The sequence below is a fragment of the Methylobacterium sp. E-066 genome (genome assembly GCF_022829635.1).
In the GTDB taxonomy this organism is placed as follows: domain Bacteria; phylum Pseudomonadota; class Alphaproteobacteria; order Rhizobiales; family Beijerinckiaceae; genus Methylobacterium.
Genome location: NZ_JAKSYO010000215.1, coordinates 1 through 57,395, shown reverse-complemented (window position 1 = coordinate 57,395; position 57,395 = coordinate 1). Strand labels below are relative to the sequence as shown.

The window sequence follows — 57,395 nt, the reverse complement described above, 5'->3', positions numbered from 1 at the left end:
GCATCTCCGCCTGGGCAGTCTACGACGTGTTCGAGACGGCCGACGATGACCAGGTCTTCGTCGGCGTCGTCACCGACTCGCAGTGGCAGCTGTTCTGTGAAGCGTTCGGGTGCGGCGACCTTGCCGCGGATCCCGACCTCGCGACCAATCCGCAGCGCGTTCACGCCCGCGAGCGCTTCATGCCCCGGCTGCGCGAGATCCTCAGGCAGCACGACCGCGCCGCGATCATGCAGGTCTGCGAGCGGGCAGGGTTGCCGTTCGCGCCGATCACGCGTCCGGACGAGATGTTCGACGACCCCCACCTCAGCCATCCCGGGGCGATGGTCCCCGTGACCCTACCGGACGGCATGCTAACCGCCTTGCCGGCCCTGCCGCTGGAACTGAATGGCGTGCGACCGGGCCTGCGCCTCGACCTGCCCGCGGTGGGTGAGCACGGCCCCGAGATTCTCGCCGAGCTCGGCCTCGGGCCGTCGGAGATCGAAGATTTGACGGCCCGCGGGGTCGTCAGCCGCCTGGACCCGAGGCGCGCCGGCGCCGACGCGGCCTGAAGCGTCATGCCGAAGCGCGGCCTCGACGCTGCGCCGGCCAACGAGAAACCGAACCCGCCCGGAAACGCCGATCGAGGACCCACCCATGTCGAGCACCACCGCTGCGGCGCCAACGGCGGCCATCAATCCCGCCCTCAAGGCGGTCGAGGACGCCGCGATCCGTAAGGCGATGTGGCGCCTCGTGCCGATCCTGATGCTCGGCTACTTCTTCAACTACATCGACCGGACCAGTGTCGGCTTCGCCGCCCTGCAGATGAATCGCGAGCTTGGCCTGACCGCGACACAATTCGGCTGGGGCGCGGGCATCATGTTCGCGAGCTACTGCCTGCTCGAAGTCCCGAGCAACATGGCGATGTACCGCTTCGGCGCGCGCCGCTGGCTCGCGCGCATCATGATCACTTGGGGGCTCGCCGCCGCGGCGACAGCCTTCGCGGTCGGGCCGCTCAGCTTCTACGGCCTGCGCTTCCTGCTCGGCGTGTTCGAGGCCGGCTTCTTCCCCGGGGTGATCTGGTACCTGTCGGTGTGGTTTCCCGCGCGCTCACGCACCCGCGTGCTGGCGTGGTTCATGGCTGCCACGCCGCTCTCGTCCCTGATCGGCGGCCCGGTGTCGTCGTCGCTCCTGGAGATGCATGGGGTGCTCGGCCTCTCAGGCTGGCAGTGGATGTTCATCGTCGAGGGCCTGCCGGCCTGCCTGCTCGGCCTCCTCTGCCTCGCGCTCCTGTCCGACGCTCCGAAGGACGCGGCCTGGCTGACGCCCGAGGAGCGGGCGGCCCTGACCGACGCCCTGGCGCGCGAGCGGCACGAGAGCCCGCGGCACCGGCTCGGCGAAGCGTTGCGCGACCGCCGCGTCCTGGCGCTTGCCGGCATCACCTTCGCCTTCACCATCGGCTCCTACGGGGTCGGCATCTGGCTGCCGCTGATCCTCAAAGGCCACGGCCTCTCGACCCTGACGATCGGCTTCGTCTCGGCGATCCCGTACTTCTTCGCCACCGTGGCGATGCTGCTCTGGGCCCGGGTCGCCGACCGCACTGGGCGCAAGCTGCTCAACATGGCTCTGGCCCTGTCCTGCGGGGTCGTCGGCCTCGTGATGTCGGTGCTGGTGACGTCGCTGGTGCCGGCCCTGGTCGGCCTGACGCTGGCGCTGATCGGCACGATCTCGGCCCGGACGGTGTTCTACACCATCCCGCAGACCTTCCTGACCGGCGCCGCCGCGGCGGGGGGCCTCGCCTTCATCAACTCGGTCGGGGCGGCGGGCGGCTTCGTCGGCCCGTTCATGGTTGGCTGGCTCAAGGACGCGACCGGCTCCTACGATGCCGGTATGCTCGGCATGGCCGTCGTCCTCATGCTCGCCCTGGGGTTGAACGGCCTGCTGGTCCTGTTCATGCGCGGGGCGCCGAAGTCGGCCCCGGCGGCCCTGCCGGCCTCACCCCTGCCAGCGGGTCAGCCGCAGCCGGGGAGGTCGTGATGCTCTCGCGCCGGACGGTCGCGGGCGCGCTCCTCGGGGCCGCCCTTCTCCCCCGCCCACGCGCCGCGCGGGCCGCCGGTCTCGACCCGGATGGGCCGCCCCGGCTCGTCATGGCCGAGCCCTACACGGCGATGCCCGACGCCCTGCGCCGGAAGAACACCCCATCCGAGTGGTCCACGGTCAACAAGGTCGGCCAGCCGCCGGTCGACAGCTTCATCGAGGGGCTCGTCGCGGAGGCCGACGGCACCCTCTACTGCGTCGACATCCCGTTCGGCCGCCTGTTTCGGATCGCCCTCGACCGGACCTGGACCCAGCTCGCCGAGTGGGACGGCGAGCCCAACGGCATGACGCGCCACCCGGACGGGCGCTTCTTCATCGCCGACTACAAGCAGGGCCTGCTCACCTTCGACCCGGCCACGGGAAGGATCGCCACGTTCTTGGGGCGGCGTGACAGCGAGCGCTTCAAAGGCCTCAACGACCTCACCTTCGCGCTCAACGGCGACCTCTACTTCACCGACCAGGGTCAGACCGGCCTGCAGGACCCGACCGGGCGGGTGTACCGGCTGCGCCCGGACGGCCGCCTCGATACGATCCTGTCGACCGGTGTGAGCCCGAACGGGCTGGTCCTGCACCCGAACGAGCAGGTGCTGTTCGTCTCGATGACCCGCGACAACGCCGTCTGGCGCGTGCCGCTGTTCCCGGACGGCAGCACCGGCAAGGTCGGGCGCTTCGTGTCGTTCCACGGGGTGAGCGGACCGGACAGCCTCACGATCGATGCCGAGGGCACACTGCTCGTGCCGCACGCCTCCCTCGGCTCCGTCTTCGCGATCGATCCCGACGGTGAGATCGTCGCCCGTATCCGTGCTCCAAAGGGCAAGACCGTCACGAACGCCAAGCTCGGCGGCACGGACCGGAAGACGCTGTTCTTCACGGAATCGTCCACCGGCACGATCCTGACCGCGCCCTGGGGCGTGGCCGCCCGCCGCCAATACGCCGACAGGCCTTGAGCGATGTCCTGGTACCCCCATCCCGAGACGATCGAAACCGAGCCCTTCACGGCGATGCCAGAGGCGCTGCGCCGGCCGGTCGTGACCGACTGGGCGCGGGCCAACAAGGGCGGCCACCCGGTGGACTGCTTCCTGGAGGGGCCGTGCTTCGACGCCGCCGGCAACCTACACGTCACCGACATCCCGCACGGGCGCGTCTTCCGGATCGCGCCTGACGGGAACTGGACGCAGCTCGCGGAATGGGACGGCGAGCCGAACGGCCTCGCCTTCCACTCGGACGGCCGATTGCTGATCGCCGACTACAAGAACGGGATCCTCAGCCTTGATCCCGCGGGCGGCACACCCGAGCCGTACCTCGCCCGGCGCAACAGCGAGCGGTTCAAGGGCGTCAACGACCTGATCGTCGCCCGCACCGGGGAGATCTACTTTACGGACCAGGGCCAGACCGGCCTGCACGATCCGACGGGGCGGGTCTTCCGCCTGAACCCCTCCGGCCGCCTCGACTGCCTGATCACCAACGGGGTGAGCCCCAACGGTCTCGTGCTCTCGGCCGACGAGAGCGTGCTGTTCGTGGCCATGACCCGTGACAATTCCGTCTGGCGCGTGCCGCTCCAGCGAGACGGCAGTGTCTCGAAGGTCGGGCGGTTCGCGAGCTTCCACGGCACCAGCGGGCCGGACGGGTTAGTGATGGACGAGTGCGGCAACCTGCTCGTCGCGCACGCCTCGCTCGGCTCTGTATTCGTGCAAGGTCCACAGGGCGAACCGCTCGCCCGCATTCGCTCCTGCCGCGGGCAGACGGTGACGAACCTTACCTTCGGCCGGAGCGACCGCAGCACGCTCTACATGACTGAATCGCAGACCGGCACCGTCTTGCGGGCCCGCTGGCGGCACGAAGGACTGCCGGTCACCCATCGCTAGCGCGCGTCCACGAGCGCTAGCCTCAGGAGGCCGCTTTGAGCCGCACAATCCAGGTCGAACACCATGCCGGCTGGGCTCGCATCCGCATCGTGCGGCCCGAGAAACGCAACGCTCTCGACCGGGCAACGCGGCTCGCGCTCGGCGCGGCCATCGCCGACTTCGGACCAAGCACGCGCGCTGTCGTCCTGACCGGGACGGATACGAGCTTCTGCGCTGGCCTCGATTTGAAGGAGCGGGCGGTCGAGGTCGCAGCGGGCAACTCCGACACGGCCGGAGAAGAAGCCATCGCCCTCAACGTAGCGATCCGGGCGCACAGGGCGATTTTCATCGCCGGCGTGAACGGCTTGGCCCTCGGGGGCGGGATGACGCTCGTCAACACCTGCGACCTCGCCATAGCGGCCGAGGACGCCGCGTTCGGCACACCGGAGATCGGTTTCGGTGCCTACGCGAGCATGGCGGGCCCGACCGCGCGGTTGCTGCTGAACCGCAAGCGCGCCGGTTGGCTGCTGCTGACCGGGGAGCGGATCAGCGCGGCCACCGCCTTCGACTGGGGGCTCGTGAACGAGGTCATCCCAGGGACAGACCTCGAGGCGCGTTGCGCTGAGCTCGCCGCGCGCATCGCTGTGTTCGATCCTGTAGCCCTGACCGCGATCAAGACTTCCCTCGATGCGGTCCCCGGTGCGGCGACGAATTGGCAACAGGCGCTCGTCTACGGTCAAGGCGTGAATGCTGAGATCCGCGGGGCGTCGGCCGGATCCCGAGACGAGCCTCCAAGCCTTCCCCATCCTTCGAGGCAGGAATGACGGTAACGCATCGGCCCTATCGTAGAGGGCCTATCTGCGAGAGCGATATCTCATAACGGACAAAGCAGGCACAGCGATGCGGGCGCCGGAGATCATGGGGAAACGCCAGCCGGCCTATCCCCAGGTCGTTGACGATCAGCCGGTCAGCGCCGTCGCCATATCCCACGCTGGTCATCGAACCTCAGCGCCGAATTCCAGATGCACGTTGTTCAAGTGAACGGAAGCTTTTCCGTCTGCCCGATAGCGTGCGCAAGATTTCGCAGATCTTCCAGCGTGTCGTCGGGTAGCAGCAGTCCGTCGCGTCGATTCTCTATATCGTTCCGAGCCTCGATTTCGCCGGGGTAGAAGACCTCGTCGTATCCCTGTGCGAGCGGGACGGCCTTCAGGCCCGCGATCATCTCTTCCATGCGCGCGCCGAAGTTCTCGATCGGCTGGAACGCCGCGATATCGAGGGCGATCATCAGGTGACCGGCGCCGCTGCGTTCCCGGGCCTGATACGGCCCGTGCACCCCGGGTCCGAAGGCGCTGCCGGTGAGAACACCCGAGAGCATGTCCATCGCGACCGAAATGGCATACCCCTTGTGCTGCGCCATGGGCAGGATGATGCCGTCGATCGCCTCTTGCGGATCGACGGTCGGCGCGCCCTCAGCATTGATCGCCCAGCCTTCCGGGATCGTTTGCCCCTTCTGGCGTGCGAGGTAGATCTTGCCGCGGGCCACGCCCGTGTTGGCGATGTCGAGCACCAGCGGCGCGTGGCTGCCGGCGGGCGCAGCCCAGGACCACGGATTGTTGCCGACGACCTTCCGCCGGCCGCCCCAGGGCGCCATGGCGGGGCTGGCGTTCGTCGAGAGAAAACCGACGCAGTCCGCGCGCGCCGCAATCAGCGTGAAGTACATCGCCGTGCCGAAGTGGTTCGAGTTGCGGACCGCCACGGCGCCGATGCCGTGCCGCTTTGCTCGATCGACTGCTTCCTGCGCCGCGCGGGCAGCCGAGATCTGTCCCATGGCCTCGCGGCCGTCGAGGACAGCGATCGCACCGCCGTCGACCACGAGTTCGGGTTCGGCGAGCGGATCGCAGACGCCGGCCCGCAACCGTGCCATGTACCAGGGCAACCGCATGACGCCGTGCGACTGGTGCCCCCAGAGATCGGCCTGCACGAGCGTGTCGGCGCACAGCGCTGCCCGATCCTCCAGCATGCCGGTGGTCGCGTAGGCGGCCGTCGCGAAGGCGCGCAGCTGGTCTGGGAAAATTCGCTCGTCGGTCATGGGCACGGATCCGAGGTCGGATGGGGATTCGATCTGTGAGGAGAAAGGCCGCCATCCACCGCCGGGTTCGGCAGGCCGTGACGGCGCGTGGCCCTGCGCCGACATGCAGCGAACGGCTCCGGCGCGAAGCGCTGATCCATCATGCCGCCGGGCTGCCGAACACGACGCAGACGGGCGATCCGGTCTCGACCGCCTGCCCGGTTCGGGCGAGAGCGCCGGTGACCTGATCCACGGCGAAGGATACGATCGTATCGCTGTCCTCGTTCGCGACCAGCAGCGTCTGCCCAGTGGGGTCCAGCGTGATGAAACGCGGCTTCGCGCCCCCGGTCGGGACCCAGACCGTGGGCCTCAGGCCCGCGGCCTCCACCGCGATGACCGCGATGCTGTCGTCGCCACGGTTCGACACGTAGAGCCAGCGCCCGCACGGGGTCAGCGCGATGCCGGCGGCGTGGCTGGTCTTGAGGCAGCTAGACGGCAGCGTAGAGACGATCTCGAGCGGCGAGAGGCGGCCGCTGCCCGCCTCATAGGCGAAGCGGGTGACCGTCGAGTCGAGCTCGTTCGCCACGAAGAGGATGGTGCCGGAACGATCGAAGACGGCATGGCGCGGCCCGGCGCCCTCGCGGCCGGGTGGCGGTCCGTCCGGAGTGAGTGCGAGGCGGCCGTCATCGCGTCCGACGGCGACGATGAACACCCGGTCCAGGCCCTTGTCCGGCACGATGACCCGGTCACCGGTCGGGTCCAGCACGACCTGGTGGGGATGAGACCCCGTCTGCTGGGTTCGATGCGGGCCCGTCTGACCCGGCAGTTCGAGACGCTGGGCCACGCAGCCGAGCGTGCCGTCCGCGTGGATCGGCAGGCGCGCGAGGCTCCCGCTGGCATAATTCGCGACGAGGAGCGAGCGCGCGCGTTCGTGGATCAGGAGGTGGACGGGGTTTCGCCCCTCGGTCGCTCGTGTGCCGAGGAGCGAAACGGCACCGTCCCGCGCGACCGCGAAGGCGCTGACGCTCTCTCCGTCGCCGTGCACGGCGTAGAGCCGATCCGCCGCTCGGCTCAGGGCGAGATAGGACGGGTTGGTCAGACCACGCAGCACATGGCGCAGCTCCCAGGTGCCGCCGGGCAGGACCGCGTAGACCGACAGACCCTCGCCGCGCGCCTTGCGCTCGACCGTCGTGCGTGATCCGACGAAAGCGAACATGACGGCCTCAGATCCGCTGCGACAGGGGAGCGACCTCGGACTCGGCTTCGGATCGCCGCGCGCCGATCGGCGTGTGGGTGAGCGTCAGGACCGAGGCCGCGCCGCAGATGAGGAGGGCCCCGGCGACGTAGAAGGCGCCGTCGTAGCTGCCCGTCGCCCGGATGACGTACCCGGTCACGATCGGCGCCATCAGCCCGAAGACGTTGCCGCCGACCACGACGAAGGCCATGGCGACGCCGATATCGCGTGGGTTCGGCAGCAGGTCGTTGACCAGGGAGAACGTTAGCGACGTCGTCGAGGCGATGCCGGTCAGGGATACCGCGATCAGCGCCAGGATCAGCCACACGGCGTCGACGAAGGGCGCGAAGAGGACGGTGGCCGCGAGCATCATCGTGGACGCGATGACGTACCGGCGCCGACCGCCGCCGACCTCGCCCCGCATCATGCGATCGCTGAGAAACCCGATCCCGATGCAGAGCACCACGGCCACCGTGTACGGGATCGCGGCGTAGAGACCGGTCTTGGCGATCGTGAGCCCCTTGGTGGTCTGCAGATAGCTCGGCAGCCATGTCAGGAAGAGGTACTGCGAGTAGACGTTGCAGCCCATCGTCAGCGCCAGCCCCCACAGCGTCGGCCCGGATGACAGCATACCGACCAGGCCCGTGCGGTCGCCCGCGGCCGCCGTGTTGCCGGTCCGCTCGGCCAGGATCTTGGCCCGCTCAGGCTCGCTCAGCCAGCGCGCGTCCTCCGGGCGGGAGAAGAGGCTGAGCCAGCAGATCAGCCAGAGCAACCCGATCGCCCCAGCGGCGAAGAAGAGCGCCCGCCAGCCGTAGTGCTCGATGATGGGACCGGCCACGAGGGCGCACAGGGCAGGCCCCGCGTAGGACCCGCTGTTGAAGGCCGCGTTCATGGCCCCGCGCTCGCCAGCCGGCATCCATTCGCGGATGACGCGAGCGCCCGCGGGATTGCTCGTCGCCTCCCCCGCCCCCATCGCGAGACGTGTCGCGAGAAGCGAGGCGAAGCCGGTCGACAGGCCGGTTGCCGCCGTCGCAAGCGACCAGAGCGTGAGCCCGAAACCCGCGACGCGCTTGGCACCGAACCGGTCGACCAGCAGGCCCATCGGGATCAGAAACAGCGCGTATGTCCACAGGAACGACGAGAACAGATACCCCAGGGAAACCGGATCGAGCCCGTATTCTTTGGCGATCGGCCCCGCGGCGAAAGATAGAGTCACACGATCAATGTAGTTGATCATCGCCAGCGCGAACAGGAGTAGCGCTATCCAACCTCGCCTGAACGGCATGCCTACTCCCAAATTTTTATTTTCATCAATCCGGTTCCGCATGTTGCGGGCCAGATAGCGCGGAAAAACGATATTTTGTCTGCCGCTATGAGCCTTCGTGCGGCTCGCAGCGTCGAACGGCCACGAACGAGTTCCACAAACTCCGACGCGGCGGGACCTGGCCCGGACCGTTTCCCAGGCCCGATATGCCCACATCACGAGCGTGTCCACGCATTCATATACAATTGTATACGGTTGAGTCCAGCAGCGAGCGTCGGTAGAATTCGCGTTTGGAAGCGGGATCGTTAGGGAGGGGCACTGCGATTGGACGCCGAGAAATCCTGGCAGCCTGGGGTCCCAGTCGATGATCGGCCCCTGAGCCGCCGCGCGTACGATGCAATCTTCACGGCGATCCAGGACGGCAAGCTTGCGCCGGGATCGCTCGTGCGCGAGGCCGACCTGACCGAATGGCTTGAGATGAGCCGCACACCGCTCCGCGATGCTCTGCAGCGGTTGGAGGCGGAGGGGCTGCTGAGCATGCAGTCGCATCGCGGCATCCGGATTGCGGCGCTGGACCAGCAGCAGGTTTCGGAACTGTATACGGCGCGAGAATGGGCTGAGGGCGCCGCGGCGTCATTGGCGGCGCGGTACGCGACCCCAGTCGACATCGCGCGGTTACAGCACATCCTCGAGCAGGAGCGCGCCTCCGCTGCCGATCCGGTCGCCGGCGCACGGCACAACCGCGATCTTCATCTGACGATCCACACCTGCGCTCGAAATCGCTATTTGGCTGAGCATCTAAGCTCTATGTCGGCCCTGCTGGCGCTCGTCGGAAACACGAGGCGGCGGAATGCCAGCCGTGTGGCCGAGGCCGAGCAGGAGCACACCGCGCTGGTGGCGGCCATCGCGGACGGCGACAGTCAGCGCGCGGAGGCCAGCGCACGTCGACATATCCAGGCCGCACAGCGAAACGTGCTGACCCACTGGGTTGGCGCCTGAGCTCAGGCACTGCGTCACGAAAATTGGCGCTTCAGAATGGACGCTGCCGCTATTGGTTCGATCTGTTCCTTTTGGCTCGCTTGTCGCGAGCGACGGCGACTCGGACTGGTTGTTGGGTACGGCCATCGCACAGAAACGTCAGATCTAGAGAGAGGATTCTGCTTTCAGACAGGGAGCTCGTTGTTAGCGGTCTCAGGCGCGAGCCAGATTGTCGGCAAGCCGAGGAGATAGATCAGCGAGATGATTGCTAGGGCCTTTGGATACGATCCCGTCGCGACCACGAGGGTTCCGACGATCGTCGGCCCAAGCGCGCCGAGGATACGCCCGAAGCTGAAGGCGAAACCGGATCCGAACGCCCGGCGGCGCGTCGGGAACAGCTCGGGCAGCCAGATCGTGTAGAGCGCGAACACCGCGTTGGTGAAGAAGCCGACCAGCGGCAGCAGCGCGATGAACAGCGTCACGCTGTCGAGCCAGACGGCAGCGCCGAGATAGGCCACGAGGTTGATGGCGAAGGCGCCCAGGAAGAAGGCTGTTGCCGTCCGGCGCCGGCTGCCGAACCACGTCGCGATGAACGGCATCGTAAGGCAGCCGACGAGCGTGCCGACGTTGGTGATGATCCCGCTGATCGCCGCTACCTTCTGCGCCGCGGCCGGCGTCGAGCCCGTCGCGACGAGCTTGCTGATGACGAGCGTCGGCGCCCAGTAGGTCGACGACCACAGGCCCAGGATGATGCACGACATCATCAGCCCGGCCGCCCAGGTGGTGCGGGCCTGCGGCCCTACGAACATGTCGGCGAGGCTGGGCTGATCGCCGCCGGGCTCGGCCCGCGCCCGCTGCGCCCGGGGCGGCTCCTGCACGGTGGCGCGGATCGCCACCACCAGTAGGGCGGGCAGCACGCCAAGCATGAACATGCCTCGCCAGCCGATCACCGGGGCGAGGAACGAGGCCGCCGCGCCGAGGAGGAGCCCAGTCGGGGTCGCCGTGTGAAGCCAGCCCGCGAGCCGCACGCGCTGCTGTTCGCCGACCGACTCGTGCAGCAGCGGCGTGCCGGCCGCCCACTCGCCACCGACGCCGAACCCCGCGCAGAATCGGAACACCGCGAAGGAGGCGAGCCCGCCCGCGAGGCCGCAGAGCCCGGTGAACACCGAGTAGACGAGGATCGTCAGGCACATCACCTTCACGCGCCCGATCCGGTCGGCGAGCCAGCCCCAGAACATCGAGCAGGCCCAGCCCAGCATGAAGATCGAGAAGAAGTAGCCGCCGTAGAGCGCGATCGTGCCGCGGGCGGGCTCGATGCCGCTGGCCGCGAGGAGGTCCGACACCGCCGGGACCAGCACGAAGATGTAGATGGCCGAGTCGAAGCCATCGAGCATCCAGCCCGCCCAGGTGATCCAGAACACCCGGGTGCTTGAGGTCACCCGTCCGGCAGGGGTGGCTCGGTCCGGGACCGCGGCGAGGCTCAAGCGGTCCATGGGCGTCTCCGATCCGGCATGGTGTCCTCCCCTGATGGCCGCCCAGTCTCGGGGCCGGGCTGGCGCGTCGTCAGATCACGCGCTTCTCCCGCAGGTCCGCGACCGCCCGCGCGTCGAAGCCGAACGCGTGCAGGATCGCCTCGCTCTGCGCGCCCAGATCGGGCGCCGCTGTCCGCACATGGCCTTTCGAGCGGGACATCCGGATCGGCTGGGCGACCAGACCGATGGGCCCGAGGCGCGGGTGCTCCACCGTCTCGGCCATGCCAAGATGCTGCACCTGCGGGTCGGAGAAGACCTGATCCATCGTGTAGACCGGGCCGCAGGCGATCTCGGCCGCGTTCAGGGCCTCGACCCAGTGGGCGGCCGTGCGTTGGCGCGTCACCACGGCGATCGCCTCGGCGAGGGCGTGACGGTTGCGGCTGCGCGCCGGCTGGTCGGCGAAGCGCGGGTCCTCGGCCCATTCGGGATGGCCCAGCACGCCGCACAGGCGCCGCCACATGGCCTCGCCGATCGGCGCGATGTTGACGTGCCCGTCGGCAGTCGGGAACGCGCCCATCGGGCTCGCGGTCGGATGGTGGTTGCCGATCTGCGGCGGGACCTCGCGGTCCATGGTCCAGCGCGCCGCCTGGAAGTCGAGCAGCGCAATCTGCGCCTGCAGGAGCGAGGTTTGGATCCACTGCCCCTGGCCCGACACCTCCCGCTCCAGGAGCGCCGTCAGGATGCCGAGGGCGCAGTACAGGCCGGCGCTCGAATCGGCGACCGCGATGCCGGCCCGCACCGGTCCCCCGTCGGCCTCGCCGGTAATCGACATCAGCCCGCCCATGCCCTGCGCGATCTGATCGAGACCGGGGCGCATGCGGTAGGGGCCGTCCTGCCCGTAGCCGGAGATACTGGCATAGACGAGCCGGGGGTTCTCGACCGCCAGCGCCGCGTAGCCGATGCCGAGGCGATCCTTCACGTCCGGCCGGAAGTTCTCGACGAGCACGTCGGCGGACCGGGCGAGCTGCTTGAGCACCGCAACGCCGTCGGGCTGCTTCAGGTCGAGGGTGAGGCTGCGCTTGTTGCGGTGCAGGTTCTGGAAGTCCGACCCATCGCGGTTGCCGCCGATCCGATCGCCGCCGGGGGGCTCGATTTTGATGACGTCGGCGCCCCAGTCGGCAAGCTGGCGCACCGCCGTCGGACCCGAGCGCACGCGGGTGAGATCCAGCACCGTGAAGCGGCTCAGCGCGGTGGCAGAGGGCATGGGCGTCTCCCGGTTTCGCGTGGCAGGTCGGGCGCCGCTCAGCGGCCCTTGAAGTTCGGCGGCCGCTTCTCGCGGAAAGCGATCGGACCCTCTCGGTAATCTTCGCTGGCGAAGCAGGCCTTGATCGCCCGGTCGATGGCGGCGAGGGCGTCCGGGCCGGGCTCGGTGGTGGCCGCATCGATGGCCAGCTTGGCGGCCGCGATCGTCAGTGGCGCGTTGGCGGCGATGCGCGTCCCGTAGGCGCGGACCTCCTCCTCCAGCGCCTCTTTGGGGACGACTCGGTTGATCAGCCCCATGCCGAGCGCCTCGGCGGTATCGAACTGGCGCGCCGAGTAGAAGATGTCCTTGGCGCGCGACGGGCCGACGACGTCGACGAGGCGGCGCATGCCGGCGTAGCGGTAGCCTAGGCCGAGCTTGGCCGCGGGAATGGCGAAGCGGGTGCCCTCGGCGGCGAAGCGCAGGTCGCAGGCCAGCGCCAGGGCGAGGCCGCCGCCGATGCAGTAACCGCGCACCATGGCGAGCGTCGGCTTCGAGCAGGTCTGGATGATCGCGGTCGCCGCGTCGGCGGCGGCGTTGTAGGCCATCTGGGCCTCGCTGGAGCCGCGCTTCGTCTCGAACTCGGAGATGTCGGCGCCGGACACGAACGCCCTCTCGCCTGCACCCTTCAGCGCGAGGATTCGGATCTCCGGATCCTCCGCGAGGCCGGCGATCGCCTCCGGCACGCCGCCCCACATCTCGAACGTCATGGCGTTATGCTTGGCGACATTGCTGAAGATCAGCCAGCCGATCGGCCCGTCCCGCTGCACGATGAGTTGGGGGTCTGCCATGGGATCAGTCCTTGGTCGATTTGGCTGTGATCGTCACGGATCGGGAACCGGTCGCGCGCGTCTCCCCCGCCCGTAGAGCTGCCCTCGACCCGCTCCGGGTCGAGGCTCGCGGTGCCGCCCTCCTTCAGGAACAGCGTCGTGATGAGCGTGCAGGCGATGCAGGCGCTGACGTAGTAGAAGAACAGGCTCTCGTGGCCGAGATGCTTGAACCACAGGCCGACATACTCGGCGCTGCCGCCGAACAACGACGTCGCCAGCGTGTAGGGAAGGCCGACGCCCAGCACCCGCACGCTGGTCGGGAACAGCTCCGCCTTCACCACCGAGTTTACCGAGGTGTAGCCGGACACGATGACGAGCGCGATCATCAGCAGGATCAGCGCCGACCACGCATCGTGGACGCGCGTCATCGCGGTCATCAGCGGCACGGTGCCCAGCGTCCCGAGCACGCCGAAGGCGAGCAGCAGGGGCTTGCGCCCGATCCGGTCCGACAGCGCCCCGAGCAGCGGCTGAAGCAGGGCGAACACGAACAGCGTGGCGCAGGAGACCAGCGTCGTCTGGTCCCGCGTCAGCCCCGCCGAGTTCGACAGGAAGCGGTGCATGTAGACGGTGTAGGTGAAGAACGCGACCGTGCCGCCGACCGTCATGCCGGCGACCAGCACCAGCGCGCGCGGGTTGGAGAGGAGCCGCAGGGTTGGCCGCTCCGGCGGACCCCGGCGCTTGAGCGCCTTGAACTGGTCCGTCTCGTCGATGTTCCGGCGCAGGGCGTAGCCGATGACCGCGCAGGCCGCCCCGATGGCGAACGGGATGCGCCAGCCCCAGGCGGCGATCTGGTCGGTGCTCAAGAGACTCCGCATCACGACGAGCAGGAAGGTCGCCAGCAGCTGGCCCGAGATCAGCGTCACGTAGTTGAAGCTGCTGAAGAATCCGCGGCGGCGGGGATCCGCGATCTCCGTCAGGTAGACGGAACTCGCCCCGTACTCGCCGCCGAGCGACAGGCCCTGCAGCATGCGCGCGAGCAGCAACAAGGCCGGCGCCAGGATCCCGGCCTGGGCGTAGGTCGGGCAGATCGCGATCAGCAGGGAGCCCGCGCACATCAGGGTCACGCACAGGCTCAGCGCGGTGCGCCGTCCGTGCCGGTCGGCGTAGATGCCGAAGATCCAGCTCCCGAGGGGCCGCAGCAGGAAGCCCAGGGCGAAGATCCCGGCGGCGTTGAGGAGTTGCACGTTCGGCGAGTCACCGGGGAAGAATTGCGGCGCGAAGTAGAGGGAGAACGCCGTGTAGATGTGCAGGTCGAACCACTCGATCAGGTTGCCCACCGACCCGCCGAGGATCGAGGCGATGCGGGTGTGAAGGGCTGGGCGCGCCGCCCCGAGGGTGGTGTCCGTGGCGAGCATCGCGCGTCCCTCCGTCATCGTGCCGCGGGCGCGGCGACGCGGCGCTCGAAGGCGGGGGCGAGCAGGGCCTGCACGCCGCCCAGGAAGGCGATGACGGCCAGGAACAGGAGGCCGTACGAGAACTGGCCGGTCGTGTCCTTGATCCAGCCGACGAGGTAGGGGGGCAGGAAGCCCGACAGATTGCCGAGCGCCGTCACCATGGCGATCGAGCCGGCCGCCGCGGGCCCCGGAAAACTCTCCGTGTAGAGGGCGAGCGACGGACCCTTGAGCCCGTAGATCCCGATCATCACCACGCAGATCGCGGCGAACTGCGCAAGCGGCTGGGCGAGCCAGACCGAGACGGCGAGGCCCGCAGCCACCAGGAAGGTCATGGCGGCGGTGGGCACAATCCGGTCCGCGTACCGGTCCGACCACCAGCCGCCCAGCACCATCGCCAGCGTGCCGAACGCGTAGGGGATCGCGGTCACGAAGCCGGTCTGGGCGTTGGTCAGGCCGGCGGCCTTGATGATCTGCGGCAGCCACAGGCTCAGCCCGTAGCTCGCCGTCGTGACGTTGAAGAACAGCAGTGCGTAGAACAACACCCGCGGATCGCGGATCGTCGCCCAGACGTTCCGCGCGGCGTGTGCCCGGACCGGCTCGGCGGCGAGCGTCCGGCGCAGCCAGTCCCGCTGCTCGCGGCTGAGCCACTCGGCCTTGTCGGGCGTGTCGGTCAGGACGAACAGCAGCAGCACGCCGAGGATGACGGCCGGCAGCCCTTCGATGATGTACATCCACTGCCAGCCGGACAGGCCGAGCCAACCGTCGAGGCCGAGCAGCAGCCCTGAGATCGGTGCACCGACGAGGCTCGACACCGCCATGCCGACCAGCATGATGCCGATGCAGCGGGCGCGGTACGCCTTCGGGTACCAGAGCGACGCGAGCAGCAGCAGGCCGGGAAAGAACCCGGCCTCCGCGACGCCAAGCAGGAACCGGGCGACGCAGAACGAGACCGGCCCGGTCACCAGCGCCATCCCGGCCGAGATGAAGCCCCAGGTGATCATGATGCGGGCGAGCCAGATCCGGGCGCCGACCCGGCCCATCATCACGTTGCTCGGATACTCGAACAGGAAGTAGCCGAGGAAGAAGATTCCCGCGCCCCAGCCATAGGCGGTGGCCGACAGGCCAAGCTCCCGGTTGGCTGTCAGCGCCGCGAAGCCGACATTCACGCGGTCGATGAACGAGACCATGTAGGCGACGACGAGGATCGGCATGAACCGCCGGTTGATCCGGCGGATCGTGTCACGCTCCAAGTCCGTCACCCGGTCCGACCGCGTGCCGTCGTGTACGGCGAGGCCGGCGGGGATTGCCCGCGTGTCCATGCGCTCTCCTCCCTGGAGGCCGCCGGCCGATCTCGCGGCTCTGGCGGGTAAGGTCTTGCGGCGCGTCCGCCTAGTCCGGCATCGGCGGCCCCAGCCCGAGCCGCGCCACCGCCCCGGCCGGGGCCATGTCGAGGGTGCGCAGGGCCGCCAGCAGATCGGCCGCCGCCGCGTCCCCCACGGCGGGTGCGGCGAGTTCGCGGAACTTGTCGGCCAGCTCGTCGTCGGTGAGCGGTGCGTCCGGGTCGCCCTTGCGGGTCGGCTGCCGCTGCGTGAGGCGGCGCCCGTCCGTCAGGGTGATGGTCACCACGGCCGAGCGTCGTCCCGGGAACGCGGCGTCGCATTCCGGATCGACCACCATCGCGACGCGGCGCATCAGCGCCTGGACCTGCGGATCGGCGAGGCGCTCCGGCGAGACCGCATCGAGCCGCACGCTGCCGTGCACGAGGGCGCTTGCCACCGTGAAAGGTGTCGAGAACCGCCCCTCGAACGGCGTTGTGACCGCGCGCCGGTCAGTGACGTCGAGGGCGGTCCGATAGGTCCCGACCGTGATCGCTTCGACGGCGTCGAGGTCGAGATCCGACCGCAGCGCCAGGGCAGCGTCGATGGCCGCGAAGGCGTGACCGCAGCAGCCGTGGTTCTTGAAGGTCATGGCGCAGATGTTGTAGCGGCGCCCGAGATCATCGACGGCGTGCCCCCACTCGGCGCCCCGGCTCATCGCGGCCCCGAACCCGGCCTCGCCCTCCAGCACATCAAGGGCACCGGTGACGCCACGGCCCGCCGCGAGCGCCGCGAGGGCGCCGGCCTCCGCGGCATGCCCGGCATGGAGCGGCTTCGACATGGCGTCCGAGCGGAAGGCCTGCTGGAGCCCGGCTGCCATGGTGGCGGCGGTGGCGAGCGCGTGGGCGAAGCGCGTGGCATCGAGGCCGAGCAGGGCGGCGGTCGCGGCGGCGGCCCCGAAGGTGCCGATCGTGCCGGTCGTGTGCCAGTATCGGTAGTGCGAGGGCTGCACCGCGACGCCGATGCGCGTCGAGACCTCGTAGCCGACCACGATCGCGCGCAGCAGCGCCGCCCCGTCGGCGCCGACCGTCTGCGCGGCGGCGAGCGCCGCGCCGATCACCGGGCAGCCCGGATGGTAGATCGCATCGCGAAAGATGTCGTCGAACTCGATGATGTGCGAGGCGGTGGCGTTGATCAGCGCCGCCGTGCGCAGCGGGGCGCGGCGCCCAGTGCCGTACACCACCGCGCGGCCGCTGCCCGCCGCGCCGCCGAATTCGTCCGCGAGGGCCGCGGCGAGCAGGGTCGCGGGCGGAAGGCCGGCGCCCGGCAGGAGCGCGGCGAACCAGTCAATCAAGGCGCGCTTGGCGTGGTGCAGCACGTCCTCCGGCAGCGATCGCTCGCACTCGGAGGCCGCGTGATCTGCCAGCGTCTCGATCACCGTGCCGGGGTGAGCCGCGGTCACGGCGGTCAATCCCGGTAGGTCGGGTCGATCCGGTCGAGCTTGCGCAGGAGCGCGGGCCATTCGAGCACGCCGAATGGGCGGCGCACCTCGGGCCGGTAGAGGTGGTTGGTTTTGGCGATCACCGCGTCGGAGGGCAGGACCAGGTCGGTGCTCGCCGCCATCGCCATCAGCTGCGCCTTGCAGGCGAGTTCCGCGCGGTAGATGTTGCTGAAGGCCTGCGGCACGGTCGGCCCGACCACAAGCAGGCCGTGGTTGCGCAGGATCATCAGGTCGGCGTCGCCGAGGTCGTCCACGATGCGCTTCTGCTCGTCGAGATCGACCGCCACGCCCTCGTAATCGTGGTAGGCGACGGTCGAGAAGCGCATCGCCGTCTGGGTCATCGGCAGGAGGCCGCACTTCATGGCGGAGATCGCCATGCCGGCCGGCGTGTGCGTGTGGATCACGCAATCGACCTCGTGCCGGGCGCGGTGGACCGCGCTGTGGATCACGAAGCCGGCGCGGTTCACGCCGTAGTCGAAGTCGGGCTTGTCGACGATGTTGCCGTCGAAATCGATCTTCACCAGGTTCGAGGCGGAGATCTCCTCGTAGAGCAGCCCGTAGGCGTTGATCAGGAAGTGCTCCGGCTCGCCGGGGACGCGAACCGAGATGTGGTTCGCGATCATGTCGGTCATGTCCCAGAGGGCGACCAGCCGGTAGCAGGCGGCGAGGTTGACCCGCGCCTCCCACTCCCCGGGCGAGACCCGGTCGCGCATCGACGGCAGATCGAGGTCGTAGCGCTTCTCCCGAAGCTCGGCGATGCCGCTCGTCATCCGTCTCCTCCCGTCCTCGGCGCCGGCTCAGGCCACGCGGGACCCGGCGCATCGGCGCGTCTTGGACCGGAGGGTCGCTCAACTCCGAGAAATTTACAACCGTGAATTTTTCGGTTCGACGACCGGTGGGCCGACGATGCCGCGGAGGCTCGCGAGGATGCGCTCCCGGTTGGGCTCGAGGCGTGACAAGGGTCCGGCGACGCCGAGCACGGTGGCACGCCCGTCGGCCATCTTCGGCGCCAGCATCGCCATGGTGCCGGCGCCCTCGGTAACCTGATTGGCCGACCACGCGTAGCCGGCGACGCGGACTTCCTGGAGACCGTCCCAGAAGGCGTCGAGGTCGAGGGTCACGCCGCCGCGCCGGTCGAGCTGGCGCACGAGGCGGGCGATCGCGTCGCGGGACTGGTGCGCCAGCAGCATGCGCCCGGCGGCTGTGGAGTGGATCGGTCGGAACGTGCCGGGATGCAGGTGGTAGCGCAGGAGGTGGCGAGCCTGGACTACGTGGATGTACTGGACGTGGAGATCGTTCTGCATGCCGAGCACGACGGTCTCGCCGGTCGCCTCCTGCAGCGCCTCCATCAGCCGGATCAGCACCCCGTCGCGGAAGACACAGGCCTGCACCCAGGCGCCCAGCATGGCGACCCGCATGGTTGGGCTGTAGGTGCGCCGCTCGAAATCGTACGAGAGGTAGTCGAGGGCGAGCAGGCTCTTGAGCAGCGCCAGGGTGCTGGAGGCTGGGTAGCCCAAGGCCCCCGAGATCTCGGTGAGCGATTGCGGGCACTGGACGCGGTCGAAATGCTCCAGCACTTCGACCACCCGGCGCGCCGACTTTACGGCCGCGCCCTGCGTCTCGGTCGGGACGTCCGCGCGCACCGTCAAGGCGCCAGCACCGCACGACCGATATTCACATCCATGAAACACATGACCCGCATCGGTTCGGCTGGCCCGCCTCTTCGTCTGACCGGTCGGTGATACCGGAAGGCGGACGGCGCCGGTAGCGCGGAGACTCACGGGAAGCCGTAGAGCGCGGCCGGATTGTCCACCAGGATGCGGTGCAGGGTGCTGTCGTCCGTCCAGCGCCGCAGTGCCCGCAGCAGGTCTTTGTCCGAAGGGACGCCGCGATCGGTCGCGCCGCCGAAATAGTTGATGTGCGGCCAGTCGCTGCCCCAGACGAGGCGCTCCGGATTGGCCGCGGTAAGGGCGGCGGCGAAGGGATCCACGTCGCCGTAGGGAGGACCGGTGACGGTGAGGCGGTCCGCCCCCGAGATCTTGGTCCAGGCCGCGCCGTCCGCCACCAGCCGGCAGAGCAGCGCGAAGCCTGGATCCTCGATGCCCCGCGCCGTGCTCATGCGACCCATATGGTCGATCACCACCGGCATGCCGCAGTCCGCCAGACTCGGCCAGAGCTCGGGCAGGTCAGGCGCGTGAAGCCAAGCCTGGAGGTGCCATCCCCGCGCCCGCATCCGCGGCGCGAGCATCCGCAGGGCGTCTAATCCCATGCCGTTGCGGTAGACCTGGCGACCGTCGCGCCGGAACAGGTTGACGCGCACGCCGCGCACGCCGGCATGCGTCATGGCGTCGAGGTCGGCCTCGCTGACGCCCTCGGACAAGACCGCGACGCCGCGTAGCCGGTCGGGGGCCGCCGCAAGTGCGTCGAGCATGGCGCGGTTGTCGTCGCCGTAGGCGCTGGCGGTGACGATCACGCACCGAGCCAAACCCACCGCGTCGAGTTGCGTGAGAAGGGCGGCGCCGTCGTTCTCCGGGGGCGTGTAGCTACGGTCGGCCGCGAGTGGGTAGCGCGCGTAGGGCCCGAACACGTGCGTATGGCTGTCGCAGGCGCCGTGCGGCAGCGCGAAGCCCAGAGGCCCGGGCGCCAGCGGGGATAGGCAGTCGCGGCTCATCGGCGTCCTCCGGCTCGAATTCGTTGCCTGTGATGGCCTGACGCCGAATCGACAGCAATGCACGAATATGAATTTTTGGGGCCCACTCCGGATCGTTCAAGGGGTGCAGATTTCAGATTTCAGCGGGCCGCCTATCGTTGCGAAGAGGCGCGGGTGCCCACTCCTGAGCGGGAGAGAGATAGGGAGGAGCGCTGTCCAGAATAGGCGCCCCCGCGCGTTTGCTGATAAGCTGAATAGGTCTGTGCCCTTACGTTCCCTCACCCCAACCGTCTCCCGAACGGGAGAGGGGGGCCGGTCGCGCTCCAGTGATCAGCCGCGTGCCTCAACGTGTTTCGCCGATCGGCGCATCTGGACAGCGAGCAGCCGATCTTACACACTTGTGAAACACACGGTTGAGACTCCGACGCTCCGCGTGTGCGGTGATATCCAGCCATCATCGGACGGGAGAGCGATGGCGTCAGACGCCAAGAGACTGGCCGGCCATACCGAGGCTGTCCCCGGCACGGCGGCGACCGAAACCGCCGCGGGGGTGCGCCGGCCCGGCAAGCCCATGGCGCTGGCCCTCGCCGACTACGAGGCGGCAGCGCGGCGGCACCTGCCGCGGCCGGTGTTCGGCTACATCGCTGGCGCCGCGGAGACGAATGCCGCGCGCGACGACAACTGGCGGGCGCTGCGCGAATACGGGTTCGTGCCGCGCGTCCTGGTCGGCGTCGGCGCGCGCACCACCGCTGCCACGCTGTTCGACCGGGACTATGCCGCGCCGTTCGGCATCGCCCCGATGGGCCTGAGCGCCTTGGCCGCCTATCGCGGCGACATCGTGCTGGCAGCGGCCGCGCGGGCGGCGCGGGTGCCGATGATCATGAGCGGCTCTTCCCTCATCCGCATGGAGGACGTGATCCCGCACAACCCGGACGCGTGGTTCCAGGCCTACCTGCCCGGCGAGCCCGACCGGATCGTGGCCCTGATCGACCGGATAGCGGCCGCCGGCTTCGGCACGCTGGTCGTGACCGTCGACACGGTGATCTCCGGCAACCGCGAGAACATCACCCGCACCGGCTTCTCGACCCCGCTCCGGCCGAGCCTGCGGCTCGCCCTCGACGGTCTCCTGTCCCCGCGCTGGACGGCGGGCACGTTCCTGCGCACGCTGGCGCGCCACGGCATGCCGCACTTCGAGAATTCCTACGCGGCGCGGGGGGCGCCGATCCTGTCCGCGTCGGTGCTGCGGGATTTCGGCAACCGGGATTACCTGTGCTGGGATCACCTGCGGCTCGTCCGGGATCGCTGGCGCGGCCGGCTGGTCGTCAAGGGGATCATGGCGGCGGCCGACGCGGTCGCGGCCCGGGATCTCGGCGCTGACGGGGTGATCCTGTCGAACCACGGCGGGCGCCAGCTCGACGGAACGGTCTCGCCGCTGCGCACCCTGCCCGCGACGGTGGCGGCGCTCGGCGGCACGATCCCGGTAATGATCGACAGCGGCTTCCGCCGCGGCACGGACGTGCTGAAGGCGCTGGCGCTGGGCGCCGCCTTCGTGTTCGTCGGCCGGCCGTTCCTCTACGCCGCATCCCTGGGCGGCCAGGCCGAGGTCGAGCGCGCAGTCGCGATCCTGAAGGACGAGGTCAGGCGCAACATGGGGCTGCTCGGCGTGAACACCCTGTCCGAACTCAAGCCCGATCGCCTGCAGCGGCTCGCGGCTGCCCAGAATACCTGACACTGCGGGGAAGGAGCGTGCATGAGCGATGAAGCGTTGCGGCCCGCCGAAGTGGGCGAGATCAAGCCGGACGTGCTCCTGGCGATCGAACTCGCGCCCTTCGCCCTCGACCGGCTGCGAGTGCACTTCATCGTGCATCAGGCCGTCACGCCCGAGGCCCGCGCGGAGGTCGCCGCGCGCCTGGGGGTCCGCGTACGGGCGATTGTCACAAACGGCACGACGCTGATCCCTGCCACCCTGATTGCGGCGCTGCCGAACCTCGGCATCATCTGCGCCCAGGGCGTGGGCTACGAGGGCGTCGACCTAGCGGCGGCCCGCGCGCGCGGGATCGTCGTTACGCACGGCACCGGCACCAACGCGGCGTGCGTGGCCGACCACGCTCTCGCCCTGTTCCTGGCGGTGCTACGCGACATCCCGCGCTTCGACGCCGCCGTGCGCGCGGGCCGCTGGCGGGAGGGCGGGACGGCTCGGCCCGGCGCGCACGGAAAGCGCGCCGGCATCCTGGGGCTCGGCGGGATCGGCGCCCGGATCGCCAGGCGATGCGTCGGCTTCGACATGGCGGTGCGCTACCACAACCGCAATCCGGTCGCGGACGTGCCGTGGGACTACGCGCAGAACCTCGGCGATCTCTGCGCCTGGGCGGACGTGCTGTTCGTGGCACTGCCGGGGGGCGCAGCAACCCGCCATTGCGTCGGGCACGAAGCCCTCGGCGCCCTCGGTCCCACCGGCTTCCTCGTCAATGTGGGGCGCGGCTCCGTGGTGGATACCAACGCCCTGGTCGAGGCCCTCCATGCGGGCCGCCTCGCCGGGGCGGGGCTCGACGTGATCGAGGGGGAGCCCGAGGTGCCGGCGGCCTTGCGCGCCCTGCCCAACGTCGTGCTGTCGCCCCACATCGCCGGCCGCTCGCCCGAGACCATGGAGGCGACGATCGGGCAGGTCGTCGGCAACCTCGCCGCCTTCTTTTCAGGCGCGGCCGTGCTCTCGCCGATCCCCGATCACGCCTGAACCCCGCCTGCTTTACCCACAGTCCGGAGAACCGATGTCACACCGAGGCCATCTGATGCGGACGAGCCGCCGGGTTCTGCTGCAAGGCGCTAGTACCCTCCTGGGGACCATGCCGCTGCGCGCCTTCGCGGCACAGGGGACTGCCGGTGGGACCGTCGGCCCGGTCATGGCCAGGCTCAGCGCCTACATGGCCGATGCGGGGGACGGCGCGCTCCCGGACGCGGTCGTCGAGAAGGCCAAGCACCACATCCTCGACACCTTCGCCGCCATGGTGTCGGGCTCCGGACTCCTGCCGGCCAAGGCGGCCTACAGCTTCGCGGCCTCCTACGGCGGCTCCGGCGACGCGACGCTCGTCGCCTCCAAAGCCACGGCCGATCCGCTCGTGGCGGCGCTGGTCAACGGCATGCTGGCGCATTCGGACGAGACCGACGATTCGAACGAGTTCTCGCAGTCGCATCCGGGCGCGCCGATCGTGCCGGCGGCCCTCGCCGCCGCCGAGAAATTCGGGACCGACGGCACGCGCTTCCTGCGCGCCGTGACGCTGGGCTACGACGTCGGCCCGCGCGTCACCCTCAGCTTCGACGCGATCCCGTTCCGCAACACCAGCCACAAGAGCACCCACGCCATCGCGGGCGCCTTCGGGGCCGCGGCCGCGGCCGCCTGCGCCGCCGGGCTCGACACGCAGCAGATGCGCTGGGTCCTCGACTACGCCGCCCAGCAATCATCCGGCATCGGCGCCTGGACGCGCGACACGCAGCACATCGAGAAGTCCTTCGTGTTCGCCGGCATGCCCGCGCGCAGCGGGCTGACCGCGGCCCTGATGGTGCAGGCCGGGTGCACCGGCATCGACGACATCTTCTCCGGAGCGGACAATTACTTCCTGGCCTACGCGCCCGATGCCCGCCTGGACGCGCTGACGGCAGAGTTGGGCGAGCGCTACGAGATCACCCGTACCAACATCAAGAAATGGACGGTCGGTTCCCCGATCCAGGCGCCGCTGGATGCCCTGAGCAACATCCTGCAGCGCCGGTCCGTCGACCCCGAAGCAATCGGATCGGTTACCGTCCGCGTCGCCCACACCGAGGCGCGGGTCGTCGACAACCGCGACATGCCCGACATCTGCCTCCAGCACATGGTGGCGATCATGCTGCTCGACGGGACGGCCTCGTTCCAGGCGGCGCACGACAAGGACCGCATGGCCGATCCGACGGTCCTGCGCCTGCGCGCCAAGGTCCGGCTGGTCCCGAGCGACGAGCTGGAACGCCTCGAACCAGCCCGCGCCGCCATCGTGGAGATCGCGCTGACAGACGGGACGGTGCTGACCGACAAGGTGCTCGCGGTCCGCGGCACGGCCGACAACCCGATGCCGCGCGCGGAGGTGGTCACGAAATGCCGCGACCTGATGGCGCCGGTCCTCGGCGCGGACCGGACGTCCCGGCTGATCGACACCGTCCTCACCCTCGAGACGGTCGGGACCATGCGCGACGTCGCGGGCCTGCTGCGCCTGAGCTGAGCGAACCCGGGGCGCGTCGGGGACGGTGCGTCCCGCGCCACGCGACGAGACCCGAACCAGGAGCATCCGACGATGACGTTGAGCCGCAAGCGATTCCTGTCCGGTCTGGCGGCGCTCGGCGCCGGGATGAGCCTCCTGCCTGGCGCGCCCCGCGGGTCCCGCGCCGCCGAGCCGCCCGCCGGGCCGGCCGGCACCATCGGAGTGACCACGGAAACGGCCGCCTTCGTGACGTCGACCCGCTACGAGGACCTGCCGCCGGAGCTGATCGCGCTCGGCAAGCAGCACATCCTCGACGCGCTCGGCCTCGCCATCGCCGGCCAGAAGGCCGAGACCGGCCCGATCGTGCGCCGCTACCTCGCCGAGCTCGGCGTCCTGAACGGCCCGTCCACCGTGCTCGGCACGGACCTGCGCGCCGCCCCCCGCTTCGCCGCCTTCGCCAACGGCGTCGCCATCCACGCCGACGATTTCGACGACACGCAGCTCGCCGTCGCGAAGGACCGCGTCTACGGCCTGCTCACCCATCCCACGGTGCCGACCCTGCCGCCCGCCCTGGCGCTGGCGGAAGCCCTGAACAAGTCCGGCTGCGACTTCATGCTGGCCTATCATCTGGGCATCGAGGTCGCCACGAAGCTCGCCGAGGCGATCGCGCCGCGCTCCTACGAGGGCGGCTTCCACTCCACCAGCATGTGCGGGGTGTTCGGCTCGGCGGCGGCCGCGGGGAAACTGCGCGGCCTCGACGCGAAGCAGCTGCGCAACGCCTTTGGGGTGGCCGGCGCTCAGGCCGGCGGTCTGCGGGAGAATTTCGGCACGATGACCAAGCCGTTCCAGGCCGGCCACGGCGCCGAGGTGGGCATCGTGGCGGCCGACCTCGCGGCCCTGGGCTGGACGGCGGCCGAGGACATCCTCGAGGCCAAGCGCGGCTTCTTCGCCTCCTTCGGGGGCGGCTGGGATCCCGGGGCGATCGTCGGCCGCCTGGGCCGGCCGTGGTCGCTGCTCTCGCCCGGCGTGTCGATCAAGCCCTATCCCTCGGGCTCGCTCACGCACCCCGCCATGGACGTGATGGCGGGGCTCATCGCGCAGCACGGCATCCGGGCGCAGGACGTGGCTCAGGTCCGGGTCGGCACCAATCGGCAGATGCTCAACACGCTGATCCACCACCGGTCCAGGACGGGCCTGCAGGCCAAGTTCAGCATGGAATACTGCATGGCCGTGCTGCTGGTGCTCGGCAGGGCGGGGCTCGGCCAGTTCCAGGACGACGTAGTCAATCGGCCGGAGCTGCAGGCCATGGTCGCCCGGGTCGATTTCTACAACAACCCGGACGCGGACGCGGCCGGCGCGGACAAGATGCGCAGCTACGTCGATGTGCGGTTGATGGACGGACGGACCTTCTCGGGTCAGGGCGACTTCGCGCGCGGCAGTCCGGAGAAGCCGATGAGCTTCGACGACACCGTGGCCAAGTTCGAGGGCTGCGCCGACTTCGCCGGGCTGCCGCGCGACCGGGCCGGGCGGATCGTGTCGGCCGTCCGGAACCTGGAGACGGTCCCCGACATGCGCCCGGTCCTCATGGGCCTCTTCGCCTGAGCCTCGCCCGCATCAGCGACTTCGTCCCGCGGCCGGTCACGGCCGATCCGTAGCGGCCGCCTCTCCGTCCGTGCGAAAGCTGGCGGTGCGTGTCGACGGCGAGGGGTGATGGAGCGTATCGACTTCCTGGGCCTTCAGGCCTTCCTCAGCATCGCCAACTGGGGCAGCTTCAACCGGGCCGCGGCGAGCCTCAGCCTCTCGCAGGCGGCCCTGAGCCACCGCCTGAAGAAGCTGGAGGACGAACTCGGCGTCAGGCTGGTCGCCCGGACGACGCGGCAGGTGACGCTGACGCCGGCCGGCGTCGAGCTTCTGCCGAGCGCGCAGCGCATCGTCGACGAGCTCTCTCAAATCTTCGGGACGCTGCGGCGGCAGGGCCGCGAGAGCCAGGACGTCGTCCGGTTCGGCTGCCTGCCGACGATCGCCGGTCACCACCTGCCCGTCATCCTGAAGGGGTTCAGCGCCGCTCACCCGGGCGTGCTGGTGCGCGTCCTCGATCAGTCGGCCACCGCGATCATCGAGCGCGTGCGGGCGGGCGAGGCCGAATTCGGCATCACCATCATGTCGGCCCAGCACTACGACCTGGACATCACCCCGATCCACCAGGAAGCCTTCGTGCTGGTGTGCCGGGCCGATCACACGCTCGCCGACGCGAAGGTGGTGACGTGGTCCGAGCTGGACCGGGAGGTCCTCATCAAGATCGGGGAGCAGACCGGCAACAACCTGCTCATCGCGGCGGGCCTGGGCGGACGCTACGCCGACGTGACCTGGACCTACGAGGTGCACCGCGTCGCCACCGCCATCGGCATGGTCCGCGGGGGCCTGGGCGTGACCGTCGTGCCGCGGCTGGCCTTTCAGGCCGCCGACGAGGCAAAGATCGTCGCCGTGCCGCTCCGGGGTCCGAGCATCGCGCGGACGATCGGCATCGTGACGCGCCGCAACCACACCCTATCACCGGTGGCGGAGAGCTTGTCCCGGATGATCCAGGCGTACTTCAACGCGCTCTGACCGCGCCCCCGGCAGAGCGCGTTGGAAAGCATTGCGCCGGGATAGGCGGTTCACCTGAATTATTCGATAGCCCGCATCAATAGCCTCAATCTATTCATTTGTTTGCTGGCCCGGACGGCGATAGCTCTGCATGCACAATAGTGCGCGCGAGAGGCGACGCACGCTCCGGGAGAGATGAGATATGGCGGCCGCAGCGCGATCGGGCCTCGTGGTGACAGCCCATCCGGGCGACTTCGTCTGGCGCGCCGGCGGCGCCATCGCCCTGCACGCACGCAAGGACTACCGGATGAAGATCGTCTGCCTGTCGTTCGGCGAGCGCGGCGAGAGCCAATGGGCTTGGAAGAAGGCGGGCGTGCGGATCGAGGACGTGAAGGCCCAGCGCCGCGCCGAGGCCGAGGAGGCGGCCGGCATTCTCGGCGCCGAAATCGAGTTCCTCGACGTCGGCGACTATCCCCTGCGCGTCGGCGAGGCCGTCCTCGACCGGCTCGTCGACGTCTACCGGGAGGAGCGTCCGGCCTTCGTGCTGACCCACGCCCTCGAAGACCCCTACAATTTCGACCATCCGGTCGCCGCCCACGTGGCGCAGGAGGCCCGGGTGATCGCCCAGGCCGCCGGGCACAAGCCGGACCCGGACCGCAGCTACGCCGCGCCGCCCGTGTTCCTGTTCGAGCCGCACCAGCCGGAGCAGTGCAACTTCAAGCCCCAGGTCATCCTGAACATCGATGCCGTGTGGGAGACCAAGTTCCGCGCGTTCCAGGTGCTCGCCGCCCAGAAGCACCTCTGGGAATACTACACCCGCGTGGCGCTCAACCGCGGCGTCCAAGGCGGCCGCAACTCCGGAACCGCGATGACCTACGGGGAGGCCTATCAGCGCCTCTTCCCGATGACGCTGGAGGAACTGGCATGAGGACCGTCGTCGTCCGCAACATCCCCCGCGTCGCGCCGGCCGTCGCCGCGACGCTCGCCCGGCACGGCGTCTCCACGGTCCACGAGGCGCAGGGGCGTACCGGCCTCCTGAAGACCTACATGCGCCCGATCTGGGAGGGCGCCGCGATCGCCGGCAGCGCCGTGACCGTGCTGGCGCAGCCCGGCGACAACTGGATGCTGCACGTGGCCATCGAGCAGTGCCGCCCCGGCGACGTCCTGGTAGTCGCCTGCACGACCGACAACACCGACGGCATGTTCGGCGACCTGCTGGCCACCTCGCTGAAGGCACGCGGCGGCGTCGGCCTGGTGATCGACGCGGGCTGCCGCGACGTGCGCACGCTCAAGGAGATGGGCTTCCCGGTCTGGTCGCGGGCGATCTCCGCCAAGGGCACGGTCAAGGCGACGCTGGGCAGCGTCAACGTCCCCGTGGTCTGCGCCGGCGCCCTGGTCCGGCCGGGGGACGCGATCGTGGCGGACGATGACGGCGTCGTGGTCGTGCCCCATGCCGACGCCGAGGCCGTCGCCGCGCAGGCGGACGCGCGGGCCGCCAACGAAGTTGCCAAGCGCGCCCGGCTCGCGGCCGGCGAGCTCGGCCTCGACCTCTACGGGATGCGCGACGCGCTGGCCGCCGCCGGCCTCGAGTACCGCGACGACCCGCTGGACTGACGAACACGAGAGACAGGCGCCGGCAGATCGTTCGCGAAGAGACGGCACCGGCTGAACCGTGCCTGCGCCCGGCCGGCAGCCCGGGCGGCGCACGATCCCGTATGGCTGGAGGAGACGCGCCATGATGAAGCTCGGCTGGTACCACACGCTCGATCAGACCGAGCGCCGAACCTACTGGGCCTGCTTCGCGGGGTTCGGCCTCGATGCCATGGACACGACGATCTACGCTCTCGTCATCCCGGCACTGATCGCGACGCTCGGCCTGACGCAGGCCGAGGCTGGATACCTCGCCACGGCCTCCCTCGCCGGGGCCGCGGTCGGCGGCTGGGCCGCCGGCATCCTGGCCGACCGGATCGGACGGGTCAGGATCCTGCAGCTCACCATCCTAATGGTCGCGGGTTTCACCTGCCTGGCGGCGTTCATGAGCGACTTCTGGTCCCTGGCCCTCGTCCGCTTCCTCCAAGGCCTCGGCTACGGCGGCGAGGCCGCGGTCGGCGGCGTCCTGATCAGTGAGGTGATCCGGCCGGCCCTGCGTGGGCGCGTCGCGGCTTCCGTCCAGAGCAGCTACGCGGTCGGCTACGCGATCTCGGTCAGCATGCTGCCGGTCATCGCGTCCCTGTTCTCCGAGGAGATGGGCTGGCGCGTCTTCTTCGCCATCGGCATCATCCCGGCAGGACTCGTGTTCTTCATCCGCCGGCTGGTGCCTGAATCCGGCATCTACGCCGAGACGCGAGCGGCGCAGCGCGACGGCGCCGTGCCGCCGCCGTTCTGGACGATCTTCACCGGCCGGCACCTGCGCCGCACGGCCGCGGCCGCGGTTATGTCGACCGGCATCTTCGGCGGCGCCTACGTGATGATCACGTGGCTGCCGACCTACCTGCGCACGGCGCTCGGCCTCTCGATCAAGTCGAGCATCGGCTATCTCGCGATGAACATCCTCGGCTCCCTCGTCGGGCCGCTTCTCTTCGGATGGCTTTCGGACCGGATCGGCCGCCGCCCCGCCTTCATGACCTTCCTCGTACTGCAGTCCGGCAACGTCGCGATTCTCCTGCTCGCGCCGATCGGCCTCAGCACGACCATCGTCCTGAGCTTCTTCCTAGGCGCGTTCCAGGGGGCTCTGGCCTCGGGCATGCTGCCGACCTTCGCGGAGCTGTTCCCGACCTCGATCCGGGCGAGCGGCCAGGGCTTCTGCCTTGGTGGCGGTCGCGGCTTCGGCTCGGTCGTGCCCGCCACGGTGGGCATCCTAGCCGCAAGCCTGCCGCTCGGGACGGCGATGGGAGCCTGCGCCCTCTGCGCCTACGGGGTCGCCTTCTGCGCGGCGCTGCTTCTGCCTGAGACCGCCGGCACTGATCTGCATGAGCAGGGCAGCGGGCAGACGGCAAGAACCGTTCATCAGGAACAAGCGTCAGACATCGTGTCGGCATAGATTTGCGACCGAGCGGCTACTTCTCAGCCATTCGAGCTGTAAGTTGCCGGTCGGCTTTCGGCCAACCAATGTCATTGTTGTTGCCGCGTTTGTTTCGCTGTTAAGCACTTGCCCGCTCGATGAGCTCATAACCGAGGTCAAGCCTGCGGATGTCGCGGGAGGGATTGCGCAATCGCTTCATCAGCATCTCCGCTGCCTGATGCCCGATCTGATAGCGAGGAAAGCGCAGCGTTGTCAGCGGTGGGGAGACGGCCTCCTGGAGTTCGTTGTCATCCGAGCCGACGATCGCGATCCTGTTTGGGACATCCAAGCCGCGGCGGTTCGCTTCAAGCAAAGCTCCGGTCGCCAGCACATCGCCGGAAAGGAAGATCGCATCGACGGCCGGTACGCGCTCAATCAAAGTCGCGAGTGCGCGCCCACCGCTCCGCAGTCCGGGCGGGCTTTCGAGCAGCAACTCGGGAGCGGAGTTCAACCCACGTCGTTGATGGGCGGCTAGAAATCCCGCCCGCCTCTCGGCAGCGCGATCATTGTCGCGAATGGGTAGGCTGACGAATCCGATGTTCCTGTACCCGCGGGCGATCAGGTACTCCGTCATCGCGCAGGCTGCATCGTAATTCGAGAAACCGACTGTCATGTCGAGAGGTTTCTCGGTCAGGTTCCCCGTCTCGACGCAGGGGATACCTGCATCGTCGAGCATCGTGCGACTGCGCGCCGTATGCTGCGTGTTGTGCAGCACGATCCCGCAGATGCGCTGGGCCAAGAAGGCCCGAATAGCGGCCTCCTCACCGGCCAACGCGTAGCCGCTATCTGCGATCATCAAAGGGTGATGTGCGCCGAGAGCATCCGATACGCCTTGAATCGTCTCCGCGAAGAGCGAGTTGCGAAGGCTCGGCACGATCAGGCCGACGACGTTCGTCCTGCGCGAAGCGAGGCTGCCGGCGATCCGGTTTGGAACGTATCCGGTGGCATCAATTGCCGCCTCTATACGGTGTCTGGTCTCGGTATTCACGGAAGTCGGATCGCGCAGTGCACGCGAGACCGTCATCGCTGAAACGGCAGCCAGGGCGGCTACATCCTCCATGCGAGGCTCAGGCTTCCCCTGTTTGGGATTCTGCTTCCGGCGAGGTCTCGCTGTTAGGTCTGCCATCTCAGTCGCCCAGCCGTGTCTGTAACTTAGTTGATCCCGCACTCTGCCGCATAGCCCGTCCGCATGGATTGCGTAACGCCGCAATCGCGCCTATGTTTGCGCTAACATCGCTAGTTCGAGGCGGAGATCTGACCCTGCTCAAGCTCGCTTCGAACCTCCAGCCCGATGCAACTCAGAGGCCCCGCTTTGTCCCGCTCATCCCGCTTCCGTGAACTTCTCAAGTCGCCGCCGTTCGTTTGCATGGGCGCGCACGACGCCGTCACGGCCAAGCTGGCCGAGCAGGTCGGCGCGCCCGCGATCTACGTGAGCGGCTTCGCGGCCTCCGCCATCGTCGCAGGCGCTCCCGATATGGGTCTGCTGACGCAGACCGAGATGTTCGAGCATATTCGCCGCATCTGCAGGGTTACCAGCGTCCCTGTCTTCGCGGATGCGGATACGGGGTATGGCGGCGTGCTCGACGCACAGCGCACGATCAAACTGTGGGAAGAGGCGGGCGCTTCGGTGCTGCATCTGGAGGATCAAGCGGTCCCCAAGAAGTGCGGGCACTTCTCGGGCAAGCAGCTCGTCAGCGCCGAGGAGATGCAGCAGAAGCTGCGCGCCATGCTGGAGGCTCGGAGCGATCCGGATTTCTTCATCGTCGCGCGCACGGATTCGCTCGCCGTGACCGGCTTCGATGACGCGATCGCCCGCCTCATCAGCTACGCTGAGGTCGGTGCCGACGGACTGTATTGCGATGCGATGGAGAGCGTGGAACAGATGCGCGAGATTAGTCGCCGCCTGCGGCCGCTCGGCAAGCCGCTCCTATTCAATATGGCTAGATCTGGCAAAAGCCCTTATTTATCGCTAAAAGAGGTCGAAGATTGCGGGTTCGACTACGCGCTCTGCCCGATCGAGCCGATGTTCGCCATGCATAAAGCCGTCAAAACCATGATGAAGCGGTTCATGGAGGAGGGATGCTCGACGAACGCGGTGGCGGACCTGATGACACCTTTCGACGAGTTCAACGAGTTCGTCGGCATGTCTGATCTCATCGCGCAGGAGCGGCGCTACGCCTCCTGACGCGAGGGGTTTCAGCAGGGGTATGACTCGGACCGGCGGGAACTTCCGTCGAACGGAGGGCGCAGCAGCGATGCGACAGATCGAAGTCGAGACGCGTGGTCGGGTCGCGATCCTGACGCTGAGTCGACCTGACGCCGGGAACAGGATCACGCAGGATATGGCGGACGAGTTGACCGCCGCCCTAAACGCCGCTCGCAGCGACAAAGCGATCAGCGGATGCGTCCTGACGGGGAGCGGCTCCGTTTTCTGCCTGGGAGGCGACTACCGAGGCGCTGGGCCGACCTCCGCCGGCCGGATGGAGTTCGGGCGAGCCCATATCGATCTCTTCGGCACGATGGCCGGTCTCGGAAAACCGCTGGTCGCTGCGATCAACGGCCATGCGCATGCGGGCGGGTTTGCGCTGGCCTTAGCGTGCGACATGGTCTTCGCCACGCGCGACGCGACGCTCGGCCTGCCGGAAGTGGCGCACGGCCTTTTTCCTTTTCTGGCGCTCGCCATTGCGCGCGACGCCTTGCCCAAAGCGGTTCTGTTCGAGATCGCTTACGAAGCGAGATTGATGAGTGCTGAAGAGGCACGCACGCGCAGCCTAGTGAATGCCGTGTTGCCCGCGACGGAGGTACTACCCCGGGCCATCGAGACCGTGGAACGTGCGACCGCGGGACATCCAAACGTACTGGCTCTCGGTCGCGATCTTTACTACGCGACCCGTGGCGTCGCTCCGGGCGAGGCGCTTGGCATGGCACGGTTCGCACTCGGGGCCGCACTCGCGGCATCCGATCCATAAAACCGCAGACCAGCGGCATAGCTTCGATAAAAAACACAAGAAACCGGCCAGGTTCGATCAATACGCAGAAATCCAGGGAGGTCATCTATGTTAGCGCTACCGCGAAGAGCCGTAAGCCGCCGTGCCCTGCTGGCCGGTGGCTTGGTGATGGCGATGCCGTCAATCGTTAAGGCAGGGCCAGAATTCGATTTCAAGTTCGCGACGGGTCAGGACCCCAGCCATCCGAACAACGTTCATCTGCGCGCGGCACTCGATCGCGTCCGTGAACGGACGAGCGGGCGCCTCAACATTCGCTTGTTCCCAGCCAACCAGCTCGGTACCGAAACCGATGTCCTGTCGCAGGTGCGGAACGGAAGCATTGAGTTTTTGCTTCTCTCAGCATCGATATTGGCGACCTTCGTGCCCGTCGCGGGCATCGCCAACACAGCGTACGCATTTCCGGATTACGATGCCGTTTGGCGAGCGATGGACGGAGGGCTGGGTCAGCACACCCGGGCATTAATCGAGAAGGTTGGCGTCGTCGCGCCGGGGCGGATCTGGGACAACGGCTTTCGCCAGATCACATCATCCGGGCGAGAGGTCCGCGCTCCGAAGGATTTGTCCGGCTTTAAGATCCGGGTCCCGCCGGCACCGATGCTCACGTCGTTCTTCTCTGCAATCGGAGCGTCACCGACGCCCATGAACTTCGCCGAGGTTTACACCTCGTTGCAGACCGGAGTCATCGACGGTCAGGAGAACGCACTCTCGCTCATCGCGACGACCCGACTCTATGAGGTTCAAAAATTTTGCTCGCTGACCGGTCACAGCTGGGATGGCTACTGGCCTTTGGCCAACCGCAAGTCCTGGGCGCGCATGCCGGAGGATATCAGATCCGTCCTCACCGCCGAACTCGACCGATCTGTGATCGATCAGCGCAAGGATGTCGCCGAGCGCGATCGTTCATTGCGAACCGAGCTGGCCAACAAGGGCCTCGCGTTCATCGAAGTTGAGAAATTCGCCTTCCAGCGGGCACTCGCAAGCACGGCATACTATCTGACATGGAAGCAGAAGTATGGCGACAACGCTTGGTCGTTGCTGGAGGAGGCATGCGGGAAGCTGACCTGAAGTAATGTTCGTTAGGACAGGCGCCCGCGAACAGGTGACGTGCACATCTCGCGCACGACGGGGCCGCGTACAGGTGCCTGCCTCAGGCGCCGACCCCGCTTGCTGGCCTTGATCGGTGTGTAGCCCGATCAGCGGATAGTCAGGACAAGACCACACGGCCAGGGATCGGTGCAGCAACATGAAGGTCGGTTCGGGAGACCGAACTCAGCGCGCCCGGAAGAAGGCAAGACGCGCGATCAGTCGACGATCAACGAGGGAGATCGTTCGGCTCCGACGATCTGGGGAGTGACATGATGTGCGACATGCGTACGGCCGCCACAGCCTGCCAGGGCTCGGCCGGCCCATCCCAGTTCTGCGTTCCCCCGCGGGCCGGACGGGCAGTTGTTGAACGACTTCGGCAAGCTCGCCTGAGGGACGATCGCCATGCAGTTTGACATAGCGGCCGTCGAGAGCGCGGCGGGGCTTGAACTGGCGGGGCCGCCGCTCCGCGCCCGGAGCTGGCTGCGCAAGCTGGACGTGGCCCTCGGCTACCTCGTGGAGATACCGGCGGCGCTGCTGGTGCTCGCAGAGATCGCCGTGCTGTTCGGCGGCGTGGTCAGCCGCTACGTCTTCCGCGAGCCGCTGGTCTGGTCGGACGAGCTGGCCGCGATCCTGTTCCTGTGGCTCGCCATGCTGGGCGCCGTGGTCGCGTTCCGCCGCGCCGAGCACATGCGCATGACCGCCATCGTGGCGATGTGCGGCCCGCGCCTGCGCGCCTTCCTGGAGACGGTCGCGCTGGTGGCCGGCCTGATCTTCGTGGCGCTGGTGCTGGAGCCGGCCTTCGAGTTCGCCAGCGAGGAGACCTTCGTCCAGACCCCCGCGCTGGAACTCAACAACGCCTGGCGCGCCGCCGCCCTGCCGATCGGCTTCGGCCTGATGCTCCTGGTCGCGGTGATCCGCCTCCTGGAGACCGCCGACTGGCGGCTCACCGTCGGGGCGCTGGCCCTGGGCGGCGCCATCGCCGCCGGGCTGATCGCGCTCCAGCCCTGGCTCGCGGGGCTCGGCAACCTCAACCTGCTGCTGTTCTTCGTCCTCGGCGTCGGCGCCCTGGTCTTCTCCGGCGTGCCGATCGCCTTCGCGTTCGGGCTGTCGACCTACGCCTACATCACCCTCACCACCAACGCCCCGTCGATGGTGGTGGTCGGGCGCATGGACGAGGGCATGAGCCATCTCATCTTGCTCGCCGTGCCGCTGTTCGTGTTCCTCGGCCTGCTGATCGAGATGACCGGCATGGCCCGGGCGATGGTCGGGTTCCTGGCCTCCCTGCTCGGCCACGTCCGCGGCGGCCTGCACTACGTGCTGGTCGGGGCGATGTACCTTGTCTCGGGCATCTCCGGCTCGAAGGCCGCCGACATGGCCGCGGTCGCGCCGGTGCTGTTTCCCGAGATGAAGGCGCGGGGCGCCAAGGAGGGCGACCTCGTGGCGCTTTTGGCTACCACCGGCGCCCAGACCGAGACGATCCCGCCCTCGATCGTGCTGATCACCATCGGCTCGGTCACCGGCGTGTCGATCACGGCGCTGTTCACCGGCGGCCTGCTGCCGGGCCTCGTCCTGGCCGTGACGCTCTGCGCCCTGGTCTGGTGGCGCTACCGCCGGGAGGATCTGAGCCACGTCGCCCGGCCGTCGGGCCAAGTGATCGGCCGGGCGCTGCTGGTGGCGGTGCCGGCCCTGGCCCTGCCCTTCGTGATCCGTTTCGCGGTGGTCGAGGGCATCGCCACCGCGACGGAAGTCTCGACCATCGGCATCGTCTACGCGGTGCTGGCGGGGCTGCTGATCTACCGCCAGTTCGACTGGCGGCGGCTCTACCCGATGCTGGTGATGACCGCGACCCTGTCGGGGGCGATCCTGCTGATCATCGGCGCGGCCACCGGCATGGCCTGGGCTCTGACCCAGTCGGGCTTCTCGCAGACGCTCGCGGTCGCGATGAAGAGCCTTCCCGGCGGCCCCGTCGTCTTCCTGTTCGTGTCAGCCGGCGCGTTCATCGTCCTCGGCTCGGTGCTGGAGGGCATCCCGGCGATCGTGCTGTTCGGCCCGCTGCTGTTCCCGATCGCCCGGCAGGTCGGCGTGCACGAGGTCCACTACGCGATGGTGGTGATCCTCGCGATGGGCATCGGGCTGTTCGCCCCGCCCTTCGGAGTCGGCTACTACGCCGCCTGCGCGATCAGCCGGATCCACCCGGACGCGGGCATGCGCCCGATCGTCGGCTACATCCTGGCCCTGCTCATCGGCCTCGTCGTCATCATCCTGGTCCCCTGGTTCTCGATCGGGTTCCTATGACCGCGACTTCAGCGGACCGGAACGGGTCGTTTTTGCAATAGGACACTTCTATCAATCAGCCAGGCTCGAGGGCGGAGTCGAAAAACGGAAACCTCTGGGCCTCCAGCAGGCCATACAATCTCTCGAAAGCGTCGCTGGGCGAAGACGGGCCCTCGTCAATGTTCTGCCGATCCGACTATGGCCGCTGTCGCACCTTTGGAACAATCTGATCGACGCAGGTCACGATGTTGAAGAGTTCATTTCCGATAAGCGGACCTTCAGCTTTGCGCCCATTCCGGACATTCAGCTGGCTTTGACAGCATCCCGTAAGCGGACGTCACCGATTGGGATCGACCGCTTTGTAAGAGTGGCTTACGGAACCGGCAAAGCTCGGACGGAATTCTTATCATCAATAGGATAGATCACGGTCGCTGTTTCCTACCGAACGGCTGCACATCGCGACTCAAAGAATAGTGTGCTCGCCGACCGCCGCGTCGGGAGCGGTTCGAGAAAGGCTGCGCCGACGCCTTGGTCAATGCGTCGCATGACTGTCGCCTGTCGCCGCCGACTTTGGATTACTTTCCCCCAGCGCTGGAACAGTGTCCAATGACAGCGCCACGCCCGAGGCTGACAGGTTCAGAATCTGCGCCGGCACGCGCCGACCATCCGCCAGTTCGACCTCTACAGCCGTGCGCTCTGGAACGATCCGTCGGTGGACCCGCACGACCTCGGACAACTTCGCTTGCCGGCGCGCCAGCTCGATGAAGCGCCGTGCCACGTCGCCGGGAGAAGGGGTCGTGCCCGATGACGCGCACGGCGAAGTCGCGGGTCCCAGCCCACACGACACGAACCTGAGCGGATCCGATGTCGCGGATGTTGCAGACTAAGCGCTCGTCGACCGCCGGCAGCGTTGCCGATCGCAGTCTCAACCCTTCAGACGAGATGTCCACAGTGACCGCGTGGAATTCGGATCCGTCGCCGCGAAGGCACAGTGCCGGGACCACGACGGGGTGGCGAGCGGCGGCGCGATGTTCACTCATGGGTCAATCGCCGCCGTGACAGGGCAAAAGGCACCCACGAGCACGTTGGCGAGTGGATCTGCCATTTCCTTAAAGAGCGTCAATGCTTTCGCGGGAATGAGTGGATGGCAGGGCTGCCGGTCGATCAGCGCTGCATAGGTATTCCAGATCGAAGCCATCTCCTCGTCGAGGTCGTGCATAAGGCGGGCTTGGACCGCACCAAGATCGTCTACGAGGCCCTCGCCACGGCGCGGGGCATCCGTGATCAGCACGAGATGGCTCACCATACGTCGACTTTCCGAGCTTTAGCTCACACAATTCGAGCCGACGGCCTCGTGCCGCTCCCCACCGCGACGCATTTTGACACTTCGCTAGGCTACCAAGGCGTGATGGCCGCTTTCAGATCGGGCACCATGCGTGTGCTCGGTGAAGGCCTCAATCGAGGCTGGACGGCCCATCAGGTAGCCCTGCGCGGCGTGGCAGTTCTCGGCGGACAGGAAGCTCAACTCCGCCTGCGTCTCGACGCCTTCGGCCAACACCGGAAGTCCGAGGCCGCGTCCAAGCCCGAGCACCGACCGTACGATCGCGGCGGTCTGCTCGTTACCATCGACCGAGCGGATGAACGAGCCGTCGATCTTGATCTTGTCGAACGGGTAGGCCCGCAGGTTCGACAGGGACGAGTACCCGGTTCCGAAGTCGTCCATCGCGATGCGGACCCCCAGAGCCTTCAGCTGGCGCAGGGTGGACTGAGCCCGACCAGGATCACGGATGAGTGCCGTCTCGGTGATCTCGATCTCCAGTCGATTGGGTTTGAGCCCGGTCTGAAACAGGACTTCGTGAACGAGCTGGGCGAAGTGCGGCGCGTGTAGCTGCACGCCCGAAACGTTGACGGCGATCGTGAGTGGGTTCGGCCAGCTGGTCGCCTCACGACAAGCTTCCCGAAGCACCCACTCGCCGATCTGCAGGATCGCGCTGCTCTCCTCCGCGATCGGGATGAACAGGCCGGGCGAGACTGCACCGCGCTGGGGATGTTGCCAACGCAACAGCACTTCGAAGCCGAGTACGGTACCCGCCTGCACGTCGGTCTGCGGCTGATAGACCAGGTGCATCTCGCCGCGGGCCACGGCGTGGCGCATGTCATGTTCGAGGAGGCGCCGCTCACGGACCTGTACGCCCAGCTTGGCTTCGAAGAAGCGATAAGTACCACGACCCTCGGCCTTGGCTTTGTAGAGCGCAGTGTCGGCGTAGCTCAGGAGCAGCGCGCGCTCATCCGCGTCGTCCGGGTAGAGAGCGATTCCGATGCTGGTGGCGATCATCGGACCGGTGGCGTCGGCGCTGCTGCTGCGCAGAGCTTCCAAGACCTGCTCGGCCAGGCGTCCTGCTGCGACCGCTTGCTCGCAGGGCATCAGGATCGCGAACTCGTCGCCCCCGAGACGCGCCATCAACTGCGTCTCGTCGAGAAGTGCCGTGACGGAGCGGGCAACGGTGGCCAGCATGGTGTCACCGGCCGCGTGACCGAAAAGATCGTTGACCTCCTTGAACCGATCGAGGTCGAGGCAGAGCACCGCGAGCTTCCGGCCGGTCGCCTCAGCTACCTTCAGTTCTTGGTCGAGGCGTTGATTGAAGCTCGCTCGATTGGCGAGCCCGGTGAGCGCATCGTGATGGGCGAGGAACTCGATCTGTCCCTCGGCCCGTCGCCGAGCGCGCAGGTCTCGCACGGCGACGGCGTAGTGCGGCTGGTTTCCGTAGGTGACCGGACGCATGATCAACTCGACCGGGATCGTGCCGTCCTCCGCGACCTTCAGCTCCGCATCGATCAGCTGATCCGCCTGTTCAGTCAGCGCGAGGTGGGTTGCAGCTTCAGGCAGGAACCGCGACAGCGCAGCCCCGGAGAGATTCGTCGCGGCGAGGCCAACGAGTTTGCCGAAGCTGTCGTTGGCGCTGACGATGAGGTCACCCCGGCACACGACCAGCCCCTCGACGGCCGCGTTGGCGAGGCTGTGTAGGCGATCCCGCTCCAGCGCGACGTGGCGCCGGTCGCGGATGTCGAGGGCCAGCGCAGCACTTGCGAGGAACAGGATGGCAAGGCTCGCGAGGGCGATGCCGACCGCGAGCCAGCGGGCCGGGATAGCACTCTCCGAGATCAGGAAGCTCGGATCAGGAACGATCGTGACCGCGCCCATGGCGATGAAGTGGTGGCTGCAGATCGCGAGCAGGAGCAACAGCGCGCCGGTCATGCGCCCGAGCAGGCTCTCGCCTACGAGCGCGACCGAGAGGGCAACGCCGCCGAGCACCCCGCCGAGGATCAATGAAGCCGCCACAAGGGCAGGATCCCATACGATGTGACCGGCTATCTCGAACGCGGCCATCCCGGTGTAGTGCATGGCCGCGATGCCGAGCCCCAGGATCGCGCCGCCGAGCGTGGCTGCGAACGGTATGGCACGTGCGAGCGCGATGGTCAGGCCAAGTCCGGTCAGGGCGATGGCGTAGACGAGCGAGAGGCTTGTGAGACCGACGTGATAGGCGCTCGGCAGGCCTGGCTCGAACGCGAGCATGGCGATGAAATGAGTGGCCCAGATGCCGGACCCGCCGGCCACGGCCGCGACGGCGAGCCAGATCGCGCGCATCCGCTGGCTTGCTTTGCCAGCGTGGCGCAGCAGCTCGACGCATGTGATCGCAGCGAGCGCACACATGACAGCCGCTAGACCGACGAGCCAAAAATCATGTGAGTCGGAGAAGCAGCCGATGACCTTCAGCATGGGATTTAACCAAGCAGGTTATGAAGATACTATGCTTGGCATATACGTGTTTTTAGACTGTTAATCTCAAGCGTATCATCTCTTATGGTATATTTTGTTTAAATGCGGTCTATTAATTCAACCATCGATTGCATATCATAAAAGGGCAACTGGATCGGTCGATTCGCGGTCGGTCCGCTGACGGGCGTACGTGGTTTGAAGCGGACACTGCGAATGTCCGGTCGAGGAGCATCCCATGCCGAGCGAGCGAGTTACGATCCGGACGCTCGATGGCGATTGCCCCTCGCACGTCGTGATCCCGTTCAGGGGCGGACCATGGCCCGCGGTGCTTTTCTACATGGACGCCGGTGGTATCCGGCCGGCGATGCTCGATATGGCGCAGCAACTCGCTGAGGCTGGCTACATCGTCCTGCTGCCGGATCTCTTCTACCGTTACGGACCCTACGGGCCATTCGTGCCCAAGGAGGTGTTCGCGGGTGACTTTCGCGCAGTCCTTGGACCGCTGATGGCTACAACCAGTCCCCTGAAGGCCGCTGAAGATGCAGAGGCCATACTCGCTTACCTCGACACGCGTGACGACGTCGGAGGTCGCAAGGTTGGGGTGGTGGGCTTCTGCATGGGCGGCGGCATGGCCCTGGCCACAGCACAGCGGGAACCTACCCCGAGCGGTTCGCGGCAGCCGCAAGCTTTCACGGGGGCAATCTCGTGAACGATGCGCCCACGAGCCCCCACCTGTTCGCGCCAAAGCTGAAGGCGGAGGTCTACATTGGCGTGGCGGAGAACGACGGCAGCTACCCGCCTGCGATGGCCGAGCGGTTGCAGAGGTCTCTGACGGAGGCCGGCGTACGCTATACGACACAAACTTATCCGGCCGCGCACGGTTGGATGATGCCAGACTTTCCAGTCTACGACCACGCCGCCGCAGAGCGTGGCTGGGGCGAAATGCTCGCGCTCTTCAGCCGAACTCTGCACGGCGGTAGGTAATTACTCGCGGCACCGATCCAACGTCTACTTACTCGGCAGGCGGTGAAATAGTCAAAACGGCAAGGTCGTTCGCGAATCGAATGGCTGTAAGCTACTCCGCTTTCAGCCGATTAATTGAGGACATCGGAATGATCAGGCGCTGATCAGCGGCCGCAAGGTCCGGATATCATCCAGGTCTTCAAGGGCATTTATACGGGCGATCAAGGCATCCGCCCGGGATGCGCCAAGGACCGGCGCGATTAGGTCGCGAATTTTCGCGTTCACGCGCTCCGTGCTCAGAGGATTCTCTTTGGTCCCCGGTGGAAATTTTGTGAAATGGTCGAACATTCGACCATCTACGAGCGTGAGCTCGACCCGAGCACTACGCGGGGCCTCCCGCGTCATGAGTGCGGGGTCACCCACGATCTCAACCCTCGCGCGCAGTGCCTGAATCTCAGCGTCCTGCATCAGCTTCGTATCGTGGCTGTCAGCAAAGGAAACGGCCCCTCTTACGAGAGCCAGGGCCACCAAGTGCTGACAGTTCACGTCAGGCATGGCGCTCTGGCCGACGATGCCGACGGCATCGGTCGGCAATCGGACCACCACCCGTCGCACGTCTTCGGCTCGCACGCTCAACCGCTCGCGCAGGGCCAGGACTGCGTCCAGCGGCGACTGGATCGGATAGCCTACCGAGAAGGTCTTGATTGCCGTCTCGGTCACGTAGAAGCGGCTGCCAAGGTTCTCCAGCATCGCCTCGGGCTTCGGATCGGTCGAGAGGGCGATGAACAGGTTGTGCGTGCCGTCGAGAACATCGAAGACCCCGGTCAGTCCCGCCTGCACCATGGCCACTGCGGTGACGCCGTTGCGCGCGCCCATGCCGGCAAAATCGAACGCCTTCTCGATATGGTCTTCGTCCTTCACCCAGCTCCACAGACCGGAGACCTGCTGCGCCGCGTAGGAAAGCGCGAAGCGCATACCGCGTTCGTCGAGTTGTGCGAGGGCGGCGGCAGCGCCGAGCGCCCCGAAGGTAGAGCTCGTACCTTCTGCGCTGCGGTGTGTGCCGCGCACGAGGTCTGGCCCGAGCGCGAGGAGTAGCCGGCAGCAGAGGTCGTAGCCGAGGGCGACGGCGCGGATCATCTCGGCGCCAGATCGGCCTTCCTTCTCCGCCATGGCGAAGGCTGCAGGCACGGTCGCGGAGCCGGGATGCGCCTTGGTGACCGGCTCGAAGTCGTCCGTCTCGTCAGCGTGGGCGCACATGGCGTTGGCGAGCGCCGCGTTGATCGCAGTCGTGCGTAGGTCAGAGGCGACAACCGAGGACTGAACGACGCCTCCGAGGCTGCGGACATAAGACGTCGCCATCTCGCCCGGCCGCATCCGGGCGCCGGAGATCATAGCGCCGAAGGTGTCGAGGATGCGATGCTTGCAGGCCAGCAGAACCTCGGGAGGCAGTGGCTTGTCGCGAGCCTCAACCATGTAGCGGGCCAGCCGTCCGGTGACGTCGCTGTCGGCGGAAGCGGCTTGAGCAGGGAGGGTTGAGGCGACCAAGAGGCCGCCCGCTCCCTGCAGAAATCGACGGCGGTGTGGCGCGCGACCCGAGGCTTTCCGCATCATTTTCGATCTTTCCTGAGCTTGTATGCAGGGGCTCGTAGCCTGTCCCGCTCAGATCGTCGAAGCACGCGTTAGGCGGCTTCTTACTCACGACGGCGGTGTCGACGACAGCAGGACCCTGCTGCACGGTCTCGTCAGCTGGAGCGAACGCATCTTTTTCCGGTCGAGTGCGTCCGCCACGAGCCGACCAACATGGTCAAGCACGCCTGCGAGACGAGCGGCAGGACGTTCCGATCGGTCCGCAGCGCAGGCCTCGCGAGCTTTGTGCACGCGATCATGCCGGCCTGATCCTGCGTTGGTCACGTTTGAATATCTGCTCGGACGCTTCAACCGTCGATGGAAAGCTCGGTGAGACGGTCGACCAGATGCAACGCATCCGCCTGGAAGGCTGCACCGACGTGCAAGGCGACCTGATCAGCCGGCCTATCCCAGTTGACGACCTCATGAAGCTGCTCGCCGAGCACAACGCCCAGGCCTGATCGCACACAAACGTTTCCAGGAGCCCCCCGATGAGTGAGCTGCACCGCCCGGTCTATGCCAGAAAGAACCTTTTGGAGATGAATGAAGCCGAGGCGAGCGCGGCGATCGCGCAGACTCTGGAGACGTCTCGACGCAACAACGCCAAGGTCGAAGTCGCCGAAAGCGGATGCCTTCGCCCTTGCGACGGAACGCGATGATTGCGCTGGGTACCTGATTTGGACCTCAGCCGGCTGCGCGCGCGGCTTCCCGCACCTGTGGCGTTGACACATCGACCTGTTCGCCCGCTCGGGCGATCGCTTCCAAGCCGCCGGCAACCTTGGTCACGCCGTGCGGGGCCGTGTGCACGCCGCCCGACTGATCCTCCCCCGACTTCACGGACAGGGGGTTTAGAGCTGCGTCCGCTCAGATTGGGTCATAAGCGTCGTAGCCTGCGGCGGTGATGTAGTTCCGGCATTCGGTTGGGCTGAAGGCGACGAAGGCGTCCCTGATGGCCTGCCAGAGGTTGGGGACGGTGCGTGCGGCGGCGGTGCGCAGCAGGGCTTTGAGCTTGGCGAAGGCTTGCTCGATCGGGTTGAAGTCCGGCGAGTAGGCTGGGAGATGCGAGCGCAGCTCGCCGCGTAAGCCTCCGTCCGGTTCTCGATCGCCGCGCGCACGAGCTCGCCGAGCGCATCGTCGAGGCTGCGCCGCACGGCAGCACCAACCTCCGACAGATGTGCCCAGTTGCCCAAGGGCGGCGGCGGCCAAATCAGGGCTCTGGGCCATCGTCAGGCGACCGCTCGCGCAGCTTCCCGCACCTGGCGCGTCGCTGCATCGACCTGCTCGCTCGCTCGGGCGATCGCCTCCATGCCGCCGGCGATCGTGGTCACGCCGTGCGCGGCCGTCTGCATGCTGCCCGACATCTCCCGCGTCACCGCCGACTGCTCTTCAACGGCCGCCGCGATCGCGGCCGAGACCTCGTCTAGACCCCGTATCGTGCCCTGGATCGAACCGATGGCATCGACCGCCTCCCGGGTCGCCGCCTGCGTCGCCGCGATCTGCCCGCGGATTTGGTCGGTCGCCTTGGCGGTCTGCTCAGCCAGCGCCTTCACTTCGGTGGCCACTACCGCGAAGCCCTTGCCCGCTGCCCCGGCGCGCGCAGCCTCGATCGTGGCGTTCAGAGCCAGTAGGTTGGTCTGCGAGGCGATGCCCTGGATCGTGGTCACGACGTCGCCGATCTGTGCCGCTTGCCCGCTCAGTCCCGCCACGATGCTTCCCGTGTGCCGGGCCTGCTCGACCGCCTCGCCGGCCATACGCGCGGCGTGGCTGACCTGTTGGCTGATCTCGCCGACCGAGGCTGAGAGTTCCTCCGCCCCCGAGGCCACGCACTGGATGTCGTTCGAGACCTGTCCGACGGTGCCGGCGGCCTCCGTGGTCTGCCGCGTGACATCCTCGACCGCACTACCGATCGCGTCGAGGTCGGCGCCGATCGCCCGCTGGGCCTCGGCCCGGCGCTGACACTCGCGAACCTGGAGGGTGATGTCGGTGGCGAACTTCACCACCTTCACCACGTGCCCGTCCGCGTCGGTGATCGGATTGTAGGTCGCCTGGATCCAGACCTCGCGGTCGCCTTTGGCGATGCGTCGGAACTCACCCGCGGCGAAGGTTCCCTGAGCGAGCTTCGCCCAGAACTCGCGATAGGCTGCCCCGGCCCGCTCCCCGACATCCACGAACAGGCTATGGTGCTGCCCCCGGATCTCATCCAGGCGATAACCCATCGCCTCGAGAAAGTTGGCGTTGGCATCGAGGATCGTGCCGGCCAAATCGAAGGCGATCACCGCTTGTGAGCGGTGCAGGGCGGTGATCTGCCCGTCGAGGTCGAGCAGACGCATCTTCTGCGCGGTGATGTCGGTAGCGAACTTGATGACTTTCACGACGCGGCCGGCGCGATCGAGCACGGGGTTGTAACTCGCTTGTACCCAGACGGTACGGCCGCCCATGCCGACACGTTTAAACTCAGCCGACTGAAAGGTGCCTCGCCGCAGGTCCTCCCAGAACGCGCGGTACTCGGCGCTGCCGCGGTGAGCCGGCTCCACAAACATCGCGTGCAGTTGTCCCTGCACCTCAGGCAAGGTGTAGCCCATCACCGTCAAGAAATTGGCGTTGGCAGTGAGGATGCTGCCGTTGGGCTCGAACTCGATGACGGCCTGCGACCGGCTCAGCACCTCAAGTTTTGCCGCGAGATCCGCATGCTTCCGCATCCCACCAAGCATGGTCTTTTTCTCCCAGATCAGTTGTGATTGCCCAACAGCAGATCATGAAGCCGGAAACTATAAAAACGACCCGCCGATGCGTCGGCTTTTTGCTAACTTTACCAAGAATACTGCTAAATATATGTTAATTAGCTCCTAATGGGAGAAAACTGGTCTGAAAATCACGCATATCATAATAGTTGAAAATGAGGATTTGTGCTCGCGGAAGCAAAGCAACTTGAAGCTGCAGGATCAGGTTGGGGGCATAGTACAACGGTAAATAAATTGTCGAATGTCTCGTCGGCTTCTCAGCGCTCGGCTCTGTCGACGACAGACCTTAAATTCATGGTGGTCTCTCGTAGTCGAACGCTACAAATTGAGCTACGCAGCGTTGCAGCAGATGCTACCGTTCCATAGCACGCAGAAGGCTTAAGTATCGCTCTCGAACTTGGCTGTTTCGCATTTTTCGAAATAACCGCAATAATTCAGCCTCTTCCGGGGCTGATGGCTCGCTCTGATCATCGAGGTCCAGATCAAAAAAGACATCCGTCGGAAGATCCAGGGTTTTGGCAATTTCCTCCAGCATATGCGCTGGCAAGCATCTAGTCCGAATGGGCATGCAACCTACTACTTTATCTGATCTCTTATGTCAGCTAATGTCCCTAGGCATTTTAGCGGGCGTTGAAAGTCCAAGTGCGCAAACAACTCAGCCACTGGGGTGCTGGCTGGCATCTTGCGCTCAGAAGCGCCTTGCTTTGAGATATCACGATACCCTGATTTTCAAACTTAGATCATATTAACCAGCCGCACAGCAGCTTGCTTTCCGGATCGGGAACCTATTTATGGGAATGGGCACGCGAAAATTATGTCATCAGTCTAAGCGCGTCCGATTGTTGCGAAAATGGGACGGCGGAGCTCCGAGGACCTGCCGGAATGTAGCGGTCATCTGACTGTGGTGGCTAAAACCGGCTGCATAGGCGACTTCGGTTAGGGACAGTCCGCCGCCTTCAATCAGGGATCGAGCCAAGCCTACCCGCCGCTTGATGATGAACTGATGCGGCGACATGCCTGTCGAACGGCGAAATGCGCGGCAGAAATAACGCGTGCTGACATTCAGCGCGGACGCAAGTTCGACGAGGCTGGGCCGATTGAGCAGCTGTGCTTCGATTAGATCGATAGTCGTGGAGAGTTGGGCTCGTGAAAGGCCACCGCGTGAAACCGTCATTTCTGCCGCGGTCCATTGGGCCGGCAGAGCATAGTGGACTAGCGCTAATACGATCGTTTGCACGAAGATCGCTCCGCCGGGATTTCCGTCCCGAAAGTATGCTGACATCGCGCCGAGCAGGTTGCTGATGATCGTATCTGCGGCGTCGCACTCTCTCTGGTAGGCGAAGCGCCGCTTAGGCACAGCTTCCGGACCTACATCGCGTTCAAAGGCGGCCGCGACGAAGCCCGGTGAGATCTTGACGTGATGGCCACGTCCACGTCCCTCCCAAGCGCCAGTGAGGTGATCGCCGGGTGCACTGATCGCCGCACTCGGAGCGACTGTTTGGAACGGCGTCCGGGCCGTGCCAATGCGTTGTCGGAGCGGATCCGGATGCGCCGCGATGTGCAACCATGTGGTGACGACGTCCCACGTCCCTCCTGGTCCGTACTCAACCTCGGCGTACTGCCAATCCGGTTCTTCATGATGCCGTAGGGTAACCGGAGGATCGCTCCAGCGATCCCACGCTCCGGCAGGGCGCACGATGTTAGCTATAGCGCTTCATCCCAAATTGGCTCGAGGCACCAAAGAATCAGATATTGTCGAGCCGCATTATAACGTGACGTATCAATTTCTCATCTCGTATTCGGTGCCGGCTCGCAACGGTTGCGTTGCACCGGATCGGCCAGTGGTCAGCCCCCATTGAAGTGGTCCGCCCTTTGGTATGGCTTTTGAGCCTGGAGGACGGACGAGATGGCAAAACACCCGAAGCCCGAGGAGATCGTCGCGAAGCTACGTCAGGCGGACGTGCTGATCTCACAAGGCCAGAGCGTGGCCGATGCGATCCGCGCGCTCGGTGTGAGTTCGGTGACGTACTACCGGTGGCGACGTGAGTTTGGCGGGCTGAAGTCAGATCAAGTTCGACGGATGAAGAGTCTGGGGACCGAGAATGCTCGGCTTCGAAAAGCCATCGCCGATTTGACGCTGGACAAGCTGATCTTGCAGGAGGCGTCCCGGGGAAACTTCTGAGCCCTGCGCGCCGACGCGCCTGTGTCGAGCACATCATGCGGACGATGACCGTCTCCGAGCGCCGCGCTTGTCGGGCGCTCGGACAGCATCGCTCGACACAGCGCAAGGTACCGCGGGGCCGCGATGATGAAGAGGCGCTAACGGCCGATCTCGTGGCGTTGGCTGAGAAGTACGGACGCTATGGCTACCGCAAGATCAGCGCATTGCTGAAGGCGGCCGGTTGGTTCGTCAACGACAAGCGCGTCGAGCGCATTTGGCGGCGTGAGGGTCTGAAGGCCCCAGCTAAGCAGCCCAAGCGGGGGCGGATCTGGGACAACGACGGCTCCTGCGTCCGTCTTCGCCCGGAACACCCCAATCACGTGTGGTCGTATGACTTCGTCGAGGCCCGCACGCATGATGGACGCAAGATCCGGATGCTCAACGTGGTCGATGAGTTCACGCACGAATGCCTGGCGATCCGGGTCGCCCGCAAGCTGAAGGCAACCGACGTCATCGACGTGCTCTCGGATCTGTTCATCCTGCGTGGCGTACCTAGCCATGTCCGTTCGGATAACGGCCCGGAGTTCATTGCGAAGATCGTACAAGCTTGGATCACCGGCGTCGGAGCAAAGACGGCCTACATCACGCCAGGCTCACCGTGGGAGAATGGCTACGTCGAAAGCTTCAACGCACGGCTTCGCGACGAACTCCTCAACGGCGAGATCTTCTACACACTCAGGGAAGCGCAGGTCGTCATCGAAAGCTGGCGACGTCACTACAACGGCGTGCGCCCGCATGCATCGCTGAGATACCGGCCGCCGGCCCCGGAGGTGTTCGTGCCAGCCTTGTCCGCTTGGCCGGCTGCGCTCGCCCGACCAGCTCCGCCGGCCAAGCTACCCGTGGCGGAGCGGCCCACCGTGCACTAACTTTACCCTTGGACCACCTCGTGGGGGCCGATCAGTTCCTACGTCCGCTTCCCCGCGTAATTCCCCCGAAGCAGCTATGCGGCTTTCGACCAGACTCAGCCATCGCGCAGCAGGTGCATGAGCGTCCAGGATGCACGTGAGCGGTCATCCAACAGGACGGGTCGTGTGTTTCCTCGCGACTGCGTTTTCGGTAAGCTACCGCTGTGCGGATCATAATCAATCCGAGTCGGAACGACCTCGAGCGCCTGCTAGTCGATGCGTCAGGCGGGAACGTCCGCGCCTTGCGCGCGCCGGACGGCCGGATTCTCGCCTGGGCAGCCGCAGACGCACGGCACGTCGAGGTCGCCGCCGCCCTCGACCTCTCATTCGAGACCAGGGCGAATTTGCAGGCCGCCTCGTACCTGTTTAATCGCCGCGACGTCGAAGCGGCGGGCGACTTCGCAGACTTCGATGAGTTGGTGAGGCGTTTTGCGAGTGGGTAATGTGTGGAGCCCTCACCCAGTGGTGATCGCTTAGGTAACGCCCTCCGGTGCGTTACACGCCACGCCACGCCACGCCGATCCGCACGCCGGACGCGGAAGCGCTCAACTCCAAAGCTTTCGCCAGAGATGCGCAGGTGCCGAGAAAGTTTTAGCACTACCAAGCCCATAAGATCAACGGAGGACCGCGTCCGGCCACCAAATCGTAGCGCCCTTCCACTACACATCAGAAGGCATGCGTCGCTTTTAAGTCTGCGCTTTAGTCTTCTTCCGAGAAAATTTTTCGACAATAACACCCTTCTGAACATCATCGAATGCTGGCGGCGAGAAGGACTTACATGTGAAATCGGGTAAGATTCCGAGGGCATCTTGAGAAGTTTGAGTCTCAGCACATTTGCTTAGGATCTCTAAGGCAACATAACGCGCCCGCGATAACCATTGCATAAATATGCGCTCATGATACCGCCAAGTAGTTTTACCACTCAATATGGCATCGAGAAGTGTCTGGCCCTCAATTAATTCAATACTCTTTGCCGCGTATGCGAACGCGGCAGCGTCTTTCTTTCGCCGCCAGTATTCTTTAACTGACCGCTCACCGGGAAGCTCCGGCTCATATATATATACCGACTCTAATATCGGAGCGGCCGAATTTAGACTGGGCTTGCCATATATCTCCTGAGGAAGCAGATTATCTACGTGATAGTGATATATTTCTACAATCTTTACAGCGCAATCGGTAGATTTTGCGCACTCTGCGAGCTTACTACGGTAGCCAGCACGGGACAGAGATTTGGCTATGCGCAGGATGCCGCCGATTGGATAGTATATTTCCTCAAAGAATTCCGGGTCGACGAGGTGGGTGCGGATCAACACATCGCCGAGGCGCCCAGCTCCTCTGTATAGATCACGCCCAGCTTTCTCGGCTGCGTCGAGATGTAGAGCGGTACGCAACACCATCGCGCGCTTGGGCAGGGTGACATCGCTGGGGTCGGCGACCCAGGCACAGAAACCCTCGTATAGGATGTCTTTGTGCGCGAAGTACGAGTCGCCGGGCGCCGCGAGAATGGTGACGACCTCCCGTGGGTCAAACGTGTCCCACGCATATTCGGCAAATGATCTTGAGGTGCCCTGGCGGCGTGATGGGCGCATCTCACTTAGGCGGGCTTGGATACCCTGCCACGCCTCCACCAGATCCGGTTTCGGCCTCGAGTCCATGGTCACAGTAAGGCGCCCACTGCACACCGATCGTAAGTGTTAGCTAGCATTACAGTTGCGTTGTTTGGTTTTCCCGACGACGGCGTGTTTTGCTGGGCTTACGGCGTTGACGCCCTTTGGCTTCTGAAGCTCGACGTTTGAAATGGGCGTTTCGGGCGGCAGCCTGATGCGCGCGTCGCCAGAGCGACCACGCTATGACGTGAGCGGGCTGGATGCGCCGTTGCGCCAGCCGCACGGCGATGCGGCGGATTTCCTGGACCGACCAGCGGATCAGTGAGCGCGCAGCCTCGGCCGGGCGCAGCTTTTTGGGGGCGGCGCGTTGGCGTAATGGCGGATCACCGCCAGCAGCGCGAAGGCCATCATCACCAGGCTGACGTGCCGGTGCCAGCCGTGCCAGGAACGGGTCTCGTTGTGGGCCAGCCCGAGCTCGGTCTTGGCGGTCTCGAACGCGTCCTCGATCGTCCAACGCTGGCCCTCGACCGCCACCAGGGTCGCGATCGGCGTGCCGGCCGGGCACCAGGTCGTGAAGTACGCCCGCGCGCCGTCGGCCAGGCTCCGGCGGATCAGCAGGCCGCGCGTCCAAAGGCCAGTCTGATCGTAGGCGGCGCCATCGAGGTCGGCCAACGCGCAGTAGGCCCAGTCGTACAGCCGCGCGCCCTTCGTGCCCTCGCCCGCCGACAGGCGTATCCAGGCCGACGGTGCGAGGCCGTCGGCGATCGCCTCGGCGGTGCCGGCCACCAGCGGCTTGCCGACCCAGGCCTTGAACCGGTGATCGGTCTTGACCCCGAGCACGTAGCCCTTGCCCGCCCGGCGCAGCGCCATTTCGATGTCGCCGACCCCGTAGACGGTGTCGGCTGCAACCCACGAGAACGGCACGCCGGCGGCGATCGCCCGCTCGATCATCGCCAGGGCCAATCCCGGCTTGGTCGAAAAGCCCGTCCCCTCCGGCACGTGGGCGGCGGCCAGCCGGGCTGGATCCGAAGTCCAGGTCCTGGGCAGGTACAAAGCCCGGTCGATGAAGGCATGACCGTGCCGCGAGGCGTAGCCCGCGAACACGCCGATCTGACAGTTCGTGATCTTGCCGGCCGAGCCGGTGTACTGGCGATGGACGCCGCACGAGGCTTTGCCTTGCTTCAGGAAACCTGTCTCGTCGAGAACCAGAACCGCGTCCGGGTCGGCCAGGGTCTCCAGGGCATAATCCCGCACCACGTCGCGCAGGGTGTCGGCGCCCCAGCGTCCGCGACCGAGCACCGCCTGCTGACGCCAGAGCCCGGGATCGCCCGCGGCTTCCGCCCGCATCCAACCGGTCTTGCGCCGCTCCGCGCCGAGCAGTCCGTCCAGGAACGCCCCGGCCGAGGCCGCGACCCGCTCCTGAGTAAACAGCGGGCGCATGCGTCCCTTCACCTCTCGCAGCGACGAGGCCCAGAGTTCCAGCGTCGCCTCGACCGAGGCCCCTGACGTCCATGATGCGCGTATCATGGCGACGCAGAGAGTCAGAACCTCGTCAAGAATGCAACTGTAATGCTAGCGGAGCAGCATCCGCCGTCCAAGCTGTGCACCTGACGCGTCCGCCGCCGCGACCGGCACGCCGACCGGTCACCGAACGGAATTTTTCCTTCAGCAGCATCTTGGCGCTGGCTCCGTCACATACAATGAGCTTCAGCTCGTTCACGCCACATGCCACAGCGAATTAGCGCGCTTTAAGAGGCGATGAGGTCGAGATTGCGTGACATTCGCCTTTGCGGAACCACTGAAGCGTCCGAATGGATACGGGCAAGTCCGGACTCGTCCGCAGGACACAAACTGGACACCGCAGCAAAGCGAGCATGCTAAGTAGTTGATATTGTTGGCGCGCCCTACGGGAATCGAACCCGTGTTTTCGCCGTGAAAGAGACGCTCTAATGTCTATGAGCGTCTATCCCCGTACAGCATTTCCGTTTGCAGTCAGATACATAGCTCATTGCAGCCTAGGCTTGTCTATGGGCGTATAGGGACGCATATTGGACATCTGTTGGACAACGCTTGCAGAGGAGCCCCACCGTGGCCCGCAGTGTTCGTGACGCCAACCTTGAGACTCGCACCGCTCGCCAGCGGCTGCAGCCGCGCGGGAAGCCGTACTACCGCACGCTGGAGCCGGGCCTGCACCTCGGCTACCGCCGGCCGCTGAAGGGCGCCGGCAAGTGGGTCGCCCGCCACTACATCGGCGAACGCGATTACGAGGTCGAGACGCTGGCCGTAGCCGACGACTTCTCGGACCCGGATGGCGTCGCCGTGCTGAGCTTCCGACAGGCGCAGGATCTGGCTCGCTCCCGGATGGTCCAGCGGGCGCATAGCGCCGCTGGAAAGACTGGGCCGCTCACCGTCCGCGACGCGGTGAACGCCTACGTCGACTTCCTCGACGCCAATCGGAAGACCGGTGTCGATGCCCGCAAGAGGGCAGGGGCCCATATCCTGCCGATCCTTGGGGACATTGAGGTGGAGGCACTCACCACCAAGCAGCTTGAGACGTGGCTCACCGACATGGCGAAGGCTGCGCCCCGGATCCGGACGAAGGCTGGCAACGAGCAGCGCTATGGGGAGATGGCGGTCGATGATGAGACGAAGCGGAAGCGCCGTTCGTCGGCCAACCGAACCCTGACGATCCTGAAGGGCGCGCTGAACCGTGCCTGGAGGGGAGGGGGCATCTCCTCGGATCTGGCTTGGCGCCGCGTCGAGCCCTTCGAGAACGTGGATGCCGCCCGCGTGCGCTACCTGAAGATCGCCGAGGCCAAGCGCCTGATCAATGCCGCCGAGCCGGGCTTCCGTGCCTTGGTTCAAGCCGGTTTGGAGACCGGTGCCCGCTACGGCGAACTGTGCGCCCTAGAGGTCCGCGACTTCAACCCAGACTCGGGCACCGTCGCGATCCGCACCTCGAAATCGGGCAAGCCCCGCCACATCGTGTTGACGGACGACGGCGCAGCGTTCTTCGCCTGCCACGTAGCCGGCCGTCCTAGCACCGCACGCATGTTCGTAAAGACCAACGGTGAGCCGTGGGCTGCCTCGCATCAACTTCGGCCGATGGCGGACGCTTGTGCCAACGGCAGGATCACGCCTCCGATCGGATTCCACGGGCTGCGACATACCTGGGCTTCGCTGTCCGTCATGGCCGGCGTCCCGCTGATGGTGGTGTCCCGCAACCTCGGTCACGCCGACACCCGCATGGTTGAGAAACACTACGGGCATCTCGCGCCGAGCTACGTTGCCGACGCGATCCGGGCTGGCGCACCGAGATTTGGCACAGGGGCTAACAACGTCGAGACGATGCAGTCGGTGCGATGACAATCACACCGGCATTTCTACCAGAAGAGTTGATCAGCCTTGAGCAAGCACGCGACGAAGTTGGTGCTGCGATCTTAGGCACGCTGCTCGTGAGCAATCGGCTTAAGGCCCTATGTTTCGACCCGTTCGGCCATTGCACCCCAATACATTCGACAGTTTGGGGAACGGACGCTGGCAGGCAGATCATGGATGCGGGGGTCGTGCCGTTCGGCATTGCTCAGCAAGTCGGCATTCAGAATTATCGAGACGAAGACATCGGTACTTATGTAGATAAACACGCTCTATTTGCGAATATCGAAGTCGTGACTGAGGACGATGAGTCTGCCAAGGTGGAGGAGAAGCCGAAGAACAAAGGCGGCCGCCCATCCGCCGATTGGGACGCGGTTTTTATTGCCGCTGCGTGCCACATTGCGACTGACGGTCTTCCTGCAACTCAGAGCGAGTTCATCGGAGTGCTTCAGGAAAAGCTTGGCGCGAAGGCGCCAGGCGACACTCAAATGAAAGAGCGGATTGGCCCGCTCTTCAACGCAGTCAGAAAGGCGCTGACTACAGGTTAGCCGGAAATCAATCGCCTTGAGTTTCCGACGGTTTCCGACGGTTTCCGGCTGACGTCATCCAACACCGTCTCTTACTCATGTGCACCGCCACAGACAAAGGCAGGTGCATAGATGCAAGTCTGGACAATCCCCGAGTGGTGCGCGCACCGGAAGATCTCCCGCGCAACCTTCTACAACCTGATCAAGGCCGGCAAAGCGCCGCGTACCATGAAGTTTGGCAACTCCGTCCGAATCTCGGCGGAGGCTGATCTGGAATGGCTGCGCGCGTGTGAGGCGGAGTCTGCCTCGCGGACCAAGGATGCCGCTTAGCGTGCAAAAGAAAACCTGCGCTCAGCGCGGGCCGAGGCAGGTTTCCTTGATTTTCGCTTCGCAGGCCGACACTCAAGGAAATACTCCCGCCCCCGCCTTTCGGCAAGATCTGTATCTCGCCGCACGCTACGGTCTGACGCCGGCCGTCGCCTCCGCCATCGCCGAGTTGGCGTTCACGGTGACTGACCGTTGGGGGCGCGCATGAGCGCCCCCACCCTCAACCCCAACGATTACGCCTATGGCGACCCGGACAAGTACCGGGCCCACATCGCCGAGTTGATGGCCCTCGTCAGCATGCGTGCCAACATGGCCGGCGACTATGCGGCCATGCGCGACGACGCCGGCCTCCGGTACTCGATGAAGTGCGCCGCGGCCGAATTCCGCGCTGCCTTAAACTTGCTCGGCGATCTAACCGAGCAGTTGGAACGCGAGCGCCAGCGGCGGCAGCCCGCGCCTGCCTCCCAACCCCATTCGAATCAGGAGGCGCGCGTATGAAGGCGCAGCATTTCGCTGCCGAGGTGTCTCGCCTCGGCTCGGCCGCCGATGACCACCGTCACGGTGATCGTACCAAACCTAACGGCGCCAACGGCACTATCGGCACAGGGGGGTCTGGTTCCTGGCCGGACCCCGACCTGAGCCTGCTCGGTACCGGGCGGCGCTCGCCGCCAGCCTTCCCTCTCCATCTGCTCGGCCCCTGGGCCGGGTGGTGCGAGCGCAAGGCCAAGGGTGCGTCCGCGCCGGTGGACTATGTGGCGGTGGCCCTGCTCGCCAGCGTCGGCGCCACCATCGCCAACGTGCGCTGGCCCCAGGCTGGTACCGCTTGGTCGGAGCCGCCGGTCCTGTGGTGTGCCGAGGTAGGGCCGCCGTCCTCATCCAAGTCTCCGAGCATGGATGCGGCCTTCAACCTCGTGCGCTTCGCCGAGGATCGGATGGCCGACGGCTTCGAGCAGGTTCAGCAGGAGCACGCCACCGCCAAGCAGGCCTGCGAGGCTCGGGTCGAGGCGTGGAAGATCGAGGTCCGCACCGCCGTGAAGAACGGCGACCCGCCGCCCGCGATGCCGCCCGACGCGCAGGAGCCGCCCGCGCCGGTTCGGCCGCGGATCCGGGTGGCGGATGCCACGGTCGAGGCGCTGGGCGCCTTGGCGGCTGGCCTGCCGCGCGGCCTGCTGCTCGTGCGGGACGAACTGGCCGGCTGGCTCGGCGCCTTCGATAAGTACGGCGGCGGCGGCTCTGACCGGGCGTTTGCGATCGAGATGTATGGCGGGCGCGCCTACGTCGTCGACCGGATGAAGAACCCGGAGCCGCTACGGATCCGGCATCTCAGCATCGGCGTGCTCGGCGGCGTTCAGCCGGACAAGCTGGAGATGATCCTGAATGGGCCCGACGACGGGTTGGCTTCCAGGCTGCTCTGGGCATGGCCTGAGACGAAGCCGGACTTCAACCTAGCCCGCGGCGCGCAGGACGACGGGCCGATGCAGCGCGCGTTCGCCCGGCTCACCGATCTGCTGCAGTTCCATGACGAGTTCGGGCACCCGGAGCCGGTCTTGGTGCCGCTCGCCCGCGATGCGGAGGATCGGCTGGAGGCGTTCGCCCGGGACATCGTCGAGCGCTGCCACGTGGCCAGCGGCCTGCTCGCTGGTACGCTCGGCAAGGCCCGCGGGCACGCTCTGCGCCTGTCCGCCGTGCTGGAGTTCCTGTGGTGGTGCGGCGGCTCCGATCAGGCCGAGCCGCAGGTCGTCTCAGCGGACGCGGTCACCGCGGCGGCCGACCTGTTGAACGCCTACTTCCTGCCGATGGCCGAGCGGGTTTTCGGCGACGCCACGATTCCGATGGTGGAGCGGCGCGGGATGCTATTGGCACAGCACCTCCGGCAGAACCGGCTGCCCGAGTTCAACGCCCGCGAGCTCCGACGCCAGGTCGGCGGCATGCTGCGGGACGCGGCCGACATGGAGGCTGCTTGCAAGCAGCTCGTAGAGGCGGGGCTGATCCGGCCGCGCTTCACCCGGGCCGGCGAGGTGAAGGGCCGGAAGTCTCAGAGTTACGAGGTTCACCCGGAGGTCGCCGTCACCCGCCCTTTTGCCGATAGCTCGGTTCCTGAGCGATCTTACCCCCCTGTGCCAATAGTGCCATTAGCGCCAATAGCTCCAAAAACTGACCTAACGGCACAAACGGCACAAACGGCACAGGGGGGTAAGATAAATTCGGACGCGCGTGAGATCGGGCGCGTGTTGGAGGAAATGATCACGCCGATGCTCGATCACCTCGTGGAGGTAGCCGACCGGGCGAAGGTCCGCGGAACGATGGTGGCGTCAGACCCAAAACGTCGGTCGAAGCGCACCAACAAGCATATCGTGACGGTGTTCACGATCTCCGCCATCTCGCGCTGCGTGAAGGCTAGCGCGGGGCCGCTGGTGAGCTTGGAGGACAAGCTCGACATCACGCCCCCGCACAAGCGCTCCATCAGAGCCGATCTGCTTGGCCGTGAGGCCCACACCATAATGGGCTGCGGGGGCAACTGGCCTTGCTGGATCGCAGTCGTCGAAGGCGATCAAAGAGGCCGTGGCTATCCAGCCAATCCCGACTCCTTCGACGCTTGGTTCAGGGGCTGGACCACAACCAAGGGCATCGTGGTCGTCGGCGACTGGCGCGAGGAAGCACGGAACGACGGCGGGCTGGAGTGGCTGAAGCGCGCGGCGGCGGAGTGACTGCGCTCGGATCGCAGCCCGGCATCATTCATTAGCAACGGAGGATTCGTGATGACCCATTCCAATATCGCCGGTGCGATCAACGCCGCTCATGCCGGTGTCGAGGCTGCCAAGCGCGAGGGCGCCCGGTACGCCGTCGAGTGCGGCCGGCTGCTCGACCAGGCCAAGGAGACTGGCCCGCACGGTGGTTGGGACGCCTAGATGCGGTTGAACACCACGGTCTCACCCAGGACGGCGCAGCTCTACATGCGGATCGCTCGGCACGTGGAAGGCGACCCGGCAAAAGCGCAACGCGTTGCGGGTTTGAGCGGGCGGGAGGCCGCGGCCGAGGCGACCGGACCAAAGCGCACGGCGGCGGCGCGCAAGCTCATGTCGCCGGAGGTCGAGCACGACTTCACTGAGTTGAAGCAGGTCTGGGACGAAGCGAAGGACAACCCTGATTGGCAGGAAGG

General features: G+C 66.5%; 50 protein-coding genes and 1 pseudogene (1 of these 51 running past the window's edge). 29 read left to right on the top strand and 22 right to left on the bottom strand.

The features are described 5' to 3' along the window. The 5 genes from MKL20_RS32635 to MKL20_RS32615 form a co-directional block, all read left to right on the top strand. On the top strand, positions 1–548 hold the 3' end of the coding sequence (locus tag MKL20_RS32635) for a CaiB/BaiF CoA transferase family protein (RefSeq protein WP_244040172.1). 718 nt of this gene lie to the left of the window's left edge; 548 of the gene's 1,266 nt are visible here — the last part of the coding sequence; the start codon falls outside the window, past its left edge; its stop codon occupies positions 546–548. Positions 549–633: 85 nt separating this feature from the next. Beyond that, positions 634–2,013: an MFS transporter gene (locus MKL20_RS32630; protein ID WP_244040171.1), complete on the top strand. Its 1,380-nt coding sequence runs from the start codon at positions 634–636 to the stop codon at positions 2,011–2,013. Continuing rightward, positions 2,013–3,020 (top strand): SMP-30/gluconolactonase/LRE family protein, encoded by a 1,008-nt coding sequence (locus MKL20_RS32625; protein WP_313902762.1) that lies wholly within the window; start codon positions 2,013–2,015, stop codon positions 3,018–3,020. The genes MKL20_RS32630 and MKL20_RS32625 overlap by 1 nt, the downstream gene beginning before the upstream one ends. A gap of 3 nt (positions 3,021–3,023) precedes the next feature. Continuing rightward, complete coding sequence (locus MKL20_RS32620; protein WP_244040170.1) at positions 3,024–3,938, top strand: SMP-30/gluconolactonase/LRE family protein; 915 nt, start codon at positions 3,024–3,026, stop codon at positions 3,936–3,938. 35 nt (positions 3,939–3,973) lie between these two features. Next, positions 3,974–4,741 (top strand): enoyl-CoA hydratase/isomerase family protein, encoded by a 768-nt coding sequence (locus tag MKL20_RS32615; RefSeq protein ID WP_244040169.1) that lies wholly within the window; start codon positions 3,974–3,976, stop codon positions 4,739–4,741. 209 nt (positions 4,742–4,950) lie between these two features. On the opposite strand, the gene MKL20_RS32610 is transcribed toward MKL20_RS32615, so the two are convergent. The 3 genes from MKL20_RS32610 to MKL20_RS32600 form a co-directional block, all read right to left on the bottom strand. Next, positions 4,951–6,006: an Ldh family oxidoreductase gene (locus tag MKL20_RS32610; protein WP_244040168.1), complete on the bottom strand. Its 1,056-nt coding sequence runs from the start codon at positions 6,004–6,006 to the stop codon at positions 4,951–4,953. 139 nt (positions 6,007–6,145) lie between these two features. Continuing rightward, positions 6,146–7,201, bottom strand: coding sequence for a lactonase family protein (locus MKL20_RS32605; RefSeq protein ID WP_244040167.1), 1,056 nt, complete (start codon positions 7,199–7,201; stop codon positions 6,146–6,148). 7 nt (positions 7,202–7,208) lie between these two features. Next, positions 7,209–8,714, bottom strand: coding sequence for an MFS transporter (locus MKL20_RS32600; protein ID WP_244040166.1), 1,506 nt, complete (start codon positions 8,712–8,714; stop codon positions 7,209–7,211). Positions 8,715–8,807: 93 nt separating this feature from the next. Here MKL20_RS32600 and MKL20_RS32595 point away from each other — a divergent pair, with 93 nt between their 5' ends. After that, positions 8,808–9,482, top strand: a complete 675-nt coding sequence (locus MKL20_RS32595; RefSeq protein WP_244040165.1) for a GntR family transcriptional regulator — start codon at positions 8,808–8,810, stop codon at positions 9,480–9,482. Between the two features lie 164 nt (positions 9,483–9,646). On the opposite strand, the gene MKL20_RS32590 is transcribed toward MKL20_RS32595, so the two are convergent. The 9 genes from MKL20_RS32590 to MKL20_RS32550 all read right to left on the bottom strand — a co-directional run bounded on the left by MKL20_RS32590 (position 9,647) and on the right by MKL20_RS32550 (position 19,945). After that, on the bottom strand, positions 9,647–10,954 hold the full coding sequence (locus MKL20_RS32590) for an MFS transporter (RefSeq protein WP_244040164.1): 1,308 nt from the start codon (positions 10,952–10,954) through the stop codon (positions 9,647–9,649). 70 nt (positions 10,955–11,024) lie between these two features. Then, complete coding sequence (locus MKL20_RS32585; RefSeq protein WP_244040163.1) at positions 11,025–12,197, bottom strand: CaiB/BaiF CoA transferase family protein; 1,173 nt, start codon at positions 12,195–12,197, stop codon at positions 11,025–11,027. Positions 12,198–12,235: 38 nt separating this feature from the next. Continuing rightward, positions 12,236–13,024, bottom strand: a complete 789-nt coding sequence (locus MKL20_RS32580; protein WP_244040162.1) for an enoyl-CoA hydratase — start codon at positions 13,022–13,024, stop codon at positions 12,236–12,238. After that, positions 12,973–14,418: an MFS transporter gene (locus MKL20_RS32575; protein ID WP_244040161.1), complete on the bottom strand. Its 1,446-nt coding sequence runs from the start codon at positions 14,416–14,418 to the stop codon at positions 12,973–12,975. Before MKL20_RS32575 ends, MKL20_RS32580 begins: the two co-directional genes overlap by 52 nt. Positions 14,419–14,432: 14 nt before the next feature. Beyond that, positions 14,433–15,776 carry an MFS transporter gene (locus MKL20_RS32570; protein ID WP_244040160.1) on the bottom strand — a complete coding sequence of 448 codons (1,344 nt, stop codon included), beginning with the start codon at positions 15,774–15,776 and terminating at the stop codon, positions 14,433–14,435. 70 nt (positions 15,777–15,846) lie between these two features. Next, a complete protein-coding gene (locus MKL20_RS32565; protein WP_244040159.1) occupies positions 15,847–17,235 on the bottom strand; it encodes an MmgE/PrpD family protein in 1,389 nt (462 codons plus the stop codon). A gap of 5 nt (positions 17,236–17,240) precedes the next feature. Beyond that, on the bottom strand, positions 17,241–18,044 hold the full coding sequence (locus tag MKL20_RS32560) for a class II aldolase/adducin family protein (RefSeq protein WP_244040158.1): 804 nt from the start codon (positions 18,042–18,044) through the stop codon (positions 17,241–17,243). Positions 18,045–18,137: 93 nt separating this feature from the next. Then, positions 18,138–18,917, bottom strand: a complete 780-nt coding sequence (locus tag MKL20_RS32555; RefSeq protein WP_244040218.1) for an IclR family transcriptional regulator — start codon at positions 18,915–18,917, stop codon at positions 18,138–18,140. Between the two features lie 134 nt (positions 18,918–19,051). Continuing rightward, positions 19,052–19,945 (bottom strand): amidohydrolase family protein, encoded by an 894-nt coding sequence (locus MKL20_RS32550; RefSeq protein ID WP_244040157.1) that lies wholly within the window; start codon positions 19,943–19,945, stop codon positions 19,052–19,054. A gap of 550 nt (positions 19,946–20,495) precedes the next feature. Between MKL20_RS32550 and MKL20_RS32545 the strand changes: the two genes are divergently transcribed. The 8 genes from MKL20_RS32545 (at position 20,496) to MKL20_RS32510 (ending at position 29,776) form a co-directional block, all read left to right on the top strand. Continuing rightward, entirely contained in the window at positions 20,496–21,653 is a 1,158-nt protein-coding gene (locus tag MKL20_RS32545) for an alpha-hydroxy acid oxidase (protein ID WP_244040217.1), read from the top strand. A 21-nt stretch (positions 21,654–21,674) separates the two neighbouring features. Further along, on the top strand, positions 21,675–22,658 hold the full coding sequence (locus MKL20_RS32540; protein WP_244040156.1) for a 2-hydroxyacid dehydrogenase: 984 nt from the start codon (positions 21,675–21,677) through the stop codon (positions 22,656–22,658). A 55-nt stretch (positions 22,659–22,713) separates the two neighbouring features. Then, complete coding sequence (locus tag MKL20_RS32535) at positions 22,714–24,171, top strand: MmgE/PrpD family protein (protein WP_244040155.1); 1,458 nt, start codon at positions 22,714–22,716, stop codon at positions 24,169–24,171. A gap of 72 nt (positions 24,172–24,243) precedes the next feature. Further along, positions 24,244–25,752: an MmgE/PrpD family protein gene (locus MKL20_RS32530; RefSeq protein ID WP_244040154.1), complete on the top strand. Its 1,509-nt coding sequence runs from the start codon at positions 24,244–24,246 to the stop codon at positions 25,750–25,752. Positions 25,753–25,860: 108 nt separating this feature from the next. Beyond that, positions 25,861–26,757 carry a LysR family transcriptional regulator gene (locus MKL20_RS32525; protein WP_244040153.1) on the top strand — a complete coding sequence of 299 codons (897 nt, stop codon included), beginning with the start codon at positions 25,861–25,863 and terminating at the stop codon, positions 26,755–26,757. A 181-nt stretch (positions 26,758–26,938) separates the two neighbouring features. Continuing rightward, a complete protein-coding gene (locus tag MKL20_RS32520) occupies positions 26,939–27,664 on the top strand; it encodes a PIG-L deacetylase family protein (RefSeq protein ID WP_244040152.1) in 726 nt (241 codons plus the stop codon). After that, the gene (locus MKL20_RS32515; RefSeq protein ID WP_243924728.1) at positions 27,661–28,350 is read left to right on the top strand and encodes a 4-carboxy-4-hydroxy-2-oxoadipate aldolase/oxaloacetate decarboxylase; all 690 of its coding nucleotides are present in this window, start codon (positions 27,661–27,663) and stop codon (positions 28,348–28,350) included. Before MKL20_RS32520 ends, MKL20_RS32515 begins: the two co-directional genes overlap by 4 nt. A gap of 121 nt (positions 28,351–28,471) precedes the next feature. Next, positions 28,472–29,776 (top strand): MFS transporter, encoded by a 1,305-nt coding sequence (locus tag MKL20_RS32510; RefSeq protein WP_244040151.1) that lies wholly within the window; start codon positions 28,472–28,474, stop codon positions 29,774–29,776. Between the two features lie 100 nt (positions 29,777–29,876). On the opposite strand, the gene MKL20_RS32505 is transcribed toward MKL20_RS32510, so the two are convergent. Then, positions 29,877–30,857 (bottom strand): LacI family DNA-binding transcriptional regulator, encoded by a 981-nt coding sequence (locus MKL20_RS32505; RefSeq protein ID WP_244040150.1) that lies wholly within the window; start codon positions 30,855–30,857, stop codon positions 29,877–29,879. A 231-nt stretch (positions 30,858–31,088) separates the two neighbouring features. On the opposite strand from MKL20_RS32505, the gene MKL20_RS32500 reads away from it, so the two are divergent. From MKL20_RS32500 to MKL20_RS32485, 4 genes are all read left to right on the top strand, one after another. After that, positions 31,089–31,982 (top strand): oxaloacetate decarboxylase, encoded by an 894-nt coding sequence (locus MKL20_RS32500; protein ID WP_279595122.1) that lies wholly within the window; start codon positions 31,089–31,091, stop codon positions 31,980–31,982. 70 nt (positions 31,983–32,052) lie between these two features. Next, positions 32,053–32,766, top strand: a complete 714-nt coding sequence (locus MKL20_RS32495) for an enoyl-CoA hydratase/isomerase family protein (RefSeq protein WP_244040148.1) — start codon at positions 32,053–32,055, stop codon at positions 32,764–32,766. A 147-nt stretch (positions 32,767–32,913) separates the two neighbouring features. Then, positions 32,914–33,870: a TRAP transporter substrate-binding protein gene (locus MKL20_RS32490; RefSeq protein ID WP_244040147.1), complete on the top strand. Its 957-nt coding sequence runs from the start codon at positions 32,914–32,916 to the stop codon at positions 33,868–33,870. Between the two features lie 423 nt (positions 33,871–34,293). After that, positions 34,294–36,186 carry a TRAP transporter large permease subunit gene (locus MKL20_RS32485; protein WP_244040146.1) on the top strand — a complete coding sequence of 631 codons (1,893 nt, stop codon included), beginning with the start codon at positions 34,294–34,296 and terminating at the stop codon, positions 36,184–36,186. A 554-nt stretch (positions 36,187–36,740) separates the two neighbouring features. On the opposite strand, the gene MKL20_RS33315 is transcribed toward MKL20_RS32485, so the two are convergent. From MKL20_RS33315 to MKL20_RS32475, 3 genes are all read right to left on the bottom strand, one after another. Further along, positions 36,741–37,205 (bottom strand): PilZ domain-containing protein, encoded by a 465-nt coding sequence (locus MKL20_RS33315; protein WP_409568225.1) that lies wholly within the window; start codon positions 37,203–37,205, stop codon positions 36,741–36,743. Continuing rightward, complete coding sequence (locus tag MKL20_RS32480; RefSeq protein ID WP_244040145.1) at positions 37,202–37,471, bottom strand: hypothetical protein; 270 nt, start codon at positions 37,469–37,471, stop codon at positions 37,202–37,204. The genes MKL20_RS33315 and MKL20_RS32480 overlap by 4 nt, the downstream gene beginning before the upstream one ends. Positions 37,472–37,555: 84 nt before the next feature. Beyond that, on the bottom strand, positions 37,556–39,943 hold the full coding sequence (locus tag MKL20_RS32475; RefSeq protein WP_244040144.1) for an EAL domain-containing protein: 2,388 nt from the start codon (positions 39,941–39,943) through the stop codon (positions 37,556–37,558). Between the two features lie 235 nt (positions 39,944–40,178). On the opposite strand from MKL20_RS32475, the gene MKL20_RS32470 reads away from it, so the two are divergent. Beyond that, positions 40,179–40,652, top strand: a complete 474-nt coding sequence (locus tag MKL20_RS32470) for a dienelactone hydrolase family protein (RefSeq protein ID WP_244040143.1) — start codon at positions 40,179–40,181, stop codon at positions 40,650–40,652. Then, positions 40,649–40,927, top strand: coding sequence for a dienelactone hydrolase family protein (locus tag MKL20_RS32465; protein ID WP_244040142.1), 279 nt, complete (start codon positions 40,649–40,651; stop codon positions 40,925–40,927). Before MKL20_RS32470 ends, MKL20_RS32465 begins: the two co-directional genes overlap by 4 nt. Before the next feature lie 132 nt (positions 40,928–41,059). Here MKL20_RS32465 and MKL20_RS32460 read toward each other — a convergent pair whose 3' ends face one another. Further along, on the bottom strand, positions 41,060–42,517 hold the full coding sequence (locus MKL20_RS32460) for an MmgE/PrpD family protein (protein WP_244040141.1): 1,458 nt from the start codon (positions 42,515–42,517) through the stop codon (positions 41,060–41,062). A gap of 506 nt (positions 42,518–43,023) precedes the next feature. On the opposite strand from MKL20_RS32460, the gene MKL20_RS32455 reads away from it, so the two are divergent. Next, positions 43,024–43,191 carry a hypothetical protein gene (locus tag MKL20_RS32455; protein ID WP_244040140.1) on the top strand — a complete coding sequence of 56 codons (168 nt, stop codon included), beginning with the start codon at positions 43,024–43,026 and terminating at the stop codon, positions 43,189–43,191. 205 nt (positions 43,192–43,396) lie between these two features. Here MKL20_RS32455 and MKL20_RS32450 read toward each other — a convergent pair. The 3 genes and pseudogenes from MKL20_RS32450 to MKL20_RS32440 all read right to left on the bottom strand — a co-directional run. After that, positions 43,397–43,594: pseudogene (locus MKL20_RS32450) on the bottom strand (IS630 family transposase); the annotation flags it as partial. 164 nt (positions 43,595–43,758) lie between these two features. Further along, positions 43,759–45,243 carry a methyl-accepting chemotaxis protein gene (locus MKL20_RS32445; RefSeq protein WP_244040139.1) on the bottom strand — a complete coding sequence of 495 codons (1,485 nt, stop codon included), beginning with the start codon at positions 45,241–45,243 and terminating at the stop codon, positions 43,759–43,761. Positions 45,244–46,093: 850 nt separating this feature from the next. Next, positions 46,094–46,837: a helix-turn-helix transcriptional regulator gene (locus MKL20_RS32440; RefSeq protein WP_244040138.1), complete on the bottom strand. Its 744-nt coding sequence runs from the start codon at positions 46,835–46,837 to the stop codon at positions 46,094–46,096. 342 nt (positions 46,838–47,179) lie between these two features. On the opposite strand from MKL20_RS32440, the gene MKL20_RS32435 reads away from it, so the two are divergent. Together MKL20_RS32435 and MKL20_RS32430 are read left to right on the top strand one after the other, a co-directional pair. Continuing rightward, a protein-coding gene (locus MKL20_RS32435) for an IS3 family transposase (protein WP_244040137.1) occupies positions 47,180–48,360 on the top strand; the annotation gives its coding sequence in 2 pieces (ribosomal slippage) (positions 47,180–47,441 and positions 47,441–48,360; 1,182 coding nt in all). 281 nt (positions 48,361–48,641) lie between these two features. Continuing rightward, complete coding sequence (locus MKL20_RS32430; RefSeq protein ID WP_244040136.1) at positions 48,642–48,842, top strand: hypothetical protein; 201 nt, start codon at positions 48,642–48,644, stop codon at positions 48,840–48,842. 243 nt (positions 48,843–49,085) lie between these two features. Here MKL20_RS32430 and MKL20_RS32425 read toward each other — a convergent pair whose 3' ends face one another. Both MKL20_RS32425 and MKL20_RS32420 read right to left on the bottom strand, forming a co-directional pair. Then, positions 49,086–50,060, bottom strand: coding sequence for a hypothetical protein (locus MKL20_RS32425; protein ID WP_244040135.1), 975 nt, complete (start codon positions 50,058–50,060; stop codon positions 49,086–49,088). 264 nt (positions 50,061–50,324) lie between these two features. Continuing rightward, positions 50,325–51,533, bottom strand: coding sequence for an IS701 family transposase (locus MKL20_RS32420; protein WP_244040134.1), 1,209 nt, complete (start codon positions 51,531–51,533; stop codon positions 50,325–50,327). Positions 51,534–52,094: 561 nt separating this feature from the next. Here MKL20_RS32420 and MKL20_RS32415 point away from each other — a divergent pair. From MKL20_RS32415 to MKL20_RS32385, 6 genes are all read left to right on the top strand, one after another. Continuing rightward, positions 52,095–53,372: a tyrosine-type recombinase/integrase gene (locus MKL20_RS32415; protein ID WP_244040133.1), complete on the top strand. Its 1,278-nt coding sequence runs from the start codon at positions 52,095–52,097 to the stop codon at positions 53,370–53,372. Continuing rightward, complete coding sequence (locus MKL20_RS32410; RefSeq protein ID WP_244040132.1) at positions 53,369–53,929, top strand: hypothetical protein; 561 nt, start codon at positions 53,369–53,371, stop codon at positions 53,927–53,929. The genes MKL20_RS32415 and MKL20_RS32410 overlap by 4 nt, the downstream gene beginning before the upstream one ends. A gap of 510 nt (positions 53,930–54,439) precedes the next feature. Beyond that, positions 54,440–54,733, top strand: coding sequence for a hypothetical protein (locus MKL20_RS32400; RefSeq protein ID WP_244040130.1), 294 nt, complete (start codon positions 54,440–54,442; stop codon positions 54,731–54,733). Further along, entirely contained in the window at positions 54,730–56,943 is a 2,214-nt protein-coding gene (locus MKL20_RS32395; protein ID WP_244040129.1) for a DUF3987 domain-containing protein, read from the top strand. Before MKL20_RS32400 ends, MKL20_RS32395 begins: the two co-directional genes overlap by 4 nt. A gap of 51 nt (positions 56,944–56,994) precedes the next feature. Then, positions 56,995–57,144 carry a hypothetical protein gene (locus MKL20_RS32390; RefSeq protein ID WP_244040128.1) on the top strand — a complete coding sequence of 50 codons (150 nt, stop codon included), beginning with the start codon at positions 56,995–56,997 and terminating at the stop codon, positions 57,142–57,144. Continuing rightward, a partial coding sequence (locus MKL20_RS32385; RefSeq protein ID WP_244040127.1) for a hypothetical protein occupies positions 57,145–57,395 on the top strand: 251 nt, incomplete at its 3' end.

Excerpts from the sequence above, each read along its gene's own strand:
- MKL20_RS33315 (WP_409568225.1), bottom strand. The coding sequence starts at position 37,205 with ATGAGTGAACATCGCGCCGCCGCTCGCCACCCCGTCGTGGTCCCGGCA.
- MKL20_RS32505 (WP_244040150.1), bottom strand. The coding sequence starts at position 30,857 with ATGGAGGATGTAGCCGCCCTGGCTGCCGTTTCAGCGATGACGGTCTCG.
- MKL20_RS32605 (WP_244040167.1), bottom strand. The coding sequence starts at position 7,201 with ATGTTCGCTTTCGTCGGATCACGCACGACGGTCGAGCGCAAGGCGCGC.
- MKL20_RS32455 (WP_244040140.1), top strand. The coding sequence starts at position 43,024 with ATGAGTGAGCTGCACCGCCCGGTCTATGCCAGAAAGAACCTTTTGGAG.
- MKL20_RS32400 (WP_244040130.1), top strand. The coding sequence starts at position 54,440 with ATGAGCGCCCCCACCCTCAACCCCAACGATTACGCCTATGGCGACCCG.
- MKL20_RS32560 (WP_244040158.1), bottom strand. The coding sequence starts at position 18,044 with ATGACGAGCGGCATCGCCGAGCTTCGGGAGAAGCGCTACGACCTCGAT.
- MKL20_RS32625 (WP_313902762.1), top strand. The coding sequence starts at position 2,013 with ATGCTCTCGCGCCGGACGGTCGCGGGCGCGCTCCTCGGGGCCGCCCTT.
- MKL20_RS32585 (WP_244040163.1), bottom strand. The coding sequence starts at position 12,197 with ATGCCCTCTGCCACCGCGCTGAGCCGCTTCACGGTGCTGGATCTCACC.
- MKL20_RS32575 (WP_244040161.1), bottom strand. The coding sequence starts at position 14,418 with ATGCTCGCCACGGACACCACCCTCGGGGCGGCGCGCCCAGCCCTTCAC.
- MKL20_RS32490 (WP_244040147.1), top strand. The coding sequence starts at position 32,914 with ATGGCGATGCCGTCAATCGTTAAGGCAGGGCCAGAATTCGATTTCAAG.
- MKL20_RS32485 (WP_244040146.1), top strand. The coding sequence starts at position 34,294 with ATGCAGTTTGACATAGCGGCCGTCGAGAGCGCGGCGGGGCTTGAACTG.
- MKL20_RS32395 (WP_244040129.1), top strand. The coding sequence starts at position 54,730 with ATGAAGGCGCAGCATTTCGCTGCCGAGGTGTCTCGCCTCGGCTCGGCC.
- MKL20_RS32535 (WP_244040155.1), top strand. The coding sequence starts at position 22,714 with ATGCGGACGAGCCGCCGGGTTCTGCTGCAAGGCGCTAGTACCCTCCTG.
- MKL20_RS32390 (WP_244040128.1), top strand. The coding sequence starts at position 56,995 with ATGACCCATTCCAATATCGCCGGTGCGATCAACGCCGCTCATGCCGGT.
- MKL20_RS32610 (WP_244040168.1), bottom strand. The coding sequence starts at position 6,006 with ATGACCGACGAGCGAATTTTCCCAGACCAGCTGCGCGCCTTCGCGACG.
- MKL20_RS32510 (WP_244040151.1), top strand. The coding sequence starts at position 28,472 with ATGATGAAGCTCGGCTGGTACCACACGCTCGATCAGACCGAGCGCCGA.
- MKL20_RS32495 (WP_244040148.1), top strand. The coding sequence starts at position 32,053 with ATGCGACAGATCGAAGTCGAGACGCGTGGTCGGGTCGCGATCCTGACG.
- MKL20_RS32580 (WP_244040162.1), bottom strand. The coding sequence starts at position 13,024 with ATGGCAGACCCCCAACTCATCGTGCAGCGGGACGGGCCGATCGGCTGG.
- MKL20_RS32445 (WP_244040139.1), bottom strand. The coding sequence starts at position 45,243 with ATGCTTGGTGGGATGCGGAAGCATGCGGATCTCGCGGCAAAACTTGAG.
- MKL20_RS32530 (WP_244040154.1), top strand. The coding sequence starts at position 24,244 with ATGACGTTGAGCCGCAAGCGATTCCTGTCCGGTCTGGCGGCGCTCGGC.
- MKL20_RS32540 (WP_244040156.1), top strand. The coding sequence starts at position 21,675 with ATGAGCGATGAAGCGTTGCGGCCCGCCGAAGTGGGCGAGATCAAGCCG.
- MKL20_RS32420 (WP_244040134.1), bottom strand. The coding sequence starts at position 51,533 with ATGATACGCGCATCATGGACGTCAGGGGCCTCGGTCGAGGCGACGCTG.
- MKL20_RS32630 (WP_244040171.1), top strand. The coding sequence starts at position 634 with ATGTCGAGCACCACCGCTGCGGCGCCAACGGCGGCCATCAATCCCGCC.
- MKL20_RS32460 (WP_244040141.1), bottom strand. The coding sequence starts at position 42,517 with ATGATGCGGAAAGCCTCGGGTCGCGCGCCACACCGCCGTCGATTTCTG.
- MKL20_RS32620 (WP_244040170.1), top strand. The coding sequence starts at position 3,024 with ATGTCCTGGTACCCCCATCCCGAGACGATCGAAACCGAGCCCTTCACG.
- MKL20_RS32570 (WP_244040160.1), bottom strand. The coding sequence starts at position 15,776 with ATGGACACGCGGGCAATCCCCGCCGGCCTCGCCGTACACGACGGCACG.
- MKL20_RS32590 (WP_244040164.1), bottom strand. The coding sequence starts at position 10,954 with ATGGACCGCTTGAGCCTCGCCGCGGTCCCGGACCGAGCCACCCCTGCC.
- MKL20_RS32550 (WP_244040157.1), bottom strand. The coding sequence starts at position 19,945 with ATGAGCCGCGACTGCCTATCCCCGCTGGCGCCCGGGCCTCTGGGCTTC.
- MKL20_RS32545 (WP_244040217.1), top strand. The coding sequence starts at position 20,496 with ATGGCGCTGGCCCTCGCCGACTACGAGGCGGCAGCGCGGCGGCACCTG.
- MKL20_RS32480 (WP_244040145.1), bottom strand. The coding sequence starts at position 37,471 with ATGGTGAGCCATCTCGTGCTGATCACGGATGCCCCGCGCCGTGGCGAG.
- MKL20_RS32515 (WP_243924728.1), top strand. The coding sequence starts at position 27,661 with ATGAGGACCGTCGTCGTCCGCAACATCCCCCGCGTCGCGCCGGCCGTC.
- MKL20_RS32500 (WP_279595122.1), top strand. The coding sequence starts at position 31,089 with ATGCAACTCAGAGGCCCCGCTTTGTCCCGCTCATCCCGCTTCCGTGAA.
- MKL20_RS32410 (WP_244040132.1), top strand. The coding sequence starts at position 53,369 with ATGACAATCACACCGGCATTTCTACCAGAAGAGTTGATCAGCCTTGAG.
- MKL20_RS32475 (WP_244040144.1), bottom strand. The coding sequence starts at position 39,943 with ATGCTGAAGGTCATCGGCTGCTTCTCCGACTCACATGATTTTTGGCTC.
- MKL20_RS32470 (WP_244040143.1), top strand. The coding sequence starts at position 40,179 with ATGCCGAGCGAGCGAGTTACGATCCGGACGCTCGATGGCGATTGCCCC.
- MKL20_RS32520 (WP_244040152.1), top strand. The coding sequence starts at position 26,939 with ATGGCGGCCGCAGCGCGATCGGGCCTCGTGGTGACAGCCCATCCGGGC.
- MKL20_RS32525 (WP_244040153.1), top strand. The coding sequence starts at position 25,861 with ATGGAGCGTATCGACTTCCTGGGCCTTCAGGCCTTCCTCAGCATCGCC.